44 protein-coding genes and 1 pseudogene (1 of these 45 only partly in view) are annotated in these 57,671 nt (G+C 57.5%); 32 read left to right on the top strand and 13 right to left on the bottom strand.

Features of this window, described 5'->3' with window-relative positions; translation table 11 throughout:
* Positions 1-919, top strand: partial view of an SLC13 family permease gene (locus NWP14_RS14175; protein ID WP_346430972.1) — the 3' portion only. It extends 914 nt beyond the left edge of the window; the window shows 919 of its 1,833 coding nt (coding positions 915-1,833); its start codon lies beyond the left edge, outside the window; it ends in the stop codon at positions 917-919.
* 45 nt (positions 920-964) lie between these two features.
* On the opposite strand, the gene yfbR is transcribed toward NWP14_RS14175, so the two are convergent.
* Together yfbR and alaA are read right to left on the bottom strand one after the other, a co-directional pair.
* Positions 965-1,564, bottom strand: a complete 600-nt coding sequence (gene yfbR / locus NWP14_RS14170) for a 5'-deoxynucleotidase (RefSeq protein ID WP_095100566.1) — start codon at positions 1,562-1,564, stop codon at positions 965-967.
* Positions 1,565-1,650: 86 nt separating this feature from the next.
* Positions 1,651-2,868, bottom strand: a complete 1,218-nt coding sequence (alaA, locus tag NWP14_RS14165) for an alanine transaminase AlaA (RefSeq protein ID WP_041146565.1) — start codon at positions 2,866-2,868, stop codon at positions 1,651-1,653.
* A gap of 883 nt (positions 2,869-3,751) precedes the next feature.
* Here alaA and NWP14_RS14160 point away from each other — a divergent pair.
* The 14 genes from NWP14_RS14160 (at position 3,752) to nuoN (ending at position 20,550) form a co-directional block, all read left to right on the top strand.
* Positions 3,752-4,678, top strand: coding sequence for a LysR family transcriptional regulator (locus NWP14_RS14160; protein WP_095100568.1), 927 nt, complete (start codon positions 3,752-3,754; stop codon positions 4,676-4,678).
* A gap of 652 nt (positions 4,679-5,330) precedes the next feature.
* A complete protein-coding gene (gene nuoA, locus NWP14_RS14155; protein ID WP_004865103.1) occupies positions 5,331-5,777 on the top strand; it encodes an NADH-quinone oxidoreductase subunit NuoA in 447 nt (148 codons plus the stop codon).
* Between the two features lie 15 nt (positions 5,778-5,792).
* On the top strand, positions 5,793-6,467 hold the full coding sequence (nuoB, locus tag NWP14_RS14150) for an NADH-quinone oxidoreductase subunit NuoB (protein ID WP_002913178.1): 675 nt from the start codon (positions 5,793-5,795) through the stop codon (positions 6,465-6,467).
* Positions 6,468-6,555: 88 nt separating this feature from the next.
* Complete coding sequence (gene nuoC, locus NWP14_RS14145; RefSeq protein WP_095100570.1) at positions 6,556-8,364, top strand: NADH-quinone oxidoreductase subunit C/D; 1,809 nt, start codon at positions 6,556-6,558, stop codon at positions 8,362-8,364.
* Positions 8,365-8,366: 2 nt separating this feature from the next.
* Complete coding sequence (gene nuoE, locus NWP14_RS14140) at positions 8,367-8,867, top strand: NADH-quinone oxidoreductase subunit NuoE (RefSeq protein WP_041146562.1); 501 nt, start codon at positions 8,367-8,369, stop codon at positions 8,865-8,867.
* Positions 8,864-10,201, top strand: coding sequence for an NADH-quinone oxidoreductase subunit NuoF (gene nuoF, locus NWP14_RS14135; RefSeq protein ID WP_095100572.1), 1,338 nt, complete (start codon positions 8,864-8,866; stop codon positions 10,199-10,201). The genes nuoE and nuoF overlap by 4 nt, the downstream gene beginning before the upstream one ends.
* 83 nt (positions 10,202-10,284) lie before the next feature.
* Positions 10,285-13,011 carry an NADH-quinone oxidoreductase subunit NuoG gene (gene nuoG / locus NWP14_RS14130; protein WP_095100574.1) on the top strand — a complete coding sequence of 909 codons (2,727 nt, stop codon included), beginning with the start codon at positions 10,285-10,287 and terminating at the stop codon, positions 13,009-13,011.
* Positions 13,008-13,985: an NADH-quinone oxidoreductase subunit NuoH gene (nuoH, locus tag NWP14_RS14125; protein WP_041146559.1), complete on the top strand. Its 978-nt coding sequence runs from the start codon at positions 13,008-13,010 to the stop codon at positions 13,983-13,985. The genes nuoG and nuoH overlap by 4 nt, the downstream gene beginning before the upstream one ends.
* Before the next feature lie 14 nt (positions 13,986-13,999).
* Complete coding sequence (gene nuoI, locus NWP14_RS14120; protein WP_015365590.1) at positions 14,000-14,542, top strand: NADH-quinone oxidoreductase subunit NuoI; 543 nt, start codon at positions 14,000-14,002, stop codon at positions 14,540-14,542.
* A 10-nt stretch (positions 14,543-14,552) separates the two neighbouring features.
* Complete coding sequence (nuoJ, locus tag NWP14_RS14115; protein WP_095100576.1) at positions 14,553-15,107, top strand: NADH-quinone oxidoreductase subunit J; 555 nt, start codon at positions 14,553-14,555, stop codon at positions 15,105-15,107.
* A complete protein-coding gene (gene nuoK / locus NWP14_RS14110; protein WP_002913148.1) occupies positions 15,104-15,406 on the top strand; it encodes an NADH-quinone oxidoreductase subunit NuoK in 303 nt (100 codons plus the stop codon). Before nuoJ ends, nuoK begins: the two co-directional genes overlap by 4 nt.
* A complete protein-coding gene (gene nuoL, locus NWP14_RS14105; RefSeq protein ID WP_375215536.1) occupies positions 15,403-17,244 on the top strand; it encodes an NADH-quinone oxidoreductase subunit L in 1,842 nt (613 codons plus the stop codon). The genes nuoK and nuoL overlap by 4 nt, the downstream gene beginning before the upstream one ends.
* Before the next feature lie 312 nt (positions 17,245-17,556).
* The gene (gene nuoM / locus NWP14_RS14100; protein ID WP_095100580.1) at positions 17,557-19,086 is read left to right on the top strand and encodes an NADH-quinone oxidoreductase subunit M; all 1,530 of its coding nucleotides are present in this window, start codon (positions 17,557-17,559) and stop codon (positions 19,084-19,086) included.
* A 6-nt stretch (positions 19,087-19,092) separates the two neighbouring features.
* Positions 19,093-20,550 carry an NADH-quinone oxidoreductase subunit NuoN gene (nuoN, locus tag NWP14_RS14095; protein ID WP_331834747.1) on the top strand — a complete coding sequence of 486 codons (1,458 nt, stop codon included), beginning with the start codon at positions 19,093-19,095 and terminating at the stop codon, positions 20,548-20,550.
* Positions 20,551-20,641: 91 nt separating this feature from the next.
* On the opposite strand, the gene rnz is transcribed toward nuoN, so the two are convergent.
* Positions 20,642-21,562, bottom strand: a complete 921-nt coding sequence (rnz, locus tag NWP14_RS14090) for a ribonuclease Z (RefSeq protein ID WP_375215535.1) — start codon at positions 21,560-21,562, stop codon at positions 20,642-20,644.
* A gap of 135 nt (positions 21,563-21,697) precedes the next feature.
* On the opposite strand from rnz, the gene NWP14_RS14085 reads away from it, so the two are divergent.
* The 7 genes from NWP14_RS14085 to menE all read left to right on the top strand — a co-directional run bounded on the left by NWP14_RS14085 (position 21,698) and on the right by menE (position 29,303).
* Positions 21,698-22,174, top strand: a complete 477-nt coding sequence (locus NWP14_RS14085; protein WP_331834745.1) for a GNAT family N-acetyltransferase — start codon at positions 21,698-21,700, stop codon at positions 22,172-22,174.
* 124 nt (positions 22,175-22,298) lie between these two features.
* Positions 22,299-23,594: an isochorismate synthase MenF gene (gene menF, locus NWP14_RS14080; protein WP_375215534.1), complete on the top strand. Its 1,296-nt coding sequence runs from the start codon at positions 22,299-22,301 to the stop codon at positions 23,592-23,594.
* Between the two features lie 76 nt (positions 23,595-23,670).
* Positions 23,671-25,341 carry a 2-succinyl-5-enolpyruvyl-6-hydroxy-3-cyclohexene-1-carboxylic-acid synthase gene (menD, locus tag NWP14_RS14075; RefSeq protein WP_095100590.1) on the top strand — a complete coding sequence of 557 codons (1,671 nt, stop codon included), beginning with the start codon at positions 23,671-23,673 and terminating at the stop codon, positions 25,339-25,341.
* Positions 25,338-26,096, top strand: a complete 759-nt coding sequence (gene menH, locus NWP14_RS14070) for a 2-succinyl-6-hydroxy-2,4-cyclohexadiene-1-carboxylate synthase (RefSeq protein ID WP_375215533.1) — start codon at positions 25,338-25,340, stop codon at positions 26,094-26,096. Before menD ends, menH begins: the two co-directional genes overlap by 4 nt.
* A 14-nt stretch (positions 26,097-26,110) precedes the next feature.
* Complete coding sequence (menB, locus tag NWP14_RS14065; protein ID WP_095100594.1) at positions 26,111-26,968, top strand: 1,4-dihydroxy-2-naphthoyl-CoA synthase; 858 nt, start codon at positions 26,111-26,113, stop codon at positions 26,966-26,968.
* Positions 26,968-27,933 carry an o-succinylbenzoate synthase gene (menC, locus tag NWP14_RS14060; RefSeq protein WP_375215532.1) on the top strand — a complete coding sequence of 322 codons (966 nt, stop codon included), beginning with the start codon at positions 26,968-26,970 and terminating at the stop codon, positions 27,931-27,933. The genes menB and menC overlap by 1 nt, the downstream gene beginning before the upstream one ends.
* A complete protein-coding gene (gene menE, locus NWP14_RS14055) occupies positions 27,930-29,303 on the top strand; it encodes an o-succinylbenzoate--CoA ligase (RefSeq protein WP_375215531.1) in 1,374 nt (457 codons plus the stop codon). Before menC ends, menE begins: the two co-directional genes overlap by 4 nt.
* 199 nt (positions 29,304-29,502) lie before the next feature.
* On the opposite strand, the pseudogene nudI reads toward menE, so the two are convergent.
* A pseudogene (gene nudI, locus NWP14_RS14050) lies at positions 29,503-29,929 on the bottom strand (nucleoside triphosphatase NudI).
* A 422-nt stretch (positions 29,930-30,351) separates the two neighbouring features.
* On the opposite strand from nudI, the gene NWP14_RS14045 reads away from it, so the two are divergent.
* The 6 genes from NWP14_RS14045 (at position 30,352) to yfaU (ending at position 36,551) form a co-directional block, all read left to right on the top strand.
* Complete coding sequence (locus tag NWP14_RS14045) at positions 30,352-30,894, top strand: YfaZ family outer membrane protein (RefSeq protein ID WP_095100603.1); 543 nt, start codon at positions 30,352-30,354, stop codon at positions 30,892-30,894.
* Between the two features lie 94 nt (positions 30,895-30,988).
* Entirely contained in the window at positions 30,989-32,185 is a 1,197-nt protein-coding gene (locus NWP14_RS14040; RefSeq protein WP_095100605.1) for a nicotinamide mononucleotide deamidase-related protein YfaY, read from the top strand.
* A gap of 204 nt (positions 32,186-32,389) precedes the next feature.
* Positions 32,390-33,172, top strand: a complete 783-nt coding sequence (locus NWP14_RS14035) for an IclR family transcriptional regulator (protein ID WP_095100607.1) — start codon at positions 32,390-32,392, stop codon at positions 33,170-33,172.
* Positions 33,173-33,185: 13 nt separating this feature from the next.
* Positions 33,186-34,391, top strand: a complete 1,206-nt coding sequence (gene rhmD / locus NWP14_RS14030; protein WP_095100609.1) for an L-rhamnonate dehydratase — start codon at positions 33,186-33,188, stop codon at positions 34,389-34,391.
* Between the two features lie 52 nt (positions 34,392-34,443).
* Positions 34,444-35,733, top strand: coding sequence for an MFS transporter (locus NWP14_RS14025; protein ID WP_095100611.1), 1,290 nt, complete (start codon positions 34,444-34,446; stop codon positions 35,731-35,733).
* Positions 35,734-35,747: 14 nt separating this feature from the next.
* The gene (gene yfaU / locus NWP14_RS14020; protein WP_375215530.1) at positions 35,748-36,551 is read left to right on the top strand and encodes a 2-keto-3-deoxy-L-rhamnonate aldolase; all 804 of its coding nucleotides are present in this window, start codon (positions 35,748-35,750) and stop codon (positions 36,549-36,551) included.
* Between the two features lie 25 nt (positions 36,552-36,576).
* On the opposite strand, the gene glpC is transcribed toward yfaU, so the two are convergent.
* From glpC to glpA, 3 genes are read right to left on the bottom strand one after another with little or no spacing between them, the layout of a single operon-like run.
* A complete protein-coding gene (glpC, locus tag NWP14_RS14015) occupies positions 36,577-37,755 on the bottom strand; it encodes an anaerobic glycerol-3-phosphate dehydrogenase subunit GlpC (RefSeq protein WP_095100615.1) in 1,179 nt (392 codons plus the stop codon).
* Positions 37,752-39,011, bottom strand: a complete 1,260-nt coding sequence (gene glpB, locus NWP14_RS14010) for a glycerol-3-phosphate dehydrogenase subunit GlpB (RefSeq protein WP_375215529.1) — start codon at positions 39,009-39,011, stop codon at positions 37,752-37,754. Before glpB ends, glpC begins: the two co-directional genes overlap by 4 nt.
* Entirely contained in the window at positions 39,001-40,623 is a 1,623-nt protein-coding gene (gene glpA, locus NWP14_RS14005; RefSeq protein ID WP_375215528.1) for an anaerobic glycerol-3-phosphate dehydrogenase subunit A, read from the bottom strand. The genes glpB and glpA overlap by 11 nt, the downstream gene beginning before the upstream one ends.
* Before the next feature lie 270 nt (positions 40,624-40,893).
* Between glpA and glpT the strand changes: the two genes are divergently transcribed.
* Both glpT and glpQ read left to right on the top strand, forming a co-directional pair.
* Positions 40,894-42,240, top strand: a complete 1,347-nt coding sequence (gene glpT, locus NWP14_RS14000) for a glycerol-3-phosphate transporter (protein WP_331834734.1) — start codon at positions 40,894-40,896, stop codon at positions 42,238-42,240.
* Between the two features lie 9 nt (positions 42,241-42,249).
* Positions 42,250-43,329 (top strand): glycerophosphodiester phosphodiesterase, encoded by a 1,080-nt coding sequence (gene glpQ, locus NWP14_RS13995; protein WP_375215527.1) that lies wholly within the window; start codon positions 42,250-42,252, stop codon positions 43,327-43,329.
* Positions 43,330-43,391: 62 nt separating this feature from the next.
* Here glpQ and yfaE read toward each other — a convergent pair whose 3' ends face one another.
* The 4 genes from yfaE to ubiG all read right to left on the bottom strand — a co-directional run bounded on the left by yfaE (position 43,392) and on the right by ubiG (position 48,232).
* A complete protein-coding gene (gene yfaE, locus NWP14_RS13990) occupies positions 43,392-43,646 on the bottom strand; it encodes a class I ribonucleotide reductase maintenance protein YfaE (protein WP_045855971.1) in 255 nt (84 codons plus the stop codon).
* The gene (gene nrdB, locus NWP14_RS13985) at positions 43,646-44,776 is read right to left on the bottom strand and encodes a class Ia ribonucleoside-diphosphate reductase subunit beta (protein ID WP_346430987.1); all 1,131 of its coding nucleotides are present in this window, start codon (positions 44,774-44,776) and stop codon (positions 43,646-43,648) included. The genes yfaE and nrdB overlap by 1 nt, the downstream gene beginning before the upstream one ends.
* A gap of 96 nt (positions 44,777-44,872) precedes the next feature.
* Positions 44,873-47,158, bottom strand: coding sequence for a class 1a ribonucleoside-diphosphate reductase subunit alpha (gene nrdA, locus NWP14_RS13980; RefSeq protein ID WP_375215526.1), 2,286 nt, complete (start codon positions 47,156-47,158; stop codon positions 44,873-44,875).
* A 345-nt stretch (positions 47,159-47,503) separates the two neighbouring features.
* Positions 47,504-48,232, bottom strand: coding sequence for a bifunctional 2-polyprenyl-6-hydroxyphenol methylase/3-demethylubiquinol 3-O-methyltransferase UbiG (ubiG, locus tag NWP14_RS13975; protein ID WP_095100629.1), 729 nt, complete (start codon positions 48,230-48,232; stop codon positions 47,504-47,506).
* Positions 48,233-48,503: 271 nt separating this feature from the next.
* Here ubiG and gyrA point away from each other — a divergent pair, with 271 nt between their 5' ends.
* Together gyrA and rcsC are read left to right on the top strand one after the other, a co-directional pair.
* Positions 48,504-51,143 (top strand): DNA topoisomerase (ATP-hydrolyzing) subunit A, encoded by a 2,640-nt coding sequence (gyrA, locus tag NWP14_RS13970; protein ID WP_346430990.1) that lies wholly within the window; start codon positions 48,504-48,506, stop codon positions 51,141-51,143.
* A gap of 157 nt (positions 51,144-51,300) precedes the next feature.
* Positions 51,301-54,147, top strand: coding sequence for a two-component system sensor histidine kinase RcsC (gene rcsC / locus NWP14_RS13965; RefSeq protein WP_375215525.1), 2,847 nt, complete (start codon positions 51,301-51,303; stop codon positions 54,145-54,147).
* A gap of 100 nt (positions 54,148-54,247) precedes the next feature.
* Here the strand turns inward: rcsC and rcsB are convergent, their stop codons facing one another.
* A complete protein-coding gene (gene rcsB / locus NWP14_RS13960; protein WP_095100635.1) occupies positions 54,248-54,898 on the bottom strand; it encodes a response regulator transcription factor RcsB in 651 nt (216 codons plus the stop codon).
* A gap of 16 nt (positions 54,899-54,914) precedes the next feature.
* Positions 54,915-57,572 carry a phosphotransferase RcsD gene (gene rcsD / locus NWP14_RS13955; protein WP_331834730.1) on the bottom strand — a complete coding sequence of 886 codons (2,658 nt, stop codon included), beginning with the start codon at positions 57,570-57,572 and terminating at the stop codon, positions 54,915-54,917.
* Between the last annotated feature and the right edge of the window lie 99 nt (positions 57,573-57,671).

Here is a 57,671-nt window from a genome sequence, read left to right as displayed (position 1 = left end):
AATGCTTGAGCCGATGGTGCTTCGCGGGGAGTATTTCTCCGACCAGGCGCTGGATGTCGGCATGGCGGAGGTGACGCTGATCCCCGACTCGGAGCTTATCGGCAAAACGGTGCGTGAAATTGCCTTCCGCACCCGCTTTGGGCTCAATATTGTCGGTCTGAAGCGGGATGGTAAAGCCCTCGATGGAGCGGTGGTAGATGAGTCCCTGCAGCTTGGGGATATCATGCTGGTCGTTGGCAACTGGCGGCAGATTGCCCTGCTGGCGAAACGCGGGCGTGATTTCGTTGTGTTAAATATGCCGATCGAGGTTAACGATGCGTCACCGGCCCACAGCCAGGCGCCGCACGCTATTTTCTGCCTGGTGCTGATGGTGGCCCTGATGCTCACCGATGAAATCCCCAATCCCATCGCCGCTATTATCTCCTGCCTTTTGATGGGGAAGTTTCGCTGTATCAACGCCGAGAGCGCTTACAAAGCGATTCACTGGCCGAGCATTATTCTGATCGTCGGGATGATGCCCTTTGCGCTGGCGCTGCAGAAAACCGGCGGCGTAGATTTAGTGGTCCAGGGACTGATGGACGTTGCCGGCAGCAAAGGGCCATATTTAATGCTGGGCTGCCTGTTTGTGATGTGCGCGACAATTGGCCTGTTTATTTCAAACACCGCAACGGCGGTGCTGATGGCGCCGATTGCGCTAGCGGCGGCGAACTCAATGGGCGTGTCGCCTTATCCCTTTGCCATGGTGGTGGCGATGGCGGCTTCGGCGGCATTCATGACCCCGGTATCTTCACCGGTTAACACCCTGGTGCTTGGCCCCGGTAAATACTCGTTCAGCGATTTTGTGAAGATCGGCGTACCTTTTACCGTGCTGGTGATGGTGGTTTGCGTGCTGCTGATCCCGGTCCTGTTCCCGTTCTGAACCCCGGTTCCTCATGGCCCGGCCGCTGGCCGGGCTGGCGTCGATTTACAGCGGGGAATCCTGGCTGATTTCATCCAGAGAGAGATGAAAGCTCGGAACAAACACCTGCATAAAGTAATCCATTTCATCGCTGCGGCGGGATTCCAGCGTTTTCTCAAGCCGGCCTTTGGCCAGTAAAAATTCGTTATTGCCGGCCGACAGCTCTTCGAGGCATTTCAGATAGGCGCAGAGCGCATCCGCCTGCTTGACGATTAATTTTTCCTCTTCGCTATAGCGGTGTTCATCAATCAGCGGCGCAAAAATATCGCGCAGCTCGTCGGGGACCATATCAATCAGCTTTTGCTGGGCGATTTTCTCGATGGCCTTATACTCCTGGGCGATCTGCGAGTTGAAATATTTAACCGGCGTTGGCAGGTCGCCGGTTAATACTTCCGACGCATCATGATACATCGCCAGCAGCGCAATCCGCTCGGCGTTAACGTTGCCCGCAAACTTGCGATTCTTAATTGCCGCCAGCGCATGAGCGACCATAGCGACCTGCAGACTATGTTCGGACACGTTTTCGGTGCGCACGTTGCGCATCAGCGGCCAGCGGTTAATCAGCTTCAGGCGGGAGAGGTGGGCAAAGAAATGACTCTGACTCATAAGGACCCTTAATCAGTGACAACATCGGGTTCCATTGTGCGCAGGGATTGCCGCCGGATGCAAATACCGGCGGCGGGTTCGACTTATCAGAGCTGGTGATAGCCAGAGAGGAAGCGGCCGAACCGCGAAATGGCCATTTCCAGATCGTCTTCGCGCGGCAGGGTAACAATACGCACATGATCCGGCCACGGCCAGTTAAAGGCGGTGCCCTGAACCAGCAGCACTTTCTCCTGCAGCAGGAAGTCGAGAACCATCTTCTGATCGTCGTGAATGTTAAAACGCTTTGCGTCTATTTTCGGGAACATATACAGCGCGCCTTTCGGCTTAACGCAGGAGACGCCCGGGATCTCGTTAATCAGCTCCCAGGCGCGGTTACGCTGTTCATACAGGCGCCCGCCGGGAACAATAAACTCGCTGATGCTTTGATAGCCGCCAAGCGCCGTCTGAATGGCATGCTGCGCCGGAACGTTGGCGCACAGGCGCATAGAGGCCAGCATTTCCAGGCCTTCGATGTAACCTTTGGCGTGCTTTTTCGGGCCATTGAGCACCATCCAGCCCTGGCGGAAGCCGGCAACGCGATAGGTTTTTGACAGGCCGTTAAAGGTGATCGTCAGCAGATCGGGAGCCAGCGCGGCGATCGAGTGGTGCTGGGCTTCGTCGTAGAGGATCTTGTCGTAGATTTCATCGGCAAAGATGATCAGATTATGTTGACGAGCAATTTCGACGATCTCCAGCAGCAGCTCTTTTGAATAGACCGCGCCGGTCGGGTTGTTTGGGTTGATAATCACGATCCCGCGGGTGCGCGGGGTGATTTTTGCGCGAATATCGTCGAGATCCGGGAACCAGTCGGCGGACTCATCGCAAAGATAGTGCACTGCTTTACCGCTGGAGAGCGATACCGCCGCCGTCCACAGGGGATAATCCGGCGCCGGGACCAGCATTTCGTCACCGCTGTTCAGCAGCGCCTGCATGGCCTGGACAATCAGTTCCGATACGCCGTTGCCGATATAAATATCTTCAACCGTCACGTCGCGCATGCCGCGAGCCTGATAGTGCTGCATGATAGCCTTACGCGCCGAGTAGAGGCCTTTAGAGTCACAGTAGCCCTGCGCGGTCGGTAAATTACGAATGACGTCAACGAGGATTTCATCCGGGGCATCGAAGCCAAACGGTGCCGGGTTGCCGATGTTCAGCTTGAGGACTTTATTGCCTTCTTCTTCAAGGCGCTTCGCTTCTTTCAGAACCGGGCCGCGGATGTCGTAACAGACGTTGTCTAACTTGCTGGATTTTTCGATAGGGGACATGAATCTTTGACCTTTTTAGCTGTTATCGCCACTCCCTGCCGTGGAAGTCAGCTCGGAACAATGTACTCTTCATCCCCGCTGTTTTGAAGGGTTAGCAGGAGAAGATTTTGCTATTACTCTTTTTTTAGGGTAATCGATTTATCTGTTGATTGGCTTTTGTCTTTATAGAATATGCCTTTAAGTTGTATTTTATTGGTCAAATATCGTGGTTTTATCGCTATATGATGAATCTTTATCTGGTTTGAAGCTGCGGGAAGGGCCTGCGTTGATACTTTTTTGCTCACAAAAAAGCACTATGCTTTTAACTGATAGTGGAAGACTGTAGCGGTAATGTTAAATATACTTAATAAAAACATCTAAGAGATTAATGACCCTTATTTTTTGACAATGAATAATCCTGGTTTTGTTAATTTAATTAAAGTCCTGAAAAAATGCTTAAAATTATCTTTAATAATACTAATTTGCCCTTATAAATAATTCTGTTTTCGGTTAGGATGTCGTTGTTAATATCAAATAAACTTCGTAAATAATGCGGTTTTTCTTATTAATATATTGTTATTGCAGGCTTTTTGTTTGTCGTTCAGCGAGCGTTGGCAGAGGCTGACTGCGTATTGATGTGCAGGGCAGCGCTATTGATGGCTTTTTTGAATCAGGTCACATAAAGCGGGTCACCGTAATTAGAAAAAGCTTAGGCGTACGAACAAAATATGACTCAGAGGTTCCGCACAATTGACGCGGACGAGTACTTTCAAATGCAATAACGTTCTTCCAGCTGTCACCCGTTTCCATTTTGCGGATGACACGAGGCTCAAGGAATAGCCGGAAACCTGGAGCACAGCATCAACAAGGCAGGTAAGCGATAGCCACCTGTGAGTGAAGCAACATGATAAATGCAAATCGTCCAATACTAAATCTCGACCTCGATCTGCTGAGAACGTTTGTTGCCGTCGCCGATCTGAGTACTTTTGCTGCCGCAGCAACCGCGGTATGCCGTACCCAGTCTGCGGTGAGCCAGCAGATGCAGCGGCTGGAACAGCTGGTCGGAAAAGAGCTCTTTGCCCGCCACGGGCGGAATAAGTTATTAACTGAGCAGGGCATTCAGCTGCTCGGCTATGCGCGGAAAATTCTGCGCTTTAATGATGAAGCCTGCATGTCGCTAATGTTCAGCAGCCTGCAGGGCACGTTGACTATCGGCGCAACCGACGAAACGGCGGATACCATTTTGCCGTTTTTACTTAATCGGATCGGCAGCTTCTACCCGCGGCTGACCCTGGAAATTAAGGTTCTGAATTATGCTGAGGTGGTGGACATGCTGGCAAAGGGCGCGATAGATCTCGCGTTGACCACCCATCAGTCTGACAGCTTTGAAATGCTGACGCTGCGCATTTCACCCACCCTGTGGTACTGCGCGGCGGACTACGTGCTGCCCCATGAGGCGTCGGTGCCGCTGATCCTGCTTGAGGGACCTGGTCCCTTCCGGGATGATATTATTTCGGCGCTCGATAGCGCTCAAACCCCGTGGCATCTGGCCCACTCTGCGTCCTCACTTGCGGGCGTAAAAGCGGCGGTGAAAGCCGGGCTGGGCGTTACGGCGCGGCCGGTAGAAATGATGAGCCCCGAGCTGCGGGTGGTAGGCAAGAGCGACGGCCTGCCCGGATTACCGGATACGCGCTACGTTTTGAGCTGCGATCCGCAGAGCGTAAGTGAACTGGCGCAGGCCATTTTTCAGTCGCTGAGTCAGGACCATAGCCTCTGGTCGTCGGACCCGCTTTTTACCCCCGAAGGGGGAGGCCATACCCTCATCTCGTGAGGGTGATCAAAGCCACGCTCGTCACAAAAAGCTGGTAACAAAATGTAAATGCAAAAAGGAACCGCTGAGGTCAGAATTAGACCCTGCGGTTCTTTTTTTTCTTATTTTGCGGTGATTTTTAATATATTGTTGTTTTATTGTTATTTATATCAGTTGGTTAGAAGCAATCCCACCCACACTTCTCTACTTTTCCCTGCACTTTCAATAGTTCATGCTAATGTTAAAAAACCGGCCAGTTTGTTGCTGTTTTTTTGGTTTAATTAACAAAAGCGTGTCACAGATCAAGAAAATACCCCTCCTTAGGGGGAGGAATCGAGGCTAAATCCTGTCAAAATAGGCGGGTAATTATGATTTACAATGGAAACGGACACGATTCAACAACACTAAATCCAATTGGTATGCAAGGTTATTTCGCATAAAAGGGCATTTAATGTTAATGAAAAAAACCTAATGTAAATTAATGTTGTTAAAACTTTTGTTGAAGTTGACAAAAGGTTAAAGAAAGGGGTAAAAAGCCAGCGCATATGGCCTTCTACGATAAGTAGGGACGCTTTTTTGCAAGGTTATTTTTTTATTCCTCCCCGTGAAACGCTGTGGCGTTCATCTGCCAGTAAGAGCAGAGGGTTTAGCGCTACACTTTTTTGGTTAAGCAATGCGTATGTCAACATCCACTGAAGTCATCGCTCATCATTGGGCATTCGCTATATTTCTCATCATTGCCATCGGCCTGTGCTGCCTGATGCTTGTCGGGGGCTGGTACCTCGGCGGTCGCGCGCGCGCGCGTAGCAAAAACACGCCGTTTGAATCGGGGATCGACTCCGTTGGTTCGGCTCGCTTACGTCTTTCTGCGAAGTTTTATCTGGTTGCCATGTTCTTCGTTATCTTCGACGTGGAAGCCCTGTATCTCTACGCATGGTCGACCTCTATCCGCGAAAGCGGCTGGGTTGGCTTTGTGGAAGCCGCAATTTTCATTTTAGTGCTACTGGCTGGTCTGGTTTATCTCGTCCGTATCGGCGCACTGGACTGGACGCCTGCGCGTTCCCGTCGCACGCTGGTTAACTCAGAAACAGACAGTCCCACTAACCGTCATATGCAGTAAAAGCGAGGCAATAAGATGGATTATACGCTCACCCGCATAGATCCCAACGGTGAGAACGACCGTTACCCCCTGCAAAAACAGGAGATCGTAACCGACCCCCTGGAGCAAGAAGTTAACAAAAGCGTGTATATGGGGAAACTCGAACACGCGCTGCATGACATGGTGAACTGGGGTCGTAAGAACTCAATCTGGCCCTACAACTTCGGCCTTTCTTGCTGCTATGTAGAAATGGTGACGTCATTCACTGCGGTGCATGACGTAGCGCGTTTTGGCGCAGAAGTTCTGCGTGCCTCTCCTCGTCAGGCTGACCTGATGGTGGTTGCAGGTACCTGCTTCACCAAGATGGCACCGGTTATTCAGCGTCTTTACGATCAGATGCTGGAGCCGAAATGGGTTATTTCCATGGGGGCATGTGCCAACTCCGGCGGTATGTACGATATTTATTCTGTTGTGCAGGGCGTAGATAAATTTATTCCGGTTGATGTTTACATCCCGGGCTGTCCGCCGCGTCCGGAAGCGTATATGCAGGCGCTGATGCTGCTGCAGGAATCTATTGGTAAAGAGCGCCGTCCTCTCTCGTGGGTGGTTGGCGATCAGGGCGTTTATCGCGCCAACATGCAGTCGGAACGTGAGCGTAAACGCGGCGAACGCATTGCAGTGACCAATCTGCGGACTCCGGACGAGATTTAATTTGCGCCTGCGGGCGGCGGCATAATACTTCGCAAATCAATCTACAACAGCGCGAAGCCCGCCCGGCAGTCACCACGGACCTTTTGCAATGGTGAACAATATGACCGATTTAAACGCGCATGACGCCGCACCAGCCTGGCAAACCCGCGATCACCTTGATGACCCGGTGATCGGCGAACTGCGCAATCGTTTTGGCCCGGATGCCTTTACCGTTCAGCCAACCCGTACCGGCGTACCGGTAGTTTGGGTCAAGCGCGAACAGCTGCTGGAGGTGGGTGATTTCCTGAAGAAATTACCGAAACCTTACGTCATGCTGTTCGATCTGCACGGCATGGACGAACGTCTGCGCACCCACCGTGACGGGCTACCCGCCGCGGATTTTTCCGTTTTCTATCACCTGATTTCCATTGAACGCAATCGCGATATCATGCTCAAGGTAGCATTATCTGAAAACGATCTGCGCGTTCCGACATTTACCAAACTGTTCCCTAACGCCAACTGGTATGAGCGTGAAACGTGGGAAATGTTTGGCATTGATATCGAAGGCCACCCGCACCTGACGCGCATCATGATGCCGCCGACCTGGGAAGGCCATCCGCTGCGTAAAGACTATCCGGCACGCGCCACCGAATTCGACCCGTTTGAGCTGACAAAAGCCAAGCAGGATCTGGAAATGGAAGCGCTGACCTTCAAGCCGGAAGAGTGGGGCATGAAGCGCGGGACCGAAAATGAGGACTTTATGTTCCTTAACCTCGGCCCGAACCACCCCTCCGCGCACGGGGCTTTCCGTATCGTTCTGCAGCTGGATGGCGAAGAGATCGTCGACTGCGTTCCGGACATCGGCTACCACCACCGCGGTGCTGAAAAGATGGGCGAGCGTCAGTCGTGGCACAGCTACATTCCCTATACCGACCGTATCGAATATCTCGGCGGCTGCGTCAATGAGATGCCGTACGTGCTGGCGGTAGAAAAACTGGCGGGTATCACCGTGCCGGATCGCGTCAACGTGATTCGCGTGATGCTCTCAGAGCTGTTCCGTATCAACAGCCACCTGCTGTACATCTCCACCTTTATTCAGGACGTCGGCGCCATGACGCCGGTGTTCTTTGCCTTTACCGATCGACAGAAAATCTACGATCTGGTCGAAGCCATCACCGGTTTCCGTATGCACCCGGCGTGGTTCCGCATCGGCGGCGTCGCGCATGACCTGCCGCGCGGCTGGGATCGCCTGCTGCGCGAATTCCTTGAGTGGATGCCTAAGCGTCTGGATTCCTACGAAAAGGCCGCGCTGCGCAACAGCATTCTGATTGGCCGTTCGAAAGGGGTGGCCGCCTACAATGCGAAAGAGGCGCTGGAGTGGGGAACCACCGGCGCTGGCCTGCGCGCGACCGGCATTGGTTTCGACGTGCGTAAATGGCGTCCATATTCAGGCTATGAAAACTTCGACTTTGAAATCCCGACCGGCGGCGGCGTTTCCGACTGCTACACCCGCGTGATGTTGAAAGTAGAAGAGCTGCGCCAGAGCCTACGCATCCTTCAGCAGTGTCTCGATAATATGCCGGAAGGGCCGTTCAAGGCGGATCATCCGCTGACCACGCCGCCGCCGAAAGAGCGCACGCTGCAGCATATCGAAACCCTGATCACGCACTTCCTGCAGGTTTCCTGGGGCCCGGTGATGCCGGCCAACGAATCCTTCCAGATGGTTGAAGCGACGAAGGGTATTAACAGTTACTACCTGACCAGCGACGGCAGCACCATGAGCTATCGCACCCGTATCCGTACGCCGAGCTATGCGCACCTGCAGCAGATTCCGGCGGCGATTCGCGGCAGCCTGGTATCCGATCTTATCGTATATCTGGGTAGTATCGATTTTGTTATGTCAGACGTGGACCGCTAATTATGCACGAAAATCAACAACCACAAACCGAGGCTTTTGAGCTGAGTGCGGCAGAGCGTGAGGCAATTGAGCACGAGAAGCACCACTACGAAGACCCGCGTGCGGCGTCCATTGAAGCGCTGAAGATCGTTCAGAAACAGCGTGGCTGGGTGCCGGACGGCGCGATCTATGCGATCGCTGACGTACTGGAGATCCCGGCCAGCGATGTCGAAGGCGTTGCGACCTTCTACAGCCAGATCTTCCGTCAGCCGGTTGGCCGTCACGTTATTCGCTACTGCGACAGCGTGGTGTGTCACATCACCGGCTATCAGGGGATTCAGGCGGCACTTGAGCAAAAGCTGAATATCAAGCCGGGTCAGACTACGTTTGATGGCCGCTTTACCCTGTTACCGACCTGCTGTCTGGGTAACTGTGATAAAGGCCCAAGCATGATGATTGATGAAGACACCCACAGTCATCTGACGCCGGAAGGAATTCCTGATTTGCTGGAGCGGTATAAATGAAAAACGTTATCCGAACTCCCGAAACGCATCCGCTAACCTGGCGCCTGCGCGATGACAAACAGCCGGTATGGCTGGATGAGTATCAAAGCAAAAATGGCTACGAGGGCGCCCGTAAGGCGCTGCTTGGCCTGGCGCCGGATGAGATCGTCAACCAGGTGAAAGACGCCGGTCTGAAAGGGCGCGGCGGCGCGGGCTTCTCTACCGGTCTGAAGTGGAGCCTGATGCCGAAAGACGAATCCATGAACATCCGTTACCTGCTGTGTAACGCCGATGAGATGGAGCCGGGCACCTATAAAGACCGCCTGCTGATGGAGCAGCTGCCGCACCTGCTGGTGGAAGGCATGCTGATCTCCGCGTTTGCGCTGAAGGCGTACCGCGGCTACATCTTCCTGCGCGGCGAATATATTGAAGCGGCGGTCCATTTACGCCGCGCCATTGCCGAAGCGACCGAAGCCGGCCTGCTGGGCAAAAACATTCTCGGCACCGGTTTCGATTTCGAACTGTTCGTGCACACCGGGGCAGGGCGCTATATCTGCGGTGAAGAGACCGCGCTGATTAACTCCCTCGAAGGTCGTCGCGCCAACCCGCGCTCCAAGCCGCCGTTCCCGGCGAGCTCCGGCGTTTGGGGTAAGCCGACCTGCGTCAACAACGTTGAGACCCTGTGTAACGTCCCGGCGATTATGGCCAACGGCGTCGAGTGGTATCAGAACATTTCTACCAGCAAAGATGCCGGTACCAAGCTGATGGGCTTCTCTGGCCGGGTGAAAAATCCGGGCGTCTGGGAGCTGCCGTTTGGTACCACCGCGCGCGAAATCCTTGAGGATTATGCCGGCGGCATGCGCGACGGCCTGAAGTTCAAGGCCTGGCAGCCGGGCGGCGCGGGAACCGACTTCCTGACCGAAGCGCATCTTGATCTGCCGATGGAATTCGAAAGTATTGGCAAAGCGGGAAGCCGTCTGGGGACGTCGCTGGCGATGGCCGTTGACCACGAGATCAATATGGTGTCGCTGGTGCGTAACCTGGAAGAGTTTTTCGCCCGCGAATCCTGCGGCTGGTGTACGCCGTGCCGCGACGGTCTGCCGTGGAGCGTGAAAATTCTGCGTGCTCTGGAGCGCGGTGAAGGTCAACCGGGTGATATCGAGACACTTGAGCAACTGTGTCGATTCCTGGGCCCGGGGAAAACCTTCTGTGCGCATGCGCCAGGTGCGGTCGAACCGCTGCAGAGCGCCATTAAATATTTCCGCGACGAATTCGAAGCAGGCATTAAGCAGCAGTTCAGTAATACCCATGCTATCAACGGGATTCAGCCGAACCTGCTTAAGACGCGCTGGTGATTCCCACAACTCATTCAGGCTGTAGCAAGGCGGCAGTCTGAATGAGGAAGTGGTAACGATTTTTTTAATTTGGAAGCATGCTAATGGCTACGATTCATGTAGACGGCAAAGAATACGAGGTCAACGGAGCGGACAACCTGTTAGAGGCCTGTCTCTCTCTCGGTCTTGATATTCCATACTTTTGCTGGCACCCGGCGCTCGGCAGCGTCGGTGCTTGCCGCCAGTGTGCGGTGAAGCAATATCAAAACGCGGAAGACACGCGTGGTCGCCTGGTGATGTCCTGTATGACACCGGCATCGGACGGCACTTTTATTTCCATTGACGACGGCGAAGCGAAGCAGTTCCGCGAAAGCGTGGTTGAGTGGCTGATGACCAACCACCCGCACGACTGTCCGGTCTGCGAAGAGGGCGGTAACTGCCACCTGCAGGATATGACCGTGATGACCGGTCATAGCTTCCGCCGCTACCGCTTTACCAAGCGCACCCACCGCAATCAGGACCTGGGGCCGTTCATCTCGCATGAAATGAACCGCTGCATCGCCTGCTACCGCTGCGTACGCTACTACAAAGACTATGCTGACGGCACCGATCTGGGCGTTTATGGCGCTCATGACAACGTCTACTTCGGTCGTCCGGAAGACGGCGTGCTGGAGAGCGAATTCTCCGGCAACCTGGTTGAGGTCTGCCCGACCGGCGTATTCACCGATAAAACGCACTCCGAGCGCTATAACCGTAAATGGGATATGCAGTTTGCGCCAAGCATCTGCCAGCAGTGCTCCATCGGTTGTAACATCAGCCCGGGTGAACGTTACGGCGAACTGCGTCGTATCGAAAACCGCTATAACGGCACCGTAAACCGCTACTTCCTCTGCGACCGCGGTCGTTTCGGCTATGGCTACGTGAACCTGAAAGACCGTCCGCGTCAGCCGGTTCAACGCCGCGGCGACGATCTGATCGCCCTCAACGCCGAACAGGCGATGCAGGGCGCGGCGGATATTCTGCGCCAGTCGAAAAAAGTGATTGGTATCGGCTCGCCGCGCGCCAGCATTGAAAGCAACTTTGCGTTGCGTGAGCTGGTGGGCGCGGAGAACTTCTATACCGGCATTGCGAAGACCGAGCAGGAACGCCTGCAGATGGTGCTGAAAGTGCTGCGTGACGGCGGTATTCATACTCCGGCGCTGCGCGAAATCGAATCCTACGATGCGGTACTGGTGCTGGGGGAAGATATTACCCAAACCGGCGCCCGCATTGCTCTGGCCGTACGCCAGGCGGTGAAAGGAAAAGCGCGTGAAATGGCCGCGGCGCAGAAAGTCGCCGACTGGCAGATCGCCGCGATCCTCAACATCGGTCAGCGCGCGAAGCATCCGCTGTTTGTCACCAATATCGATGACACCCGTCTTGACGATGTCGCCGCGTGGACCTATCGCGCGCCGGTTGAAGATCAGGCGCGTCTGGGCTTCGCCATTGCGCATGCGCTGGATGAAAGCGCACCGGCGGTGGAAGGCCTGAGCAGGGATCTGCAGGGCAAAATCGACGTGATCGTCCAGGCGCTGGCCGGGGCGAAGAAACCGCTGATCGTCTCCGGAACCAACGCCGGCAGCGTCGAAATTATTCAGGCGGCGGCCAACGTGGCTAAAGCGCTGAAGGGCCGCGGCGTAGACGTCGGAGTCACTATGGTGGCCCGGGCGGTGAACAGCGTCGGTCTGGGCATGATTGGCGGCGGTTCGCTGGAAGAGGCGTTAAGCGAGCTGGAAACCGGCGCCGCCGATGCGGTTATCGTGCTGGAAAACGATCTGCATCGCCATGCTTCCGCCGCGCGCGTAGACGCCGCGTTGGCTAAAGCGCCGCTGGTGATGGTCGTTGACCATCAGCGCACGGCGATTATGGACAAAGCGCACCTGGTGCTCTCTGCGGCAAGCTTCGCCGAGAGCGACGGCACGGTGGTCAACAACGAAGGCCGCGCCCAGCGCTTCTTCCAGGTTTACGACCCGGCCTACTACGATGCGAATACCGTGATGCTGGAGAGCTGGCGCTGGCTGCATTCGCTGCACAGCACCGTCGACAACCGTCAGGTTGACTGGACGCAGCTGGATCACGTGATTGACGCGGTGGTGGCTAAGCTGCCGCAGCTGGCCGGCATTAAAGATGCCGCGCCGGACGCGACCTTCCGCATTCGCGGTCAGAAGCTGGCCCGCGAACCGCATCGCTACAGCGGCCGCACGGCGATGCGCGCCAATATCAGCGTGCATGAACCGCGCCAGCCGCAGGACAAAGACACCATGTTTGCCTTCTCGATGGAAGGGAACAACCAGCCGTCCGCGCCGCGCTCGCAAATTCCGTTTGCGTGGGCTCCGGGCTGGAACTCCCCGCAGGCGTGGAACAAATTCCAGGATGAAGTGGGCGGTAAACTGCGCCACGGCGATCCGGGCGTGCGCCTGATTGAGGCTTCCGCCGACGGTCTGGATTACTTCACCACGGTGCCGGAAAGCTTCCAGGCCGAAGAAGGGAAATGGCGGATTGCGCCGTACTACCATCTGTTCGGCAGCGATGAGCTTTCGCAGCGCTCGCCGGTGTTCCAGAGCCGCATGCCGCAGCCGTATCTCAAGCTTAACCCGGAAGATGCCGCGAAGCTTGGCGTCAACGCGGGAGCGATGGTCTCCTTCAGCGTTGAAGGCCATATGCTTAGCCTGCCGCTGATTATCTCTGCGGGCCTGACGGCAGGGCAGGTTGGCCTACCGATGGGCATGCCTGGCATTGCGCCGGTTCTGACCGGAGCGCGTATTGATACTCTGCAGGAGGCAAAAGCATGAGTTGGTTAACTCCGGATCTCATCGACATTCTGTTAAGCATCCTGAAGGCGGTGGTCATTCTGCTGGTGGTTGTCACCTGTGGCGCATTCATGAGCTTCGGCGAACGTCGTCTGCTCGGGCTGTTCCAGAACCGCTATGGACCTAACCGCGTGGGCTGGGGCGGTTCGCTGCAGCTCGTTGCCGACATGATCAAAATGTTCTTTAAAGAGGACTGGGTTCCGCGCTTTACCGATCGCGTGATCTTTACTCTGGCGCCGGTTATCGCCTTTACCTCGCTGCTGCTGGCCTTCGCTATCGTGCCGGTCAGCCCGTCGTGGGTGGTGGCCGACCTGAACATCGGCATCCTGTTCTTCCTGATGATGGCAGGCCTGGCGGTCTACGCGGTGCTGTTTGCCGGCTGGTCGAGTAACAACAAATACTCGCTGCTGGGCGCGATGCGCGCCTCCGCGCAGACTCTGAGCTACGAAGTGTTCCTCGGCCTCTCCCTGATGGGCGTGGTGGCGCAGGCGGGATCGTTCAATATGGGCGATATCGTCAACAACCAGGCGCATCTGTGGAACGTTATCCCGCAGTTCTTCGGTTTTGTTACCTTTGCGATTGCGGGCGTGGCCGTGTGTCACCGTCATCCCTTCGACCAACCGGAAGCCGAGCAGGAACTGGCCGATGGCTACCACATCGAATATTCCGGCATGAAGTTCGGTCTGTTCTTCGTGGGTGAATATATCGGGATTGTCACCGTATCGGCGCTGATCGTCACGCTGTTCTTCGGCGGCTGGAATGGCCCATTCTTACCTCCGTTCATCTGGTTCGCACTGAAAACCGCGTTCTTCATGATGATGTTCATTTTGATCCGCGCATCATTACCGCGTCCACGTTATGACCAGGTAATGTCCTTTGGCTGGAAGGTATGCCTGCCATTAACGCTGATCAACTTGTTGGTAACGGCGGCTGTCATTCTCTGGCAGGCGCAATAAGGGGTGAATTGACCATGACCTTAAAAGAATTATTGGTGGGGTTCGGCACCCAGGTCCGCAGTATCTGCATGATCGGGATGCACGCCTTCGCCAAACGTGAAACCCAGATGTACCCGGAAGAGCCGGTATATCTGCCGCCGCGCTATCGTGGCCGTATCGTGCTGACGCGCGACCCGGACGGCGAAGAGCGCTGCGTTGCCTGTAACCTGTGTGCGGTAGCGTGTCCGGTAGGCTGTATCTCTTTGCAAAAAGCAGAGACCAAAGACGGCCGCTGGTACCCGGAGTTTTTCCGCATCAACTTCTCACGCTGCATTTTCTGCGGTCTGTGCGAAGAAGCGTGCCCAACCACGGCGATTCAGTTGACCCCGGACTTCGAACTGGGTGAATACAAGCGTCAGGATCTGGTGTACGAAAAAGAGGATCTGCTGATTTCCGGTCCGGGCAAATACCCGGAATATAACTTCTACCGGATGGCGGGTATGGCAATCGACGGCAAAGATAAGGGCGAAGCAGAGAACGAAGCTAAGCCTATCGACGTCAAGAGCCTGTTACCGTAAGGAGAGGGCAATGGAATTCGCTTTTTATATCTGTGGCCTTATCGCCATCCTCGCAACCCTGCGGGTGATCACCCACACCAATCCGGTGCACGCGCTGCTGTACCTGATTATTTCGCTGTTAGCGATTGCTGGCGTGTTCTTCTCGCTGGGCGCGTACTTCGCCGGGGCGCTGGAAATCATCGTTTACGCCGGGGCCATCATGGTGCTGTTCGTCTTCGTGGTGATGATGCTTAACCTTGGCGGCAGCGAAATTGAGCAGGAGCGTAAGTGGCTGCAGCCGGGGATCTGGATCGGCCCGGCCATCCTTTCCGCGGTGCTGCTGGTGGTTATCGTTTATGCCATCCTCGGTCTTAACGATCAGGGAATTGAAGGCAACGCGATAAGCGCGAAAGAAGTCGGTATTGCGCTGTTTGGCCCGTACGTACTGGCGGTGGAGCTGGCCTCCATGCTGCTGCTGGCCGGTCTGGTTGTTGCTTTCCACATCGGCCGCGAAGAGCGCGTCGGTGAGGTGCTGAGCAACCGCCAGAACGATAGCGATAAAAGAAAAACGGAGGAGCACGCATGATCCCCTTAACACATGGACTGATCCTCGCCGCGATCCTGTTTGTTCTCGGTCTGACGGGTCTGGTGATTCGCCGCAATCTGCTGTTTATGCTGATTAGCCTGGAGATCATGATCAACGCCGCGGCGTTGGCCTTCGTGGTTGCCGGAAGCTACTGGGGTCAGGCCGATGGTCAGATAATGTATATTCTCGCTATCAGCCTTGCGGCTGCGGAAGCGAGTATCGGTCTGGCGCTGCTGCTGCAGCTCCATCGTCGCCGCCAGAACCTGAACATCGATTCAGTAAGTGAGTTGCGTGGATGAACATGCTTTCCTTAACCATTCTTTTGCCATTGATTGGCTTTGTGCTGCTGGCCTTTTCCCGCGGGCGCTGGTCGGAAAACCTCTCCGCCACCGTGGGGATGGGGTCGGTAGGCCTGGCCGCGCTGGTCACGGCCTTCGTTGGGATGGACTTCTTTGCTAACGGCAGACAGGCGATCAGCGTTCCGCTGTGGACGTGGATGTCGGTGGGCGATTTCAACATCGGCTTTAACCTGGTGCTGGACGGTCTCTCCCTGACCATGCTCTCCGTGGTCACCGGCGTTGGTTTCCTGATCCACATGTTCGCTTCCTGGTACATGCGCGGGGAAGAGGGCTACTCCCGCTTCTTCGCCTACACCAACCTGTTTATTGCCAGCATGGTGGTTCTGGTACTCGCCGATAACCTGCTGCTGATGTACCTCGGCTGGGAAGGCGTGGGCCTGTGCTCCTATCTGCTGATCGGTTTCTACTATACCGATCCGAAGAACGGCGCTGCGGCCATGAAAGCGTTTGTGGTGACCCGCGTCGGCGACGTGTTCCTCGCCTTCGCGCTGTTCATTCTCTACAACGAGCTGGGTACCCTGAACTTCCGCGAAATGGTTGAGCTGGCTCCCGCGCACTTCGAAGCCGGCAACAATATGCTGACGTGGGCGACGCTGATGCTGCTGGGCGGCGCGGTGGGTAAATCTGCCCAGCTGCCGCTACAGACCTGGCTTGCGGACGCGATGGCCGGCCCGACGCCGGTCTCCGCGCTGATCCACGCCGCGACGATGGTTACCGCGGGCGTCTACCTGATCGCCCGTACCCACGGCCTGTTCCTGATGACGCCGGAAATTCTGCATCTGGTGGGTATCGTTGGTGCGGTGACGCTGGTGCTGGCAGGTTTCGCCGCGCTGGTGCAGACCGATATCAAACGCGTGCTGGCCTACTCGACGATGAGTCAGATTGGCTACATGTTCCTGGCGCTGGGCGTTCAGGCATGGGACGCGGCGATTTTCCATCTGATGACCCACGCGTTCTTTAAAGCGCTGCTGTTCCTGTCGTCTGGTTCGGTGATCCTCGCCTGCCATCACGAGCAGAACATCTTCAAAATGGGCGGTCTGCGTAAATCGATTCCTCTGGTGTACGTCTGCTTCCTGGTGGGGGGCGCGGCGCTGTCCGCACTGCCGCTCATCACCGCAGGCTTCTTCAGTAAGGATGAGATCCTCGCCGGCGCGATGGCTAACGGTCATATCAACCTGATGGTTGCCGGTCTGGTCGGCGCGTTTATGACCTCGCTGTACACCTTCCGCATGATCTTCATCGTGTTCCACGGCAAAGAGCAGATTCACGCTCACGCGGGTAAGGGGATTACCCATCACCTGCCGCTGATTGTTCTGTTGATTCTGTCGACCTTCGTTGGCGCGCTGATTGTTCCGCCGCTGCAGGGCGTGCTGCCGCAGACCACCGAGCTTGAGCACGGCCGCGTGATGACGCTGGAAATCGTCTCCGGGATTGTGGCTATCGCCGGTATCCTGATCGCCGCATGGCTGTGGCTGGGTAAACGCACGCTGGTGACCTCCATTGCCAATAGCGCGCCTGGCCGCCTGCTCGGCACCTGGTGGTACAACGCCTGGGGATTCGACTGGTTGTACGACAAAGTGTTCGTGAAACCGTTCCTCGGCGTGGCGTGGCTGCTGAAAAGCGATCCGCTGAATTCAATGATGAACATTCCGGCTATCCTCTCCCGCTTTGCAGGTAAAGGCCTGCTGCTAAGCGAGAACGGTTATTTACGCTGGTATGTCGCGTCAATGAGCATCGGTGCGGTTGTCGTGCTGGCGCTGCTGATGGTATTGCGTTGAGTTTGTTGGCCGGGTGAGCGATTGCCGGATGGCGCTGCGCTTATCCGGCCGACAAACCCTAAAAGAATTTTAGAATTCGTTGAAAATCTGTTCCTGAGGTACAGGCGTCATCGGCGAAGTCAGACCGGAGACCGCCAGCGCAGAGCAACCGCAGCGTACGAAAGTGCGCGAGGATGATTCGCGAAGCTCACCCCTACGGGGCCGTCCTTACGGACGTTCAAAACGCGATGCGTTTTGTGCGAGCACTGGCAGGATTCGGGCTGGCGAGCGAGATAGCCTGATCAGGAGTAAATATAAGGGACATACTCAGCTATGTTATTACCCTGGTTAATACTAATCCCCTTTATCGGCGGGTTCCTGTGCTGGCAGACCGAACGCTTTGGCGTGAAGATGCCGCGCTGGATTGCGCTGATTACCATGGGACTGACGCTGGTTCTCTCACTGCAGCTGTGGCTGCAGGGCGGCTATTCTCTGACACAGGCCGCGGGTATCCCCCAGTGGCAGTCTGAATTTGTCATGCCGTGGATCCCTCGCTTCGGTATTAGCATTCATCTGGCTATCGACGGTCTGTCGCTGCTGATGGTGGTGCTGACCGGCCTGCTCGGCGTACTGGCGGTACTCTGTTCATGGCGCGAGATCGAAAAGTATCAGGGCTTCTTCCACCTCAACCTGATGTGGATCCTGGGCGGCGTTATCGGCGTGTTCCTCGCCATCGACATGTTCCTGTTCTTCTTCTTCTGGGAAATGATGCTGGTGCCGATGTACTTCCTGATCGCGCTGTGGGGCCATAAGGCTTCCGACGGGAAAACGCGTATCACGGCGGCCACCAAGTTCTTCATCTATACCCAGGCGAGCGGGCTGGTGATGCTGATTGCCATCCTGGCGCTGGCGTTTGTTCACTTCAACGCCACCGGCGTGTGGACCTTCAACTATGAAGATCTGCTGAAGACGCCGATGTCCCACGGCGTGGAATATGCGCTGATGCTGGGCTTCTTCATCGCCTTCGCGGTGAAAATGCCGGTTGTACCGCTGCACGGCTGGCTGCCGGACGCGCACTCCCAGGCGCCGACCGCCGGTTCCGTTGACCTCGCGGGGATCCTGCTGAAAACCGCGGCCTACGGCCTGCTGCGTTTTGCGCTGCCGCTGTTCCCGAACGCCTCCGCCGAATTTGCGCCAATCGCTATGTGGCTGGGTATCATCGGTATTTTCTACGGCGCATGGATGGCCTTCTGCCAGTACGATATCAAACGCCTGATTGCCTACACCTCCGTTTCCCATATGGGCTTCGTGCTGATTGCTATCTACACCGGCAGCCAGCTGGCCTATCAGGGGGCGGTGATTCAGATGATTGCGCACGGTCTCTCCGCTGCCGGTCTGTTTATCCTTTGCGGCCAGCTGTATGAGCGCCTGCACACTCGTGACATGCGTCAGATGGGCGGCCTGTGGAACAAAATTAAATGGCTGCCGGCGCTGTCGATGTTCTTCGCCGTGGCGACCCTCGGGATGCCGGGCACCGGTAACTTTGTCGGCGAGTTCATGATCCTGTTCGGCAGCTATAAAGTGGTGCCGGTGATTACCGTGATCTCCACCTTTGGTCTGGTGTTCGCTTCCGTCTACTCGCTGGCGATGCTGCATCGTGCCTACTTCGGTAAAGCGAAGAGCGAGATTGCGGCGAAAGAGCTGCCGGGAATGTCGCTGCGCGAGCTGTCGATTATTCTGCTGCTGGTGGTTCTGCTGGTGCTGCTGGGCTTCTTCCCGCAGCCGATTCTGGACACCTCACATGCTGCGATGAGCAACATTCAGCAGTGGTTTGTTAATTCTGTTTCTACTACAAGGCCGTAATTCGCCATGACAATAACTCCACAACAACTGATCGCACTGCTACCGCTGCTGATCGTCGGCTTGACGGTGGTGGTTGTGATGCTCTCCATTGCGTGGCGACGCAATCATTTCCTTAATGCCACGCTGTCGGTTCTCGGGCTTAACGCCGCGCTGATATCGCTTTGGTTTGTCGGCCAGAACGGCGCGATGGACGTCACGCCGCTGATCCGCGTTGACGGCTACTCCATGCTCTACACCGGGCTGGTGCTGCTGGCGAGCCTGGCGACCTGTACTTTTGCCTATCCGTGGCTTGAGGGTTACAAGGACAATAAAGAAGAGTTCTACCTGCTGGTGTTAATCGCCGCGCTGGGTGGCATTCTGCTGGCGGGCGCCAACCATCTGGCGGCGCTGTTCCTCGGTATCGAATTGATCTCACTGCCGCTGTTCGGCCTCATCGGCTACGCTTTCCGCCAGAAACGCTCTCTGGAAGCCAGTATCAAATACACCATCCTCTCGGCCGCAGCCTCTTCTTTCCTGCTGTTCGGTATGGCGCTGGTGTACGCGAACTCCGGCAATCTCTCTTTCCTGGCCCTCGGCAAGAGCCTGGCGGATAACACCCTGCACGAGCCGCTGCTGCTGGCGGGTCTGGGTCTGATGATTGTCGGTCTGGGCTTTAAGCTGTCGCTGGTGCCGTTCCACCTGTGGACGCCGGACGTTTATCAGGGTGCGCCGGCGCCGGTATCAACCTTCCTGGCCACCGCCAGCAAGATTGCTATCTTCGGCGTGGTGATGCGTCTGTTCCTGTATATGCCGGTAGGCAATAGCGAAGCGGTGCGCATCGTGCTGGGCCTGATAGCCTTTGCATCCATTATCTTCGGTAACCTGATGGCGCTGAGCCAGACCAACATCAAGCGCCTGCTCGGCTACTCCTCGATCTCGCATCTCGGCTATCTGCTGGTGGCGCTGATCGCCCTGCAGAGCGGCGAAATGTCGATGGAAGCGGTTGGCGTCTATCTGGCCGGCTACCTGTTCAGCAGCCTTGGCGCCTTCGGCGTGGTGAGCCTGATGTCCAGCCCGTACCGCGGCCCGGATGCCGACTCGCTGTACTCCTACCGCGGCCTGTTCTGGCACCGTCCGATTCTGTCGGCGGTGATGACGGTGATGATGCTGTCGCTGGCCGGTATTCCGATGACGCTGGGCTTCATCGGTAAGTTCTACGTGCTGGCGGTCGGCGTGCACGCGCACCTGTGGTGGCTGGTTGGTGCCGTGGTGGCGGGTTCGGCGATTGGTCTTTACTACTACCTGCGCGTAGCGGTGAGCCTGTATCTGAGCGCGCCGGAGAAACTGAACCGCGACGCGCCGTCTAACTGGCAGTACAGCGCCGGCGGTATCGTGGTACTGATCTCGGCCCTGCTGGTGCTGGTACTCGGCGTCTGGCCGCAGCCGCTGATTAGCATCGTGCAGCTGGCAACGCCGCTGATGTAAAGCGGCTACGCCTGCAAAAAACCGCCGGTCTACGATCGGCGGTTTTTTTATGCGCGTCGGTTAACCGGGCCAGCCCGATCGAGGCGCCTGCTTAGCCGATGGGATAGACCATAAAATCTTCCGCCAGCAGGGTCTGCGGGAAGATTTCCCGGCACTCCGCCAGCAGGCGCAGGCAGCCCTGCGGGTCGTAGCGCGAGCTGAAGTGGGTGGCGATAAAGGTGCCGACGTTGGCATCGCGCGCCAGCGCCGCCGCCTGCTGGCTGGAGGAGTGCCCGCGAGCGTTCGCCTTCTCGGCCATCGCCTGTTCCAGGGTGGTCTCATGAATCATGACGTCCACGCCGCGCGCCAGTTCCAGCGCCGCCGCACAGGGTGCGGTATCGCCGAAGATGGCCAGCTTTTTGCCCGGCGTTGTCGGGCCAAGATAGCGGCGGCCATCGACGATCCGCCCGTCGGCAAGCTCGACGCTCAGCCCCTGTTTTAGCTGCTGAAACAGCGGCCCGGAGGGGATGCCGTCGGCGATAAGACGGGCCGCGTCGAGGGCGCCGGGCTTATCGTGCTCCTCAATGCGATAGCCGTAGCACTCAACCGGATGGTTTAGCGGCCAGGCGGTAACCCGATATCCGGCTTCGTCAAAGATAAGGCCGGGGCCAACTTCGACAATATCCAGCGGATAATCGGTCCACGAGCCGCTGAGGCGCAGCGCCACTTCGACAAACTCCCGCAGGCCTTTTGGCCCGTATAGGGTCAGCGGCAGCGAGTTTCCCTGCATCGAGCGGCTGCACAGCAGGCCGGGGAGGCCGAACAGATGGTCGCCGTGGAGATGGGTAATAAAAATTTTATTCAGCTTGCCGGGGTGCAGGGCGGTATGCAGAAACTGATGCTGGGTGCCTTCTCCGCAGTCGAACAGCCATACCTCCGCCGCCGTTGGCTGTTGCAAATTCAGCACGATAGACGTCATATTACGCGTACGGGTCGGCACGCCAGCGGATGTCCCCAAAAAAGTTAATTCCATCGTCCTGTGTCCTTAGGGCGTGAGTCAAAAAACAGAGTATACCCGTCATCCCTCAGGTTGCGCGCGCGTTGGCTGAGCTTGCCGTCTTCATGCCGCCGGAATGATGCAGGGCTAATTTCAATGAAGGAATAATAGATGATGATATGGCAGGATCTCCACCACAGCGAGCTGACCGTCCCGCAGCTCTATGCGCTGCTCAAACTGCGCTGCGAAGTCTTTATCGTCGAACAAAACTGTCCCTATCAGGATGTTGACGGCGATGACCTGATCGGCGAAAACCGTCATCTTCTCGGCTGGCGCGGCGATGAGCTGGTGGCCTATGCGAGGATCCTGAAAAGCGAAGAGGATTTCGCGCCGGTGGTCATTGGCCGGGTTATCGTCAGCCCGACGGTGCGGGGTGAGAAGCTCGGCTATCAGCTAATGGAAAATGCGCTCGCCAGCTGCGCCCGCCAATGGCCGCAGAAAGCTATCTACCTCGGCGCTCAGGCGCATTTACAGCGCTTCTACGCCAGCTTCGGCTTCCAGCCGGTGACCGAGGTTTACGACGAAGACGGGATTGCGCATATCGGCATGGCCCGCGAGGCCGCAGCGGACCCGCTCCTGCCGAGGTAGCCGCAGACTATCTATACTTCCTGAATGACCGACGGGCCGCCAAAGGCCACTCCCTCATCGTGGGTACTGCTATTTCTCGCCAGGACCCCGTATAATGTGGGGTTTTTAGTCTGTGGAGGTTTGCGTGCTGTCTGTTTCCGCTGCGCTGGAAAGCTTACGCGGCTGCCTGAGCGATGAGTTCCCCGCATCGTCCGGCACGCGAATTTTCGATGTCTCGTTTCCTCTCCACGATGCGTTTGATCCCCTGCTGTGGTTCGGGCGCCAGCCTCAGTGGCCGCAGTTTTACTGGCAGCAGCGCAGCGGCGACGAGGAGCTTGCTGCGCTAGGTGCGGTGAAAACGTTCTCTTCGCTGGCCGAAGCGCAGCGTTTTTTACAGCATCAGCAGCATCAGGATCTGCGTATTTGCGGTCTGAATGCCTTCAGTCCGCAGGTCGGAGCGCTGGTGCTGCCGCGGCTGGAGTGGCGTCGGGTAGGGGGAACGGCGTCGTTGCGGCTGGTGCTGTGCAGCGCGACGTCGCTACGCGAAGATGCCCGGGCGGCGCGCGAGTTTCTGCGGACATTAACGGCGGAGCAGGCGCAGCCTGCGGCGATACCGGTCGTACTCAGCGAGCAGCACTTCCCGGAATATCCGCGCTGGCGTGAGCTTATCCTGCAGGCTACCCGGGCCATTGCGGCCGGAGAGATGGAAAAAGTCGTCCTGGCACGCGCCACGGACGTGCGGTTCGCCGCTCCCTTAGATGCCTGGTCGATTATGGCCGCCAGCCGCCGCAGTAACTTTAACTGCTTCCACTTCCTGATGGCCTTTAACCCGCAGCAGGCGTTTTTCGGCTCAACGCCGGAGCGGCTGTGGCGTCGGCGCGGAACGCTGCTGCGTACCGAGGCGCTGGCGGGTACCGTCGCCGGCCATGCTGACGATCGCCAGGCGCGGGCGCTGGCCGACTGGTTAATGCAGGATGATAAAAACCAGCGGGAAAACATGCTGGTGGTGGAGGATATTTGCCAGCGAATGCAGGGCGAAGCGCAGATGCTGGAGGTGCTGCCGCCGCAGGTGGTGCGCCTGCGCAAGGTGCAGCATCTGCGGCGCTGCATCTGGACTGAGCTGAATTCATCCGATGACGCCCGCTGCCTGCGCCAGCTGCAGCCTACGGCGGCGGTCGCCGGGCTGCCGCGGCGGGCGGCGCTGGACTTTATCAGCCAAAATGAACCCTTTACCCGCGAATGGTACGCCGGTTCCGCCGGCTATCTGTCGCTGGCGCAAAGCGAATTCTGCGTGGCGCTGCGCTCGGCGAAGGTGGAAAACGACACCCTCAGGCTGTATGCCGGCGCCGGTATCGTCAGCGGTTCCGAGCCTGAACAAGAGTGGCAGGAAATTGAAAATAAAGCCGCGGGGCTGCGTTCGTTGCTGCTGAGAAAAATGTAGATAAACGACGCATATCAATACTCCATCACTTTGTATTACCTATACTTAGCCTCAATATTTGATATCGGACAATTTCATGTCAGTAAGCGCATTTAACCGACGCTGGGCGGCGGTGATCCTTGAAGCATTAACCCGCCACGGCGTGCAGCATATTTGCATTGCGCCGGGGTCGCGCTCGACGCCTTTAACGCTGGCAGCTGCGGAAAACCGCGCATTGATTCCCCATACTCATTTTGACGAACGCGGGCTCGGCCACCTGGCGCTGGGGCTGGCGAAGGCCAGCAGGCAGCCGGTGGCGGTCATTGTCACCTCCGGTACCGCCACGGCCAATCTCTATCCGGCATTGATTGAGGCCGGGCTGACCGGCGAGAAGCTGATTCTGCTCACCGCCGACCGGCCGCCGGAGCTGATCGACTGCGGCGCTAACCAGGCGATCCGCCAGCCGGGCATGTTCGCATCGCATCCGTCCGAAACCCTCTCTTTGCCGCGTCCGTCGCAGGATATTCCCGCGCGCTGGCTGGTTTCAACCATCGACCAGGCGCTGGGCGCGCTGCATTCCGGCGGCGTACACATTAACTGTCCGTTCGCCGAGCCGCTGTATGGCGATATGGACGATACCGGCGTGAGCTGGCAGCAGCAGCTTGGGGACTGGTGGCAGAGCGATACGCCCTGGCTGCGTCAGTCGCTGCATCTTGCAAGCGAAAAGCAGCGCGACTGGTTTTTCTGGCGCCAAAAGCGCGGCGTCGTTATTGCCGGGCGCATGAGCGCCGCCGAAGGCGTACAGGCCGCCGCGTGGGCGAAAATGCTCGGCTGGCCGCTGATTGGCGACGTGCTTTCACAAACCGGGCAGCCGCTGCCCTGCGCCGATCTATGGTTGGGCAACGGGAAAGCGGTCAGCGAGCTGGAGCAGGCGCAAATCGTTATCCAGCTGGGCAGCAGCCTGACCGGAAAACGCCTCCTGCAGTGGCAGGCGAGCTGCGAGCCGGAGGAGTACTGGCTGGTCGATAATTTACCCGGGCGTTTAGATCCGGCCCAGCACCGCGGCCGCCGTCTGGTCTGCCCGGTGGGGGAGTGGCTTGAACTGCATCCGGCGGAAAAACGCCAGCCCTGGGCAACGACGCTGCCGGTTCTCGCGCAGCAGGCCTGGCAGGCGACGGTGGAAAGCAGCGAGCGCTTCGGCGAGGCCCAGCTGGCCCACCGTATTCATCGCTATCTGCCGGAGCAGGGGCAGCTGTTTGTGGGCAATAGCCTGGTGGTGCGCTTAATTGATGCGCTATCGCAGCTGCCGGCAGGCTATCCGGTCTACAGCAACCGCGGCGCCAGCGGTATTGACGGCCTGCTGGCAACCGCCGCCGGCGTACAGCGGGCCAGCGCTCGCCCTCTGCTGGCTATCGTTGGCGATCTTTCCGCGCTCTACGATCTTAATTCGCTGGCGCTGCTGCGCCATGCCTCGGCTCCGCTGGTGCTGATTGTCGTCAACAATAACGGCGGCCAGATCTTCTCTCTGCTGCCGACGCCGCAGGACGAAAGGCGCCAGTTTTATTTAATGCCGCAGGACGTCAACTTCGGGCATGCTGCGGCGATGTTCGATCTCAACTACAGCCGCCCGGGCAGCTGGAACGAGCTGGAGACGGCGCTGTCCGACGCGTGGCGCATCCCTGGCGCGACCGTGATTGAGCTGGTGGTGAACGAAACCGATGGCACCCATACTTTGCAGCAGCTGCTGGCGCAGGTGAGTCATCTATGAGCCTGCACGCCGAGTGCGAACGCGGCCAGGCCAGTGAACCCTGGCTGATTTTTTTACACGGTTTTTCGGGCGACAGTCGTGAATGGCAGCCGGTCGGGGAGGCGTTTAGCGCCCGCTCGCGCCTGTATATCGACCTGCCGGGCCACGGCGGTTCCCGTGATATTCAGGTAGCTGATTTTGCCGATGTCTGCCGGCTACTGCAGGAGACGCTGGATAGTTACAGCATCCTTAACTACTGGCTGGTTGGCTACTCCCTCGGCGGCCGCATCGCGATGGCCTTTGCCAGCCGGCCGCGCGACGGGCTGTGCGGGCTGGTCGTGGAGGGCGGTCATCCGGGACTACGCGACGATAGCGATCGCCTGCTGCGTCGCCGGAGCGATGCGGCCTGGGCCGAACGCTTTCGCCGCGAACCGCTGCCCCAGGTCTTTGCTGACTGGTACCAGCAGCCGGTTTTCGCCTCGCTGGATGCGCAGCAGCGAGCGGCCTTAATCGCATTACGCAGCCGCAATCATGGCGAAAATCTTGCCGCCATGCTGGAGGCGACGTCGCTGGCGGTCCAGCCCGATCTGCGCCCGGCATTACGAGCCTGCCGCTTTCCTTTTCACTATCTTTGCGGCGCGCGCGATGAAAAATTCCGCGCGATAGCGGGCGATTTAGCCGCGACGATACACGTTATTCATCATGCCGGGCACAACGCGCATCGGGAAAATCCCGCGGCGGTAACCGCTTGCCTGGCACAGTTTTTAGCAAGTTAACTAAAGGACATTCTATGATCTCTCTTGATGAAGCCATGCTCTACGCCCCGGTTGAATGGCACGATTGTTCCGAAGGCTATACCGATATTCGTTACCAAAAATCGACGGATGGTATTGCTAAAATCACCATTAACCGCCCACAGGTGCGTAATGCATTCCGCCCGCTGACCGTAAAAGAGATGATTCAGGCGCTGGCGGATGCCCGCTATGACGACAACATCGGCGTCATTATCCTGACCGGCGAAGGGGATCTGGCGTTCTGCGCCGGCGGCGACCAGAAGGTGCGCGGCGACTACGGCGGCTATCAGGACGATTCCGGCGTGCATCACCTGAATGTGCTTGATTTCCAGCGTCAGATCCGCACCTGTCCGAAACCGATCGTCGCAATGGTCGCCGGCTACTCCATCGGCGGCGGCCACGTGCTGCATATGATGTGCGACCTGACGATCGCCGCGGAAAACGCCATCTTTGGTCAGACGGGTCCCAAAGTGGGCTCCTTCGACGGCGGCTGGGGCGCAGCCTATATGGCCCGCATCGTTGGTCAGAAAAAAGCGCGTGAAATTTGGTTCCTGTGCCGCCAGTACGATGCGCAGCAGGCGCTGGATATGGGGCTGGTCAACACCGTCGTCCCGCTGGCAGAGCTGGAAAAAGAGACCGTTCGCTGGTGTCGCGAAATGCTGCAAAACAGCCCAATGGCCCTGCGCTGCCTGAAAGCGGCGCTGAACGCGGACTGCGATGGTCAGGCGGGTCTGCAGGAGCTGGCGGGTAATGCCACCATGCTGTTCTACATGACCGAAGAGGGGCAGGAAGGGCGCAACGCATTTAATCAGAAGCGTCAGCCGGACTTCAGCAAATTTAAACGGAATCCGTAATGCGTCGGGCGCAGGTTTACCGCTGGCAGATACCGATGGACGCGGGCGTGGTGCTGCGCGAACGGCGGTTAAAAACCCGTGACGGGCTGTTCGTCCATCTCCAGCACGGCGAGCGTGAAGGCTGGGGGGAAGTTTCTCCCCTGCCGGGATTTAGCGAAGAAACGTTGGAAGAGGCGCAGGCTGCGCTGCTGGCGTGGGCGATAGCCTGGCGTCAGGGGCAGGATCTCCCTTTTCCTGCGCAGCCCTGCGTGGCGTTCGGGGTCAGCTGCGCGCTGGCCGAGCTGAAGGACGAACTGCCGCAGGCGGCAGATTATCGCGCCGCGCCGCTGTGCACCGGGGATCCGGATGAACTGTTTTCCAGGCTCGCAGCGATGCCGGGCGAGAAGGTCGCCAAGGTCAAAGTGGGCCTGTATGAGGCGGTACGCGACGGGATGGTCGTAAATCTGCTGCTGGAGGCGATCCCTGAGCTGCGGCTGCGTCTGGACGCCAACCGGGCGTGGACGCCGCTCAAAGCGCAGCAGTTCGCCAAATATGTGCAGCCGCAGTATCGGGATCGCATCGCTTTCCTCGAAGAACCGTGCAAAACCCGCGATGATTCCCGCACTTTTGCGAAACAAACCGGTATTACCATTGCCTGGGATGAGAGCCTGCGCGAAGCCGATTTTTGCTTTCAGGCCGAGGAGGGGGTAGGGGCGGTGGTGATTAAGCCAACCCTTACCGGTAGCCTGCAAAAAGTGCAGGAACAGGTTGCCGCCGCCCACGCTCTTGGGCTGACGGCGGTCATCAGCTCCTCGATTGAATCGAGTCTCGGGCTGACGCAGCTGGCGCGTATTGCGGCCTGGCTAACGCCGCAGACCATTCCGGGCCTTGATACGCTGACGCTGATGCAGACTCAGCTGGTGCGCCCGTGGCCTGCAAGCGCGCTGCCGTGCCTGTCAACGGATGCGCTGGAGCCGCTGCTGTGATCTTTCGTGACTGGCCGTGGCGCCACTGGCGTCAGCGGCGGGGGGACGCGTTTGCTCTGCGGCTGAACGACGATAGCCTGACCTGGCAGCAGCTGTGCGAGCGGGTCGATGCGCTGACGGCGGGGTTCGTGACTCAGGGCGTAGGTGAAGGCGATGGCGTTATTCTGCGGGCCTACAATCAGCCGGCGGCGCTGCTGGCGTGGCTGGCGCTGCTGCAGTGCGGCGCCAGGGTGCTGCCGCTTAATCCGCAGCTGCCGTCGGCCATGCTGACGCAGCTGTTACCGTCCCTCGATGTCCATCATCTGCTGGCGCTTAGCGGCGACGATCTCGCCCTCGGCTATCCGCGGCTGGTTATGCAGGCTGTCGCCGGCGACCGCAGGCTGGCCTGGAGTGAAGATCGTCTGGCTTCGATGACGCTGACCTCCGGTTCTACCGGGCTGCCGAAGGCCGCGGTGCATACTTTCCGGGCTCATCTTGCCAGCGCCCAGGGGGTGCTGGCGATGATCCCGCTGGCGGCGGACGACGACTGGCTGCTTTCCCTGCCGCTGTTTCACGTTTCGGGGCAGGGTATTCTCTGGCGCTGGCTGCTGGCCGGATCGCGTCTGACGGTGCGGGAAAAGCGGCCGTTAGAACAGGCTCTTCAGGGCTGCAGCCACGCGTCGCTGGTGCCAACGCAGCTGTGGCGGCTGCTCAATGGCGATGCGCAGGTATCGCTGAAGGCCGTTCTTCTGGGCGGGGCGGCAATTCCCGTCGAACTCACCGAGCAGGCCCGGGCAAAAGGCATCCGCAGCTGGTGCGGGTATGGCCTGACCGAATTTGCCTCGACGGTGTGCGCCAAAGAGGCCGATGGCGAGGCGGATGTCGGGCAACCTTTGCCCCGGAGGGAGCTGAAAATTATCGACGGCGAGGTTTGGCTGCGCGGAGACAGCATGGCGGCAGGCTACTGGCTCGATGGAGAACTGGTGCCGCTGGTTAACGAGCAGGGCTGGTTTGCAACGCGCGATCGCGGCGAGCTGCGTAACGGTAAGCTGGTGATTGTCGGGCGTCTGGATAATCTCTTTTTCAGCGGCGGTGAGGGGATACAGCCGGAAGAAGTTGAACGGGTGATTATGGCTCATCCGCAGATCCGCCAGGCGTTCATCGTGCCATTGGATGATGCCGAGTTTGGCCAGCGTCCGGTGGCGGTGGTAGAAGGCGATGCGGGCTGCGATATGGCGGAGTTAGCGGCCTGGGTAGAGGATAAGCTGGCGCGCTTTCAGCAGCCGGTACGTTGGCTGGCGCTGCCCGAAACGCTGAAAACCGGCGGCATAAAGATCTCGCGTCGGGCGTTACGCGAGTGGGTCAACGCGCATCGGGACGATTGCGCTTAGAGCGGCGGATAACTATCGCCAGTGAACCTTTGAATCATCTTTTGATGAAGAGATTGAATACGTTTTTATGATTGCAGTGATGCCGCTCATACTCATCAGGGCGAACTTTCATCGGCAAAATTCGCTGTAGCGCATTGCTCGGGCTAAGTTATTCTCAGCCCGGCGGTGCGGAATCTGCTTTCTGGCTGTGGGTTAAAAATCAGAGCAGCCCTTTCAGCGATAACGTCTTTCGCGTGGCGACGTTCAGATCGTAGCGCGGCAAATCCTCGACGCTGACCCATGCATAATCCTGAAACTCTTCGTTAATGGTGACTTCACGGTTGGCGCTGACGCAATTAAAAATCAGGTAGATCATATAGATCTCCTCCTGCCGGCCATCGCTGTAGGTTTTGACCCGCACGTCGTCGCTGAAGGTCCAGGGCGTAATGCTCGTCAGCCGCAGCGCCTCACCCAGCTCTTCGCGAATTTCGCGTCTCAGGGCCTCCTCAAATGCGCTCGCCAGGCTCCACTCCGCCGCCGGAAAGCGCCCACTGGCCGGGAAAAACGCCGCGATCGTCGGCCATCCTGCAGAGCAGATAGCGCCCCTCATTTTGAATCAGCGGGCAGACAATAGTCCTTTGGCGCATGGTTATCTCCTTTGGGTGAACGGTTAGCAAAGCATCTGGCTGCCAGTTTGCGAGCCGCCTCGGTAAACCGCAAGCGAAAACGCGCGACCGGCGTTGGCAATGGTAGGGTGGGTTGAAATGACGGACCGGAGGCCAGCATGAGCCAGGCGACAGCTGCCGATTCTTTACTGCTTCACCCGTTCGGCTATTTCCTGTTTAGCGCAGATCCATGCTGGAATTGCTGAACAAGCTTTTAATCGACATCTTCACCCCGTTACGGCAGATCGCTGCGTCATGAGCGCCCAAAGCCAGGGTTCCGGTAGCAACTGCTTACAATCACAACAATAAAGGTCGTTTTAGAACATTGATTCCGCAGCATTCGGCAGTACAATTCTGCGGTTTTTGGGACTTCTTTGATTCTTGATTTCTGGATAGAGTAAAAAATGAAAAAATGCATATTAATCGGCCTTGCCGGCATGGCGTTCGTCTCCACGGCGGCAAACGCTATCAGCGTCACCGGGCAGGCGGGTGAGCACTACACCAACCTTGGCGTTGGTTTTGGTACCGAATCAACCGGACTGGCGGTAACCGGCAACTGGATGCACAGCGATAACGACGGCGACGCGGCAGGTTTAGGGCTAGGTTTAAACATTCCGCTGGGGCCATTTCTGGCAACGGTAGGCGGCAAAGGCGTATATACCAATCCGAAAAGCAGTGATGAAGGTTATGCGGCAGCGGTCGGCGGCGGCCTGCAGTGGAAAATAGGCAGCAGCTTCCGCCTGTTTGGCGAGTACTACTATTCTCCGGACTCCCTCTCCAGCGGCATCCAGAGCTATCAGGAAGCCAATGCCGGCGCGAGCTGGACGGTCATGCGCCCTCTGAGCATTGAGGCCGGCTATCGCTATCTGAACCTGGAAGGTAAAGACGGTAACAAAGATAATACCATTGCTGATGGCCCGTACGTCGGCGTCAGCGCCAGCTTCTGATCCCCAGGCGCGGTATTATGCCGCGCCGATTTCCTGTCTACCCAGCCAGCGCCTTTGCGTTATAGTATTTCCACTTATCAGGCTGGAGTTCACAATGTTAAACGTGGAAATGCTGTCCACCGGCGACGAAGTGCTGCATGGGCAAATCGTTGATACCAATGCCGCGTGGCTGGCGGATTTCTTTTTTAATCAGGGATTACCTTTAACGCGTCGCAACACCGTCGGTGACGATCTTGATTCTCTGATCGCAATTTTACGCGAGCGCAGCGAGCATGCGGACGTACTGATTGTCAACGGCGGGCTAGGGCCGACCAGCGACGATCTCAGCGCGCTGGCTGCGGCAACCGCTAAAGGCGAATCGTTAATTCTGCACGCCGGATGGCTGGAGACGATGACGCGTTTCTTTGCCGAACGCGGACGGCCGATGGCGGAAAGCAACCGCAAGCAGGCGGAAATCCCCGCCAGCGCGGAGATGATCAACAACCCGGTGGGCACGGCCTGCGGTTTTGCCGTTCAGCTCAATCGCTGTCTGATGTTTTTTACCCCCGGCGTGCCGTCGGAATTTAAGGTGATGGTTGAGCAGGAGATTTTACCGCGCCTGCGCGAACGCTTCCCGCTGTCTGCGCCGCCGCTGTGCCTGCGCCTGACCACTTTTGGTCGTTCAGAAAGCGACCTGGCGCAAAGCCTCAATCCGCTGCCGCTGCCGCCTGGCGTGGTGATGGGCTATCGTTCTTCGATGCCGATTATTGAGCTCAAACTCACCGGGCCTGCTGAACAGCGCGACGCGATGCTGGCGCTATGGCCAGAAGTGCAAAAAGTGGCCGGCGAGAACCTGATTTTTGAAGGCACCGAAGGGCTGCCTGCGCAGATTGCGCGCCGCTTGCAGGAGCGGCAGCTGAGCCTGACCCTCAGCGAGCAGTTTACCAGCGGCCTGCTGTCGCTCCAGCTCTCCCGCGCCAATGCTCCGCTGCTGGCAAGCGAAGTGGTTCCCGCCCAGGAGGAGACGCTGGCGCAGTCGGCCCGCTGGACGTCAGAGCGGCGGGTGAAGCATTTTGCCGGCCTTGCGCTGGCGGTCTGCGGCCAGGAGGCCGACTATCTGAACTTCGTGCTCTCTACCCCGGAAGGCACCCACGCGCTGCGGGTTAAGCTAAGCGTCACCCGCTACAGCCTGCAGGTCCGCCAGGAGGTTTGCGCGATGATGGCCCTGAATATGCTGCGCCGCTGGCTGAATGGCCAGCCGGTGGCCGGCGATCACGGCTGGATTAACGTTGTCGAAACGCTTTCGATTTAAGTCATAAATAGCGCCGGGAGCCTCTTCCGGCGCGTTGTCAGTCCAGCCCGTTGTACTTATTTTTAAATATTCTGTGCGCTATCCCTCATTTATATTCTTCGGAATGTCCACCTTGCTGGAATAACGCCGTGATTTGAGGCCGCTCACAATTTTCCCCCCTGACAATCGCAACACTGATTCCAGTATTCAGGATTGGAGTCCAGTATGTTGGAATCAAGCAAGGTCCCGGCGCTGACCCGCGCCATCGATATTCTCAATTTAATCGCCCGCATTGGCCCCTGCGGCGCTGCGACGATTATTGACGAACTCGGTATTCCTAAAAGTACCACCTATCTGCTGCTGGGTGAGCTGAGAAAACAGCGCTTCCTCAGTATGGATAATCAGGATAACTACTGCCTGTGGACCAAGCTGGTGGAGCTGGCCGGCCATGCCGTGAGCAAAATGGATCTGCGTGAGCTGGCCCGTCCCCGTCTGACTCAGCTAATGGACGAATGCGGGCTGCTTTGTCATCTGGGCATTATCGATCAGGGTAACGCCTACTACATCCTGAAAGTCGAATCTCCCGCCACGATCAGCGTCCGCTCACACGAGGGAAAAAGCCTCTCGCTTTATCGCTCCGGCATTGGCAAATGCCTGCTGGCCTGGCAGCCCGCGCATATACAGCACGCCATCATCAGCGAACTGCGGTGGGAGCGGTCTACGCCGACCACCATTACCACTGCCCAGCGCCTTTACGATGAGCTGGAACACATTCGCGCCAGAGGCTGGAGCTTTGATAACGGCGAGGATTACCTCGACGTCCGCTGCGTGGCCGCGCCGGTCTTTAACGCCAATAACGATCTGACCGCCGCGATCTCGGTGGTGGGGACACGTTTGCAAATCAATGAAGATAATCGTGATTACCTTGCCGGTAAGGCGATTGCCTGCGCCAAAGATATTTCCCGTTTGCTGGGGTGGAAGAGCCCTTTCGAACAACGAGCCTCATAACAAGGAGAACATCATGACCCTACCGAAAATTAAACACATCCGCGCGTGGTTTATCGGCGGCGCTACCGCAGAAAAAGGCGCTGGCGGCGGCGACTATCACGATCAGGGAGCGAACCACTGGATTGACGATCACATCGCGACGCCGATGAGCAAATACACCGAGTATGAACAATCCCGTCAGTCGTTCGGCATTAACGTGCTGGGAACGCTGATTGTTGAGGTGGAGGCCGACAACGGGCAGACCGGCTTCGCGGTGTCGACAGCGGGAGAGATGGGCTGCTTTATCGTCGAAAAACACCTTAGCCGCTTTGTCGAAGGGAAATGCGTCAGCGATATTAAACTGATCCACGATCAGATGCTCAATGCCACCCTGTACTACTCAGGCTCCGGCGGCCTGGTGCTGAATACGATTTCCTGTATCGATCTGGCGCTGTGGGATCTGTTCGGCAAAGTGGTTGGCCTGCCGGTTTACAAGCTGTTGGGCGGCGCGGTACGCGATGAAATCCGGTTCTATGCCACCGGGGCGCGTCCGGATCTGGCGCAGGAAATGGGTTTTATCGGCGGCAAAATGCCGACGCACTGGGGGCCGCACGACGGCGATGCCGGGATCCGCAAAGACGCCGCTATGGTTGCAGAATATCGCGAGAAATGCGGCCCGGACTTCTGGCTGATGCTGGATTGCTGGATGAGCCAGGACGTCAACTACGCCACTAAGCTGGCCCACGCCTGTGCGCCCTATAACCTCAAGTGGATTGAAGAGTGCCTGCCGCCGCAGCAGTACGAAGGCTATCGCGAACTCAAGCGCAATGCGCCTGCCGGGATGATGGTCACCAGCGGCGAGCACCACGGCACGCTGCAATCTTTTCGTACGCTATCGGAAACCGGCATCGATATTATGCAACCCGACGTCGGCTGGTGCGGCGGGTTGACCACCCTGGTCGAGATCGCGGCGATCGCGAAGGCGCGCGGTCAGCTGGTGGTGCCGCACGGCTCGTCGGTCTATTCGCACCATGCGGTTATTACCTTCACCAACACCCCTTTTAGCGAGTTCCTGATGACCAGCCCGGATTGCGCCACGCTGCGCCCTCAGTTTGACCCGATCCTGTTGGGCGAGCCGGTGCCGCAGAACGGACGGATCCATAAATCCGTGCTGGATAAACCGGGATTTGGCGTTGAATTGAATCGCGACTGTAATCTCAAACGCCCTTATAGCCACTGATCTCGTCGTGCCGCGCAGCGTCGCTGTGCGGCCAATTCCTGAGGATATTGCGATGAGTAATAATTTGCTGGAGAGCGTGGTTAAGAAAAACCGCGCCCGTTTGATCCCCTTTATGCTGGCGCTGTACGTGCTGGCGTTTCTTGATCGTTCGAATATTGGTTTTGCCAAAGAGACCTACCAGCTTGATACCGGGCTGAGCAACGAGGCCTACGCGCTTGGCGCCGGGATATTTTTTGTGGTGTATGCCTTCCTTGGGGTGCCCGCGAATCTGCTGATGCGTAAATTTGGCGCGAGAAAATGGATTGGCTGCACCACTTTACTGTGGGGCGTGCTTTCTGCGGCAATGGCATGGGCGGATAGCGAAACAAAATTCCTGCTGGTACGGACGTTGCTCGGTGCCGCCGAAGCGGGCTTTTTCCCGGGAATGATCTACCTGACTTCCCAATGGTTCCCCCAACAGAACCGCGCCAGCATTATGGGACTGTTCTATATGGGCGCGCCGCTGGCGCTGACGCTCGGTTCGCCGTTATCCGGCGCGCTGCTGGAAATGCACGGTTTTATGGGTCATCCCGGCTGGTTCTGGATGTTTGTGATTGAAGGGCTGTTGGCCGTCTGCGCGGGCTTTTTCACCTTCTTCTGGCTCGACGATACGCCGCAAAATGCGCGTTTTCTGACCGCTGCCGAAAAGCAGGCGCTGATTAGCCAGCTGGCGAGCGAAGAGGAGAAAAAGGTGACTTCGCGGCTCTCCGATGCGTTGCGCAACGGGCGCGTCTGGCAGCTGGCGATTATCTATCTGACGATTCAGGTTGCCGTGTATGGTCTGATCTTCTTCCTGCCGACCCAGGTTGCCGCGCTGCTGGGCACTAAAGTGGGATTTGTGGCCTCGGTGGTGACGGCGATTCCGTGGATTGCGGCTCTGCTGGGGACCTGGTTTATTCCGCGCTACTCCGATCGTACCGGCGAACGACGGAATATTGCGGCGCTGACCTTACTGGCGGCAGCGATTGGCATCGGCGTCTCCGGGCTGGTGCCACCGGTGCTGGCGATACTGGCGCTGTGCGTCGCGGCGGTCGGCGTGATCGCCGTCCAGCCGGTATTCTGGACGATGCCGACGCAATTACTGTCCGGTACCGCGCTGGCCGCAGGCATTGGCTTCGTCAACCTGTTCGGCGCAATCGGCGGCTTTCTGGCTCCGATCGTTCGCGTCCAGGCGGAAACGATTTTCGCCAGCCATTCCGCCGGCCTGCTGACGCTCTCCTGCGTGGCGATTGTGGGCGTCGTTATTATCTTTTCACTGAGCGTAACTCGCATGGTGCCGCAGTCCGGCAGCGTACCGCATTAATATAAGGAAGACTTATGAACGCTATTTTATCGAACCCGTTTAAAGCGGGATTATCCAGGGGAGAAACGCAGATTGGCCTGTGGTTGAGCTCAACCTCTTCCTACGTGGCCGAGATTGCCGCCACGGCAGGCTACGACTGGCTGCTGATTGATGGCGAGCATGCGCCAAATACCATTCAGGATCTTTACCATCAGCTGCAGGCCATTGCTCCCTATGCCAGCCAGCCGGTTATACGCCCGGTCGAGGGGAGCCGCAGCTTGATTAAGCAGGTGCTGGATATCGGCGCCCGGACGTTACTTATCCCAATGGTCGATACGGCCGACCAGGCGCGGGATATTGTCGCGGCAACCCGCTATCCGCCCGTCGGCACGCGCGGGGTGGGCGCCGGCGTGGCGCGGGCGGCGCGCTGGGGCCGGGTTGGGAACTATATGGCGCAGGCGAATGATGAACTCTGTCTGCTCATTCAGGTCGAGAGCAAAACGGCGCTCGACAATCTGGATGAGATCCTCGAAGTGGCAGGCATTGATGGCGTATTTATCGGCCCCGCCGATTTATCAGCCTCCCTCGGCTACCCGGATAACGCCGGTCATCCTGAAGTGCAGAGGATTATTGAACAGAGCATTCGCCGCATTCGCGCGGCGGGCAAAGCGGCCGGATTCCTTGCCGTCGATCCGAAAATGGCGCAAAAAAGCCTCGAGTGGGGTGCCAATTTTGTCGCCGTTGGCGTAGATACTCAGCTCTATACCGACGCGCTGGATAGCCGGCTGGCGATGTTTAAGCCCGGCGCACGGCGGGAGGAGGAAAAGGGGAGCTACTGACCCCCCGTAATCATGGCGCAGAGGTTCAGGACAGCGCCTGCGCCAGCAGGGTGATGGGATGTTCACAGCGCTTGCTGGTGGACATCTCAATCTGCCATTTGCAGGTTTCACAATCGGTCACCACAATATCGGCGCCGCTCTCCTCAATCTGGCGGAAGAGCGGCGCGCCGATGGCCTGCGAAGAAGCGTAGTTCTCCGATTTAAACCCGTAGGTACCGGCGATGCCGCAGCATTGCGAATCAAGGACCTCCAGCCGCAGCCCGGGAATTTGCCGCAGCAGTTCGAGGCTATATAGCGACCAGCCCATCTTTTCCATATGGCAAGGGGTGTGGTAGACCACCTTAAGCGGCAGCGGTTTTAGCGGCAGGGTTCGCCCGCCGTCAAGCTGGCGCCAGATCCAGCGCGTCGCCAGCTCAACGTTGTCGCGCACGTCGCTATTGTCAACATCCAGCACGTGCGGATACTCATCGCGCAGGGTGAAAGTGCAGGTGGAGGAGGTGGCGATGGTCGGTAGCGCGCTTTCGCGCATGGCGGCGACGTTACTCAGCGCCTGCCTGCGGGCTTTGGCAAAAAAGCCGTTGGCAATTAGCGGTACGCCGCAGCATTTTTCTTTGGACAGCAGCTGTACCCCGGTGCCCATGGCGTTCAGCACGCGGATAAGATCTTTACCCAGCTGCGGATGGTTGTAGTTGACGTAGCAGCCGTGAAAGAACGCGACCTGGTCGCTAAACTGCGCCTGCCGCGCGGCGAGCTGGCGGTATGCCCGGCGGAAAGTGCCGAAACCGTATTTTGGCAGCGTCCGACGGTGATCTATCCTGAGCGCCGTATCGAGCAGCCGGCGCACCGGCTGTAGTCCCGTTACGGCGTTGACCAGCGGCGCAAACGGCGTAGAAAGCGTGCCCATAAGATCCGTATGGCTCAGCACCGCATCGCGTAGGGTGGGCTTCTGCTGGCCGTACTGCGCCCGAGCCCGCTGGATAATATCGCCGATTTTAACGTCAGAGGGGCAGGCGACCTCGCAGCGCTTGCAGTTAATGCAGTACTTCAACGCTTCGTCATACAGCGCGCCGTCTTTTAGCCGCAGCCGCTCGCCGTCGGGTCCCGCCTGTTTAGGGCCAGGGTAGCGCGGGTTAACCCGGCTGACCGGGCAGGCGGTGGTGCAAACGGTGCATTTGATGCAGCTCTCAAAGCGGGTATCGTTCATCGTTCGCCTCCGGTAAGGTCGTTGATTTGTTTGGCGACGTGCAGCGCGGTGACTGCGCAAACGCCGCCGCCGCATCCCAGCTGAATAGCGTCAAAGCCGCCGAGCAGAGAACCAGCGGCAAACAGGTTGTTGAGCGGCTGTCCCTGCAGCAACGGACGCAGCATGGCGTCCGTTTTAAGGCCGAAGCGTTGCCAGGGCTGGGAGGCGAAGAAATCCCGCTGATACCAGCTCTCACGCGGCAGGCTTTGCTGTAGATCGAGGCCAAGAATCGGCTCGCGCACGCCATCGCGCCCGGCAATCAGGCCATTGCTGAAGAAGCTGCCGCTGGCCAGGATGGTAAAGCGCGGACGCAGCGGGATATCGCCGTGGTTACGCGTCCATACCCTGTTGACCGTCCCATCCTGATGGCTGATGTTGGTCACCTCATCTCCGGCCAGCCACGTTCCTCCGCCGCGTATAAAGCGGCGCTGGAGCTGGCTATGCAGGCGCATTCCCGGTACCGAAGGGGGCAGAGTTGGCAGCAGGCGCAGCGGGCAGGGCAGTCGTTCCTGTAGCCACAGATACAGGTGGTTATCGCTAAGGCCAAAGCAGGCGGGCAGGATCAGCAGATCGTGCTCGCGCGCCAGCGGAAGCAGCGCGGCCAGCAGCGCCGGCCAGTGGCGCTCGTCATCCAGCATTCTGGCGATATTGGCGGCGCGAAATTCGCTCGGACTCTCGCGCAGGACATCCAGCAGCGGTAAGTCGATTTCCGCCGCGCTGGCGTTCATCCCGTGTTGATTAAGCGACGCGGCGGCGAGGTGCGGCTGGAAGTCGGCAAAGCCGCCGATCCCGGCCAGGCAGGGGCGCAGGGCGGTTAACGGATAAACGGGAACTTCCTGCGGGGAGAGCCACGCGGCGCGCAGGGCGCCGAGCGGCGTGATGCGCAGGTGCGGCCGGGCGGCATCGCCCTGCATCATTATGCCGCTGGCGGCCAGCAGCGCCTGGGTTTGCGCCGCGTAGTCCATGACGCGCTGTACGCCGATCCTTGCGTAAGGATGCTCCGGGGTCTGGGTCGCCAGCCGGGCGAGCCCCTGGGCAACGTCGGTAACTTTGTCGCCATTGGGCAGCTCGGATAGCAGGTCCAGCGAGGCGGAGGAGAAATGCAGCGCGCTTTGACCGCGGCTGACGATCGCGCTGCGCAAACCGTATTGATTCAGGCTCAGCCCGCAAAGTAGCCCGGCGAGCCCGCCGCCGATAATCGCGCAATCAAATTTCATCCTGCTGCTCCTTTTGCAAACCGCACAGCCCGAGATAGACCCAGCGGGTGAATTCACTCTCACGAAGCGCATCGCCCCATGCTACGGGCTGCACGCCTTTCCAGCGCTCGTTTAAAAACTCCGATAGCTGGGTCAACGATTGGGCCGGCGTGGCGACATTGAAGCGCTGCAGTAGCCCGGCGGCGCGGCAGGCGCACAGCTCGCCCTGGCAGGTTCCCATGCCGATTCGGGTGCGACGGCGTAAATCGAGCAGGTTATTGACCGCTAAGTTTTCTACCGCGTACTGCACTTCCCCCGCCGTAACCGCTTCGCACTCGCAGACCAGGCTGCGATGCTGGCGGCTATCGCCAAGCCAGGCGGGCGTGCGATCGCCGTGACGGTACACGGCCGATCCCCGCAGCGGCGCGGGCAGAGAGATGATTTTTTGCAGCGTTGTTTCGACCGGCTCGCGGGAACCTGGTAAAGGCGCGTCGGCGGTGGTGCAGGGGACGGTGTTGCCGAGCTTGCGGCAAACGGCGTCCGTCGCCCATTCCGCCATCAGGCGGTAGGTCATCAGTTTGCCGCCGGTAATGGTGATAAACCCGTTCATCCCGTCGCGTTCGGCGTGATCTAACAGCACAATGCCGCGACTGACGCTACGCCCGCTGGGGTCGTTATCGCTGGCGACCAGCGGGCGCACGCCGGAGTAGGCGCGCAGCACCCGGGTGCGGGCCATGACGGGGGTCAGCTTCTCGCCTTCGCGAAGCAGGGTATCGACTTCCGCAGCGGTGACCCGATTATCGTCAATTTCATCGTAGGGAATATGCACCGAGGTGGTGCCAATCAGGGAGATGGTGTCCCCGGGTACCAGAATATCCGCATCGGCAGGCTTGCGGCAGCGGTTGATAACGTGCCGGTTGATGCGATGGTCGAGGATCAACAACGATCCTTTAGCCGGAAACATCGCAATGCGCAGGTCGGCATATTCCGCGATCCGCTGCCCCCAGATCCCGGCGGCATTGACCACCACTCCGGCGCGCAGCGTGCGGCTTTCGCGGCGCTTATGGTCATAGCACTGCACGCCGTGGATCCGATCGCCGCTACGCAGCAGGCCGGTGATTTCGCACCCGGTAAGGATGGTGGCGCCGTGTTCGCGGGCGTCAAGCATATTGGCCGCGCTCAGACGGAACGGATCGACCGTGCCGTCGGGTACCTGAACGGCGCCGAGAAGCGCGGGATTGACGGTCGGCTCAATGCGCAGCGCCTCGGCGGGCGACAGCTGACGGGTCTCAATTCCGGCCTGATGGCAGGCGTGAATAAAGGTTTTCTGCCAGGCGAGGTCGTCTTCGGGAAGGGTGATAAACAGCCCGTTAGTGGGTTCCACACAGTGACGGGCGATGCGGCGCAGGATCCGGTTTTCGCTGATGCATTCGCGCGCCGATTCGCCGTCGGTCGCCGCGTAGCGGGCGCCGCTGTGCAGCAGCCCGTGATTGCGCCCGGTCGCCCCGGTGGCGATATCGTGGCGTTCTACCAGGGTTACGCGCAGCCCGCGGAGCGCGCAGTCGCGGGCGATCCCTGCTCCGGTTGCGCCGCCGCCAATGACAATGACATCACATTCACCGGTTTCGGCCATCTCTCTATCCCTCTACTTTCGTTTTACGCCATTTAGCCACACAAATAGTACGTATTGTTTGATTTCGAGCATATTCGCGCGTTTATCGAGCATGGAATGTGATTTCATGCTCACAATGGAATGTTTTGTCATATTTTTGTAACAAAGCGTGCGATATTTCACAGTATCGTCTGCGAGGTTTCCCTACCATCGCGCCATATCAGAAGTGGGTGATTAAATTAGGTTTTTTTTTACCTGTACCCATAAAAGCAAATGGCAACGGAGGCTGCTATGTTAAGTATTTTCAAACCCGCGGCGCATAAAGCGCGTTTACCCGCGGCGGAAATTGACCCGCACTATCGTCGATTACGCTGGCAGATTTTTATCGGTATTTTCTTTGGCTATGCCGCCTACTATCTGGTGCGCAAGAACTTTGCGTTAGCCATGCCTTACCTGGTGGAGCAGGGATTTTCTCGCGGCGATCTTGGTTTTGCGCTGTCCGGGATTTCAATCGCCTATGGTTTTTCAAAATTCATCATGGGCTCGGTATCCGATCGCTCGAATCCGCGTGTTTTTCTGCCCGCAGGGCTGATTCTGGCGGCGCTGGTGATGCTGGTGATGGGCTTTGTGCCTTGGGCAACCTCCAGCATCATGGTTATGTTTGTACTGCTGTTCCTCTGCGGCTGGTTTCAGGGAATGGGCTGGCCGCCGTGCGGGCGCACGATGGTGCACTGGTGGTCGCAGAAGGAGCGTGGGGGCATTGTTTCGGTATGGAACTGCGCGCATAACGTTGGCGGCGGGATCCCGCCGCTGCTGTTCCTGCTCGGGATGGCGTGGTTCAACGACTGGCACGCGGCGCTGTATATGCCGGCTTTCGGCGCAATTTTGCTGGCGATATTTGCCTTTGCCATGATGCGCGATACCCCGCAGTCCTGCGGCCTGCCGCCGATTGAAGAGTATAAAAACGATTATCCGGATGATTACAGCGAACAGCATGAACAGGAGCTCACCGCCCGGCAGATCTTTCAGCAGTATATTCTGCCAAACCGGCTGCTGTGGTATATCGCCATCGCCAACGTCTTTGTCTACCTGCTGCGCTACGGCATTCTCGACTGGTCGCCAACCTACCTGAAAGAGGTGAAGCACTTTGCGCTGGATAAATCCTCCTGGGCCTACTTCCTCTACGAATATGCGGGGATCCCCGGAACGCTGATTTGCGGCTGGATGTCGGATAAGGTGTTCAGAGGCAACCGCGGGGCGACCGGGGTCTTCTTTATGACGCTGGTGACCATCGCTACCGTCGTTTACTGGCTTAACCCTCCGGGTAACCCGGGCGTTGATATGGCCTGTATGATCGTTATCGGCTTCCTGATTTACGGTCCGGTGATGCTGATTGGCCTGCATGCTCTCGAGCTGGCGCCGAAGAAGGCCGCCGGTACCGCAGCGGGCTTTACCGGGCTGTTCGGTTATCTGGGAGGCTCCGTTGCCGCCAGCGCGATCGTCGGCTACACCGTCGACTTCTTCGGCTGGGACGGCGGGTTTATGGTGATGATTGGCGGCAGCGTGCTGGCGGTGCTGCTGCTGATTGTGGTAATGGTGGGTGAAAAGCGTCATCACCAGCAGCTGAAACAGTCCTGAGGAATGAGCATGAAAACGGCAATAACGACCTTGATGACCGGGATTTTGCTGGCAGGCTCCACGCTGAGTTTTGCCACTCAGGCGGGGGATAAGATAGTCATTGCCCACCGTGGCGCCAGCGGCTATCTGCCGGAGCATACGCTGCCGGCGAAAGCGATGGCCTATGCCCAGGGCGCCGATTATCTCGAGCAGGACCTGGTGATGACCAAAGACGATCGGCTGGTGGTGCTGCATGACCACTATCTCGATCGGGTTACCGATGTGGCGGAGAGATTTCCGCAGCGCGCGCGTCAGGATGGCCGCTTTTACGCGATCGACTTCACCCTGGCGGAGATAAAAACGCTGAAGTTCAGCGAGGGGTTTGAACCCAAAAACGGTAAGAACGTCCAGACCTTCCCGGGGCGCTTCCCGATGGGAAAAGCGGATTTCCGTATTCATACCTTTGAAGAGGAGATTGAGCTCGTTCAGGGGCTGAACCACTCAACGGGGAAAAATATCGGTATCTACCCGGAAATTAAAGCGCCGTGGTTCCACCATCAGGAAGGCAAGGATATCGCCACCGCCGCCCTGCAGGTGCTGAAGAAGTATGGCTACACCAGCAAGCAGGATAAAGCGTATCTGCAATGTTTTGATGCCAACGAGCTTAAGCGCATTAAGAATGAGCTGGAGCCGAAGATGGGCATGAACCTGAATCTGGTGCAGCTGATCGCTTACACCGACTGGCACGAAACCCAGCAGCGCGAGGCGGATGGCAAATGGGTTAACTACAGCTATGACTGGATGTTTAAGCCCGGCGCGATGGGGCAGATTGCCCAATACGCCGACGGCATTGGTCCGGACTACCACATGCTGGTGGCGGCGAACGCCGGACCGGGCCAGGTGACGCTGACCGACATGGTAAAAGAGGCGCATCGCCAGCATCTGGTGGTCCATCCGTATACCGTCCGCGCGGACCAGCTGCCGGATTACGTCACCAACGTGAATCAGCTGTTCGACCTGCTGTATAACAAGGCCGGCGTCGATGGGCTGTTCAGCGACTTCCCGGATAAGGCGGTACAGTTCCTGCAGCAAGAAGGGGAACGCCGCTAACCCACGGCGTGAATGGCAAACCTGTCCGCGCCGGCCGGCGCGGACAGGTTTGTGTCAGGCGGCTACATCTCGATTTCGATATCGCTTTTTGCCCGGCAGCAGCAGGGCAAAATCTCTCCCGGCTGAATAAACGCCAGCGGCTCGGTCAGCCAGTCAACCTGGCCGGACACCAGCCGCGTGCGGCAGGAGCCGCAATAACCTTCGCGGCACTGATACTCCACGTCGATATTATGCGATTCCAGGGCATCAAGCAGGCAGCGGTGTTCATCCTGACACTCGAGATGAGTGTCAGAAATTTTCAGAAAAATGCGTTTCATCAGAGCTGGAAGTTGCTCAGGTCGTCGGCATCGACTTCGGCATCGATCTGGCCCACCAGGTAGGAGCTGACTTCCACTTCCTGCGGCGCAACCTGCACGTTATCGGATACCAGCCAGGTATTGATCCACGGGATGGGGTTGGAGCGGGTCTGGAACGGCAGATCGAGGCCGACCGCCTGCATGCGGATGTTGGTGATGTATTCGACGTACTGGCAGAGAATATCTTTGTTCAGACCGATCATCGAACCATCGCGGAACAGATAATCCGCCCACTCTTTCTCCTGCTGAGCCGCCAGCACGAACAGGTCATAGCACTGCTGCTTGCACTCTTCGGCAATTTCGGCCATTTCCGGATCGTCGACGCCGGAACGCAGCAGGTTCAGCATATGCTGGGTGCCGGTGAGGTGCAGCGCTTCGTCGCGAGCGATCAGACGGATGATTTTAGCGTTACCTTCCATCAACTTACGTTCGGCGAAGGCGAAGGAGCAGGCGAAGCTGACGTAGAAGCGAATCGCTTCCAGCGCGTTAACGCTCATCAGGCACAGGTACAGTTTCTTTTTCAGCTCGCGCAGATTCACGGTGACGGTTTTACCGTTAACGCTATGCGTGCCTTCACCCAGCAGATGCCAGTAGCTGGTCAGCTCAATGAGCTCATCGTAATAGCTGGAGATCCCTTCCGCGCGCTTCTGAATCTGCTCGTTGGTGACGATATCATCGAAGACCATCGCCGGATCGTTGACGATATTGCGGATGATATGAGTGTAGGAGCGCGAGTGAATGGTTTCAGAAAACGCCCAGGTTTCCACCCAGGTTTCCAGCTCAGGAATCGAAATCAGCGGCAGTAGCGCAACGTTCGGGCTGCGGCCCTGAATGGAGTCCAGCAGGGTCTGGTACTTCAGGTTGCTGATGAAGATATGCTTTTCATGGTCCGGCAGCGCCTGATAATCGATACGATCGCGAGAAACGTCAACTTCCTCCGGGCGCCAGAAGAAGGAGAGCTGCTTTTCGATGAGCTTTTCGAAGATGTCATATTTTTGCTGATCGTAACGGGCAACGTTAACCGGCTGGCCAAAAAACATCGGCTCAAGCAGCTGATCGTTTTTGGTCTGTGAAAAGGTGGTATATGCCATTAAATGTGCGTCCTGTGATGTTATTGCCCTTCGCTCCGGCCCTGCAGAGAGGGCCGGGCTTTGATGTTCCCTCGCCCAGGGGCGAGGGGGGCGTTATCAGATCTTACAAGCGCCGCTTTCGCAGCCGTCGTCCTGGATGGATGGCGCCAAATCGTCCTGTGCATCTTCCGCGCCATCACGGGTGTTGTGATAGTACAGAGTTTTTACGCCAAATTTATAGGCATTGAGCAGGTCTTTCAGCAGCTGCTGCATCGGCACTTTTCCGGACTGGAAGCGCGTCGGGTCGTAGTTGGTGTTCGCCGAAATCGACTGGTCGATAAACTTCTGCATAATGCCGACCAGCTGCAGATAGCCATCGTTGCTCGGCATTTCCCACAGCAGCTCGTAGCTGTTCTGCAGTTTTTCGTAATCCGGAACTACCTGGCGCAGAATGCCGTCTTTCGAGGCTTTGATGCTTACATGGCCGCGCGGCGGCTCAATACCGTTAGTGGCGTTAGAGATCTGCGAAGAGGTCTCTGAAGGCATCAGCGCGGACAGGGTAGAGTTGCGCAGGCCGTGGGTTTTGATCGACTCGCGCAGCTGCTCCCAGTCGTAGTGCAGCGATTCGCTAACGATAGCGTCGAGATCCTTTTTATAGGTATCGATCGGCAGAACGCCCTTGGCATAGGTGGTTTCGTTGAACCACGGGCAGGCGCCCTGTTCGATAGCCAGCTCGTTGGAGGCCTTCAGCAGGTAGTACTGAATAGCTTCAAAGGTTTTGTGCGTCAGGTTGTTGGCGCTGCCGTCGGAGTAGCGTTTGCCGTGTTTTGCCAGATAGTAGGCAAAGTTAATCACGCCGATACCCAGCGTACGACGGCCCATCGCGCCGCGTTTTGCCGCCAGAATCGGGTAGTCCTGATAATCGAGCAGCGCATCCAGCGCGCGAACCGCCAGCACCGCCAGATCTTCCAGCTCGTCCAGGCTTTCAATCACGCCGAGGTTGAACGCTGACAGAGTGCACAGGGCGATTTCGCCATTTTCATCGTTGACGTCGTTCAGCGGCTTGGTCGGCAGAGCGATTTCCAGGCACAGGTTCGACTGGCGAACCGGCGCGACAACCGGGTCGAACGGGCTGTGGGTGTTGCAGTGGTCAACGTTCTGGATGTAGATACGGCCGGTAGAGGCGCGCTCCTGCATCATCAGAGAGAACAGCTCAACCGCTTTGATCCGCTGCTTGCGGATGCTGTCATCTTTTTCGTACTGGGTATACAGACGCTCAAATTCGTCCTGATCGGCGAAGAAGGCATCATACAGGCCCGGGACGTCGGACGGGCTGAACAGGGTGATATCTTCACCTTTCAGCAGGCGGGTGTACATCAGCTTGTTGATCTGTACGCCGTAGTCCATATGACGAACGCGGTTCGCCTCGGTGCCGCGGTTGTTTTTCAGCACCAGCAGGGTTTCAACTTCCAGGTGCCACATCGGATAGAAAAGGGTGGCCGCACCGCCGCGCACGCCGCCCTGTGAACAGGACTTCACCGCAGTCTGGAAGTGCTTATAGAACGGGATACAGCCGGTGTGGAAGGCTTCACCGCCGCGAATCGGGCTACCCAGCGCGCGGATGCGTCCGGCGTTAATGCCGATACCGGCGCGCTGGGAAACGTATTTCACAATCGCGCTGGAGGTGGCGTTGATCGAGTCCAGGCTGTCGCCGCACTCGATCAGCACGCAGGAGCTGAACTGGCGGGTCGGCGTACGCACCCCGGACATGATCGGCGTCGGCAGCGAAATCTTGAAGGTGGATACCGCGTCATAGAAGCGCTTGACGTAGTCCAGACGGGTCTCGCGCGGGTAGTTCGAGAACAGGCAGGCGGCGACCAGAATGTAGAGGAACTGGGCGCTTTCATAAATTTCGCCGGTCACGCGGTTCTGCACCAGATACTTACCTTCCAGCTGCTTAACAGCCGCATAGGAGAAGCTCATATCGCGATCGTGCACGATGAACGAATCCATCTGCTTGAACTCTTCTTCCGTGTAGTCTTCCAGCAGATGAGTATCGTATTTACCCTTGTTGACCATCTTCGTGACGTGATCGAACAGCGCCGGCGGCTCGAACTGGCCGTAGGCCTTTTTACGCAGATGGAAAATCGCCAGACGCGCGGCGAGATACTGGTAATCCGGGGCATCGCGAGAGATAAGATCCGCGGCCGCTTTGATGATGGTTTCGTGAATATCGGCGGTTTTGATGCCGTCGTAGAACTGAATGTGGGAACGCAATTCTACCTGAGAAATCGAAACGTTATTCAGTCCTTCTGCCGCCCAATCCAGCACGCGATGGATTTTGTCGAGATTAATACGCTCGGTTGTACCGTCGCGCTTTGTCACCAGCAGACTCTGATTCATGTGGATTATACCTGTCCGTGAAAGAAAATATCCCCCGCTTATCCACAGATGGCCGTTGTGACTAACTCTGTGGATAAATACTATATGTTGGGGGTTGTCGATAAAAAGAACGCTATATGGTGAGTATTCTAGTAAGGATTCTTTTGAGTACAAGAGTTGATTTTGACGTTAAATTGAGGTTGCGGAAGCGTAATAATAGCCGGGACCACGTCGCATAAGGCCTGGAGAAGATGTCAATAAACTCAAAAATAAAAATGAAAATTTGATCGAGTGCTGATTTCTTCGGCGCCAGGGAAAATTACGCGGCTTGACGCCGCGCAATCATCATATGAAAAACAGCTGACGTTATGCGTTTTTCGCCGTTGTATGCAACATGTAGTTAACATCTACGCCCGGCGCCAGCTTGAAGGTATTGGTTAGCGGATTGAAATGCAGGCCGGTAATATGCTGTTCTTTCAGATTTGTCTGATCTACCCAGCCAATCAGCTCGGCCGGCTTGATGAACTTCTTCACGTCATGGGTACCCTTAGGCACCATTTTCAGCACGTATTCGGCGCCGACTACCGCCATCAGCCACGCTTTGCCGTTGCGGTTGATGGTTGAGAAGAAGACCTGGCCTCCGGGCTTAACCAGCCGTGCGCAGGCGTGGACGACGGACTGCGGGTCGGGAACGTGCTCCAGCATCTCCATACAGGTCACGACGTCGTACTGCTGCGCATGCTTGAGCGCGTGCTCTTCGACGGTCTCCTGGACGTACTCAACCTGAATACCGCTCTCCAGCGCGTGCAGCTTCGCCACCTGCAGCGGTTCAAAGCCCATATCCAGCCCGGTGACCGTCGCGCCTTCCCGCGCCATGCTTTCCGCAAGGATGCCGCCGCCGCAGCCGACGTCGAGCACTTTTTTGCCAAACAGGCCGCCGGAGCGCTGCGCAATATAGCCCAGACGCAGCGGGTTGATGCGATGTAATGGTTTGAACTCGCCCTCTAAATCCCACCAGCGCGAGGCGACGGCTTCAAATTTAGCGATTTCATTATGATCAACGTTGTGGGCCACCGACGGTTTTTCGGCATTCATGGGCGCTTTTACTCCTTTTCAGTTCAGACCCGCGAGTATATCAGCAGACCGCCATGAATAAACCGTCTATACCCGTCGCCTTTCGCACCGCCTCTTCGTTGGCCTCACGCACTCACCCGAATCACTCACTACAGTGAGCTCATCGGGACTCCTGCGTTTGCCGCCTTGATGCGGCACGAAATTCATTGGGTATAGGTTTACCGGTATCACCTCGGCTGTGTTATAATTTGCGACCTTTGAATCCGGGATACAGTAGAGGGATAGCGGTTAGATGAGCGACCTTGCGAGAGAAATTACACCGGTCAACATTGAGGAAGAGCTGAAGAGCTCGTATCTGGATTATGCGATGTCGGTCATTGTTGGCCGTGCGCTGCCGGATGTCCGAGATGGACTGAAACCGGTACACCGTCGCGTACTTTACGCCATGAACGTATTGGGCAATGACTGGAACAAAGCCTATAAAAAATCCGCCCGTGTCGTTGGTGACGTAATCGGTAAATATCACCCTCACGGTGATACCGCGGTTTATGACACCATTGTACGTATGGCGCAGCCATTCTCCTTGCGTTATATGCTGGTCGATGGCCAGGGTAACTTCGGTTCTGTCGATGGCGACTCCGCCGCAGCGATGCGTTATACGGAAATCCGTATGTCGAAAATCGCCCACGAGCTGATGGCCGACCTCGAAAAAGAGACGGTTGATTTCGTTGATAACTATGACGGCACGGAGCGAATCCCTGACGTCATGCCAACAAAAATCCCCAACCTGCTGGTAAACGGTTCGTCCGGTATTGCCGTCGGGATGGCGACCAACATTCCGCCACACAACCTGACGGAAGTGATTAACGGCTGCCTGGCCTATATCGACGATGAGGAGATCTCCGTCGAAGGCCTGATGGAACACATCCCAGGCCCGGACTTCCCGACCGCCGCCATCATTAATGGCCGTCGCGGTATTGAGGAAGCCTACCGTACCGGCCGTGGCAAAATTTATATTCGCGCCCGCGCTGAGGTAGAAACCGACGCGAAAACCGGCCGTGAAACCATCATCGTGCATGAAATTCCTTATCAGGTGAACAAGGCTCGCCTGATCGAGAAAATGGCCGAGCTGGTGAAAGAGAAGCGTCTGGAAGGGATCAGCGCGCTGCGCGATGAGTCTGATAAAGACGGCATGCGCATCGTGGTTGAGATCAAGCGTGATGCGGTGGGTGAAGTGGTTCTTAACAACCTCTACTCGCTGACTCAGCTGCAGACCTCTTTCGGCATCAACATGGTTGCGCTGCACCACGGTCAGCCGAAGATCATGAACCTGAAGGACATTCTTTCCGCGTTCGTGCGCCACCGCCGTGAAGTGGTAACCCGTCGTACTATTTTCGAGCTGCGTAAAGCCCGCGATCGTGCGCACATCCTTGAAGCGCTGGCGATTGCGCTGGCAAACATCGACCCGATCATCGAGCTTATCCGCCGCGCGCCGACGCCTGCGGAAGCGAAGGCCGGGCTGGTTGCCAGGTCCTGGGATCTGGGCAACGTGTCGGCGATGCTGGAACGTGCCGGTGATGATGCCGCGCGTCCGGAGTGGCTGGAGCCAGAGTTCGGCGTGCGTGACGGTCAATACTATCTGACCGAACAGCAGGCCCAGGCGATTCTGGATCTGCGTCTGCAGAAGCTGACCGGCCTTGAGCATGAAAAACTGCTCGACGAATACAAAGAGCTGCTCGAACAGATTGCCGAACTGCTGCATATCCTCGGCAGCGCCGACCGTCTGATGGAAGTGATTCGTGAAGAACTGGAAGCGATGCGCGAACAGTTCGGCGACCCGCGTCGCACCGAAATCACCGCCAACACCGCTGATATCAACATTGAAGATCTGATCAACCAGGAAGATGTGGTGGTCACCCTGTCTCACCAGGGCTATGTGAAGTATCAGCCGCTGACCGACTACGAGGCGCAGCGTCGCGGTGGGAAAGGCAAATCGGCCGCACGTATTAAAGAAGAGGACTTTATCGACCGCCTGCTGGTGGCCAACACCCACGATACGATCCTGCTGTTCTCCAGCCGCGGCCGTCTCTACTGGATGAAGGTTTATCAGCTGCCGGAAGCCAGCCGTGGCGCGCGTGGACGTCCAATCGTCAACCTGCTGCCGCTGGAAGCCAATGAACGTATCACCGCCATTCTGCCGGTACGCGAGTACGAAGAGGGCGTGAACGTCTTTATGGCGACCGCGAGCGGTACCGTCAAGAAAACGGCGCTGACCGAGTTTAGCCGTCCGCGTTCAGCCGGCATCATTGCCGTGAATCTGAACGAAGGCGATGAGCTGATCGGCGTTGACCTGACGAACGGCGAAGACGAAGCGATGCTGTTCTCTGCGGCCGGTAAAGTGGTGCGCTTTAAAGAGAGCGCGGTCCGCGCTATGGGCCGTACCGCCACCGGCGTGCGCGGTATCAAGCTGGCGGGTGAAGATAAAGTTGTCTCCCTGATCATTCCGCGCGGCGAAGGTGCGATCCTGACCGTCACGCAGAACGGCTACGGCAAGCGTACGGCGGCGGAAGAGTATCCGACCAAGTCCCGCGCAACCCAGGGCGTTATCTCGATCAAAGTGACCGAGCGTAACGGCTCCGTGGTGGGCGCGGTACAGGTGGACGATTGCGATCAGATCATGATGATCACCGATGCGGGCACCCTGGTGCGTACTCGCGTATCGGAAGTGAGCATCGTGGGTCGTAACACTCAGGGCGTCATTCTGATCCGTACTGCGGAAGATGAAAACGTTGTCGGCCTGCAGCGCGTTGCTGAACCTGTTGATGACGAAGAGCTGGATGCCATCGACGGCAGCGTGGCGGAAGGCGATGACGATATCGCGCCGGAAACCGACGCTGACGCTGATGATGACATTGCCGAAGATGATGAATAATCTGCGCTAATGTTGCGAAAAGGGCCGGGGATATCCCGGCCCTTTTTATTTGCCCGGCGCTGGCCTTTAATCCAGAGAGTATAACGTTGCGACAAAACGTGTTTACCGCTACCTTAACCCCATTCTGTTGAGTCCCTGACGGCCGAGCATCGCCACATTGAAATATCTTGCTTCTTTTCATACCACGCTAAAAGTTTCACGCTACCTGTTCCGGGCGCTGGCGGTCCTGCTGTGGATGCTGATTGCTTTCGCCTCGGTGTTTTATATTGTTAATGCGCTGCATGACAGAGAATCTGAGATCCGCCAGGAGTTCAACCTCAACGCCGATCAGGCGCAGCGCTATATCCAGCGCACGGCGGACGTCATTAAAGAGCTGAAGTATGTTGCCGGCAATCGGCCGGGCGGCGGCCGTGAAGGCGACGCGTCGCCGGTGCAAAATGGTGAGATAGCGGTTCCGGACTTCGAACCGCTCTACCCAGATTCAGATTGCGGGGCAATGAGCGGCACCTGGCGCAATTCGCTGCAGTCGCTGGCGTGGTTTATGCGCTACTGGCGCGATAATTTCTCCGCGGCTTACGATCTCAACCGTATCTTTTTAATTGGCAGCGATAACCTGTGCATGGCGAACTTCGGCCTGCGCGAGATGCCGCTGGAACGGGACCAGGCGCTGAAGGTACTGCATCAGCGTATCGAGCAGTATCGCGACGCCCCGCAAAGCGAACGCGGCAGCAATCTGTTCTGGATTAGCCAGGGCGTGCGTCCTGGCGTCGGCTATTTCTACGCGCTGACGCCGGTGTATATAGCTAATCGCCTGCAGGCGATGCTCGGCGTCGAGCAAACTATTCGCATGGAGAGCTTCTTCACGCCGGGAAGCCTGCCGATGGGCGTCACGATTCTTGACGACAACGGCCAGCCGCTCATCTCCCTCGCCGGACCGGACGCTAAAATCAAGGGTGAAGCCCGCTGGATGCAGGAACGAATCTGGTTCGGCTACACCTCCGGCTTCCGCGAGCTGGTCATGAAGAAGAGCCTGCCGCCATCCTCCCTGAGCATCGTGTATTCGGTATCGGTAGACCAGGTCCTCGAGCGCATCCGGATGCTGATCCTCAATGCGATAGTGCTCAATATCCTGACCGGGGTGATGCTTTTCGCCCTCGCGCGAATGTACGAGCGGCGGATCTTCATCCCGGCGGAAAATGACGCCCAGCGCCTCGAGGAGCACGAGCAGTTTAACCGTAAGATTGTCGCCTCGGCGCCGGTGGGGATCTGTATTCTGCGCACCCTCGACGGCACCAATATTCTGAGTAACGAACTGGCGCATAACTACCTCAATATGCTGACCCATGAGGATCGGCAGAGGCTGACGCAAATTATCTGCGGCCAGCAGGTCAATTTTGTGGATGTGCTGACCAGCAATAATACCAACCTGCAAATCAGCTTCGTTCACTCGCGCTACCGCAACGAAAACGTGGCTATCTGCGTTCTGGTGGACGTCAGCGCTCGCGTCAAAATGGAAGAGTCGCTGCAGGAGATGGCTCAGGCCGCAGAGCAGGCCAGCCAGTCGAAATCGATGTTCCTTGCGACGGTGAGCCACGAGCTGCGGACGCCGCTGTACGGAATTATCGGCAACCTCGACCTGCTGCAGACCAAAGAGCTGCCGAAAGGCGTCGATCGTCTGGTAACGGCGATGAACAACTCGTCCAGCCTGCTGCTGAAGATTATCAGCGATATTCTGGATTTCTCGAAAATTGAGTCCGAACAGCTGAAAATCGAACCGAGCGAGTTTTCGCCGCGGGAGGTGATGAACCATATCTCGGCGAACTATCTGCCGCTGGTGGTGCGCAAGCAGCTCGGGCTGTACTGCTTTATTGAGCCCGACGTTCCGCAGCTGATGTCCGGCGATCCGATGCGCCTGCAGCAGGTTATTTCGAACCTGCTGAGCAACGCCATCAAATTTACCGATACCGGCTGTATCGTCCTGCACGTTCAGTGCGCCGGCGATTATCTGCAAATCAGCGTGCGCGATACCGGGGAAGGGATCCCGGCCAAAGAGGTGGTGCGCCTGTTCGACCCGTTCTTCCAGGTCGGTACCGGCGTTCAGCGCAATTTCCAGGGAACGGGCCTCGGACTGGCGATTTGCGAGAAGCTCATCAGCATGATGGATGGCGATATCGCCGTGGAAACCGAGCCCGGGATGGGCAGCCGCTTTACCATCCGTATTCCGCTGTATGGCGTGCAAAACGGTCCGCCGTTGATTGCCGATGGCCTGGCGGAAAAATGCTGCTGGCTCGCCATTCACAACACCGCCCTGACGATGTTTATCACCTCGCTGCTCAATCACCACGGGGTTAAGGTGAAAAGCTATGCCGGCGAGGCGCCGGGAGCGGAGGATATTTTGCTCACCGATGATGAGTCCTGTACCGGCTGGTCAGGGGCCGCGGCCGTTATTTTCTGCCGTCGGCATATCGGCATTCCGCTGGAGCGCGCGCCGGGAGAGTGGCTGCATAGCGTAACGACGCCGCATGAGCTGCTGCCGCTGCTGGGACGGATCCTGCGAATTGACGTGGCGAGCGCCGAGCACGGCCCGGCGCTATCCGCGCCGGAAACGCAGACGGCCAACAACGATGACATGATGATTCTGGTGGTGGACGATCATCCGATCAACCGCCGGCTGCTGGCCGACCAGCTCGGATCGTTGGGCTATCAGTGCGTGACGGCGAACGATGGGGTTGATGCGCTGGGCGTTCTCAGCAAGCAGCATATTGATATCGTACTGAGCGATGTCAACATGCCGAATATGGATGGCTATCGCCTGACGCAGCGTATTCGCGAGCTGGGAATGACGCTACCGGTTATCGGGGTTACCGCCAACGCGCTGGCGGAAGAGAAGCAGCGCTGCCTCGAATCGGGTATGGACAGCTGTCTTTCTAAACCGGTGACGCTGGATATTATCAAGCAAACCTTGACGCTGTACGCCGCACGGGTGCGTAAGAGCAGGGAATAGGTCGGGGGATTTTCCGCAGGCCCGGCCCGGCCCGGCCAGAGCGGGTCGTTGCCCCGGATATGGCGCATAACTGCCGCGCCGCTATCCGGGAAGGTGGGCGTTAATCTTTGTCGGTTGCGCTCAGCGAAACGGAAGAGAGGTAGTTCAGCAGGGCAATGTCGTTTTCTACGCCGAGCTTCATCATGGCCGATTTTTTCTGGCTACTGATGGTTTTAATGCTGCGATTGAGCTTTCTGGCAATCTCGGTCACCAGGAAACCTTCGGCAAACAGGCGGAGCACTTCGCTCTCTTTCGGCGACAGGCGCTTATCGCCATAACCGCTGGCGCTGATTTTTTCCAGCAGGCGTGAAACGCTTTCCGGAGTGAATTTTTTGCCTTTCTGCAGCGCCGCCAGGGCCTTCGGCAGGTCGGTCGGCGCGCCCTGTTTTAGCACGATCCCTTCGATATCCAGATCCAGCACCGCGCTGAGGATCGCCGGGTTGTTGTTCATGGTAAGAACAATGATCGACAGATCCGGGAAATGGCGCTTGATGTACTTGATCAGCGTGATCCCGTCGCCGTATTTGTCGCCGGGCATGGACAGATCGGTAATCAGAACATGTGCGTCTAATTTAGGCAGATTGTTGATAAGTGCAGTGGAGTCTTCAAACTCGCCGACAACGTTTACCCACTCAATTTGCTCGAGTGACTTACGAATACCGAACAGTACGATCGGATGGTCATCGGCAATAATTACGTTCATAGTATTCATGTATTAGGCTACCTTGCTACAGCAAGCTCTTGACGTAAACGTCAATGTCGCTGATGTATTTTTCTATGCTTTGCGCATCTTTTTCGCGAATCAGATGCTCAAGCGTTTCACATAACTGTTTGCCGGGGATCAGGTTAAGCATAGCAAACGCCCCTTTGAGGCGGTGCGCAGTCTGTGCCAGCGCAGCTAAATCGCTTGTTGCCAGCTCAGTATACAGTCTCTTAACATCATCCGGAACCGTATCGGCAAACAGCGCATAATAGCCGCTGGCGTGCAGTTCAGCGTTGCTCCCGCTTCCCGGAGGAGAAGGTTGAACGTTCTCTTCCGCCAGCTGCTGTTCAATCAGTTGCAGAATCGCTTCCTGCATGGCCGCGCTGATATTAAAATTGACGCACAGTTGGCCTGGACCTATTTTTCGTATCCCGACCTCATCATCGCTTAAAAGCAAGCCCGAAGCAGTAAGATTAGACGGATTATCCGTTAAAAAGAGATCGTATTCTTGACTTGTCAGCCTGTCATCCGGCGTGATGCAGCTCGCTCCCCAGCTTTCAAGCTGGCGGGTGACGATCCTTCGGACCTCGTTAGCCGTAATATCAAGTAATACCACCACGTCATCCAGCAGATGTTCGCCGGAGCCGCCGGCTTCTTCACTGGCCGGCATTTTAAGATGCAGGGAGTAGCGGGTGCCCAGGGATTCGCGCGCTTTGATATTCATCTGGCCGCCGAGCTTGCGCGTCAGGCGGTCGCAGAGCCAGAAGGTGAGCGCATTGGCCTTGCCATACAGATCGGCCTGGGTAGCGTTAAGGAACGGGAAGTGCATATTATCGATTTCGTTTGCCGAAACGCCGTTGCCGGTATCGAGAATGCGGAAGGTCAGGCGATCGTCCGCGGATTCGTCCTTGCTCACCTCGAGGGTGATTTTACCGATTTGCGTCGTGGTGACCGAGTATTGAATGAGCAGCAGCAGCGTACGGCGCAGCGCGTCGCGGTCGCCATAGCGCTGCTCATTTGCCGGTAGCGCGTTGTTAATCAGCAGCTGCAGGCCCTTGCGCTTAATGACCGGCAGAACTTCAGGCACCACTTCATCGATCAGTTCCTGAATCGAGAACAGATCCTGCGTGCTCTTCCAGCTATCGCTTTCCAGCAGGTTTGCCAGCTGAATCTCGTCAACCAGCTGCACCAGCTCATCGGCATGCTGTGCCAGCCTGCCGCTTTCGGCAATGCCGAGCGCGGCCGCTTCTTCCGCCAGGCTGCGGGCGGGCTGCTTCAGCGCGGCGCCAATGTGCTGCATGAAGGCGGTGCGGCCCTGCTGGTTCTTCTCATACAGGCGCTGGGCCTGCTTGAGCTTTTTACTTACCAGAACTTCCCGATCCTGATCGCGGATGATGAAGATTTGCGTTCGCGGCGCGACCTGGCTGCGGTACTGGCGAATCTCATACAGCTCGTTATTCACCGTGGCCTGAATCACGCCCTGATGCTGATCCGCCATATTGGTAATATTTTGCAGGTTCAGATGCGGCAGCAGATGATCGGCGATGGGGTTGCTGATAATCGTGCGGTTAGCTTCCAGATCGTGAACCAGCAGCCCCAGCGGCAGCAGCGAGACGATCTCTTCATTTATTGCTCGCAGCGTACGATGCTCGCCGCTGGCGGCAGAGGAGACCCCCGTCCCGGTCTGACGGCTGCGGCCGCTGTAGTGGCGAAAGGTAGTGAAGCCAAACAGGGTCAATGCCAGCAGGCCGATAATCAGCAGCAGCGGCAGCAGAACGTTCTGCAGAGACTCGATAATCAGGGTGCTGAATGGCACCACCCAGATCAAGCGCATCCCGGTGGTATTAATGGTGGTTGTGATTTCGATCCGCGTGCCGTTGAAGTTGACGCTGACGTTATCAGACTCTTCTTTATCGGAATTACTGGCCGCACTCTGTGAAGGATCAGGCTCAAGGCGGAAACTATCCAGAGTCATGCCGGGCGGGATCAGATCGTTAATCGGCAGATCGAAAGCGACCACCGTGGCCAGATGACCCGGCTGGTTGAAGGTGGTCCGCAGGGTGAAATAGTGGCCGTTTTGCCATGAAAGCTGGCGCAGCGACGAGAAGGTTTCTCGTTCGTCGAGGGTATTTGCCTGCAGCAGCATTTCCGCGCGGCGGGACTCCACTACGTTGCTAATCGTCGACTCTTTAAAGCTGGAAGAGAGATCTTTGAGCGGCAGCGTAGAGATCAGAATCAGGCTGTTATCCAGCCCGTTGAGGTAGTACATCGACCAGGGAATGGTCTCGGCGCCCCACAGAATATCGAGGTAGTTGGAAATCTTTTGCGTCATTTCCAGGGTTGAGCTGTCATGAGAGCCGAAAATCAGCGCCTCGGTCTTACGCCGCGGCTTTTCCAGATAATAGACATCCTGCTTTAACCGCGTTTCCTGTAAACCTTCACCGGCGGCGCTGGACGAGGTGGCGGCAATATTGTCGTAAATTTGCCAGGTGGCATAGCGCCAGGCATCGATGCGCTTATGCAGCGCATGGCTCACGTCGACAATCTGATAGCTTTTCTCTTTTAACCAGGCGTTGACCGCGCTTTGCAGCGTCACGCTCATCGTCGCCAGCAGGACGATGACCATCAAAATGAAGAAACGGGTGATGCTGCCAGGCATCAGGGTGAATTTTTTCTGGGTCATCGTGTAGCAGTGCGACTCATCAATGTTTGTAAGCAGGATGTTGCACCAAGGTAACTGGTAGCAGAGTGAATTCGCTAAGCAGTATAAAGGCTAATTTAT

Origin of the sequence: Klebsiella sp. C349492, from assembly GCF_042055345.1 — a bacterium.
GTDB lineage: Bacteria > Pseudomonadota > Gammaproteobacteria > Enterobacterales > Enterobacteriaceae > Klebsiella > Klebsiella scottii.
The sequence above is the reverse complement of the archived record's forward strand: the minus strand, read 5'-3'. Positions and strand labels throughout refer to the sequence as shown.

Coding starts and splice junctions, on each gene's coding strand:
- nuoC (WP_095100570.1), top strand. CDS start 6,556: ATGGTGAACAATATGACCGATTTAAACGCGCATGACGCCGCACCAGCC.
- nuoI (WP_015365590.1), top strand. CDS start 14,000: ATGACCTTAAAAGAATTATTGGTGGGGTTCGGCACCCAGGTCCGCAGT.
- nrdB (WP_346430987.1), bottom strand. CDS start 44,776: ATGGCATATACCACCTTTTCACAGACCAAAAACGATCAGCTGCTTGAG.
- menD (WP_095100590.1), top strand. CDS start 23,671: ATGTCAGTAAGCGCATTTAACCGACGCTGGGCGGCGGTGATCCTTGAA.
- menH (WP_375215533.1), top strand. CDS start 25,338: ATGAGCCTGCACGCCGAGTGCGAACGCGGCCAGGCCAGTGAACCCTGG.
- menB (WP_095100594.1), top strand. CDS start 26,111: ATGATCTCTCTTGATGAAGCCATGCTCTACGCCCCGGTTGAATGGCAC.
- glpQ (WP_375215527.1), top strand. CDS start 42,250: ATGAAAACGGCAATAACGACCTTGATGACCGGGATTTTGCTGGCAGGC.
- glpA (WP_375215528.1), bottom strand. CDS start 40,623: ATGGCCGAAACCGGTGAATGTGATGTCATTGTCATTGGCGGCGGCGCA.
- yfaE (WP_045855971.1), bottom strand. CDS start 43,646: ATGAAACGCATTTTTCTGAAAATTTCTGACACTCATCTCGAGTGTCAG.
- nrdA (WP_375215526.1), bottom strand. CDS start 47,158: ATGAATCAGAGTCTGCTGGTGACAAAGCGCGACGGTACAACCGAGCGT.
- glpC (WP_095100615.1), bottom strand. CDS start 37,755: ATGAACGATACCCGCTTTGAGAGCTGCATCAAATGCACCGTTTGCACC.
- NWP14_RS14025 (WP_095100611.1), top strand. CDS start 34,444: ATGAGTAATAATTTGCTGGAGAGCGTGGTTAAGAAAAACCGCGCCCGT.
- nuoF (WP_095100572.1), top strand. CDS start 8,864: ATGAAAAACGTTATCCGAACTCCCGAAACGCATCCGCTAACCTGGCGC.
- NWP14_RS14160 (WP_095100568.1), top strand. CDS start 3,752: ATGATAAATGCAAATCGTCCAATACTAAATCTCGACCTCGATCTGCTG.
- NWP14_RS14045 (WP_095100603.1), top strand. CDS start 30,352: ATGAAAAAATGCATATTAATCGGCCTTGCCGGCATGGCGTTCGTCTCC.
- nuoJ (WP_095100576.1), top strand. CDS start 14,553: ATGGAATTCGCTTTTTATATCTGTGGCCTTATCGCCATCCTCGCAACC.
- nuoG (WP_095100574.1), top strand. CDS start 10,285: ATGGCTACGATTCATGTAGACGGCAAAGAATACGAGGTCAACGGAGCG.
- menC (WP_375215532.1), top strand. CDS start 26,968: ATGCGTCGGGCGCAGGTTTACCGCTGGCAGATACCGATGGACGCGGGC.
- alaA (WP_041146565.1), bottom strand. CDS start 2,868: ATGTCCCCTATCGAAAAATCCAGCAAGTTAGACAACGTCTGTTACGAC.
- rnz (WP_375215535.1), bottom strand. CDS start 21,562: ATGGAATTAACTTTTTTGGGGACATCCGCTGGCGTGCCGACCCGTACG.
- rhmD (WP_095100609.1), top strand. CDS start 33,186: ATGACCCTACCGAAAATTAAACACATCCGCGCGTGGTTTATCGGCGGC.
- nuoH (WP_041146559.1), top strand. CDS start 13,008: ATGAGTTGGTTAACTCCGGATCTCATCGACATTCTGTTAAGCATCCTG.
- nuoN (WP_331834747.1), top strand. CDS start 19,093: ATGACAATAACTCCACAACAACTGATCGCACTGCTACCGCTGCTGATC.
- nuoB (WP_002913178.1), top strand. CDS start 5,793: ATGGATTATACGCTCACCCGCATAGATCCCAACGGTGAGAACGACCGT.
- NWP14_RS14085 (WP_331834745.1), top strand. CDS start 21,698: ATGATGATATGGCAGGATCTCCACCACAGCGAGCTGACCGTCCCGCAG.
- nuoA (WP_004865103.1), top strand. CDS start 5,331: ATGCGTATGTCAACATCCACTGAAGTCATCGCTCATCATTGGGCATTC.
- nuoL (WP_375215536.1), top strand. CDS start 15,403: ATGAACATGCTTTCCTTAACCATTCTTTTGCCATTGATTGGCTTTGTG.
- glpB (WP_375215529.1), bottom strand. CDS start 39,011: ATGAAATTTGATTGCGCGATTATCGGCGGCGGGCTCGCCGGGCTACTT.
- rcsB (WP_095100635.1), bottom strand. CDS start 54,898: ATGAATACTATGAACGTAATTATTGCCGATGACCATCCGATCGTACTG.
- nuoK (WP_002913148.1), top strand. CDS start 15,104: ATGATCCCCTTAACACATGGACTGATCCTCGCCGCGATCCTGTTTGTT.
- nuoM (WP_095100580.1), top strand. CDS start 17,557: ATGTTATTACCCTGGTTAATACTAATCCCCTTTATCGGCGGGTTCCTG.
- yfbR (WP_095100566.1), bottom strand. CDS start 1,564: ATGAGTCAGAGTCATTTCTTTGCCCACCTCTCCCGCCTGAAGCTGATT.
- rcsD (WP_331834730.1), bottom strand. CDS start 57,572: ATGACCCAGAAAAAATTCACCCTGATGCCTGGCAGCATCACCCGTTTC.
- yfaU (WP_375215530.1), top strand. CDS start 35,748: ATGAACGCTATTTTATCGAACCCGTTTAAAGCGGGATTATCCAGGGGA.
- ubiG (WP_095100629.1), bottom strand. CDS start 48,232: ATGAATGCCGAAAAACCGTCGGTGGCCCACAACGTTGATCATAATGAA.
- NWP14_RS14035 (WP_095100607.1), top strand. CDS start 32,390: ATGTTGGAATCAAGCAAGGTCCCGGCGCTGACCCGCGCCATCGATATT.
- glpT (WP_331834734.1), top strand. CDS start 40,894: ATGTTAAGTATTTTCAAACCCGCGGCGCATAAAGCGCGTTTACCCGCG.
- NWP14_RS14040 (WP_095100605.1), top strand. CDS start 30,989: ATGTTAAACGTGGAAATGCTGTCCACCGGCGACGAAGTGCTGCATGGG.
- gyrA (WP_346430990.1), top strand. CDS start 48,504: ATGAGCGACCTTGCGAGAGAAATTACACCGGTCAACATTGAGGAAGAG.
- nuoE (WP_041146562.1), top strand. CDS start 8,367: ATGCACGAAAATCAACAACCACAAACCGAGGCTTTTGAGCTGAGTGCG.